This is a genomic window from Bacillus stratosphericus, assembly GCF_020524495.1.
Taxonomy (GTDB): Bacteria; Bacillota; Bacilli; order Bacillales; family Bacillaceae; genus Bacillus; species Bacillus stratosphericus_B.
This window is the reverse complement of the sequence record NZ_JAIVLB010000025.1, coordinates 1-48,908: the sequence shown is the minus strand read 5'-3', so window position 1 is coordinate 48,908 and position 48,908 is coordinate 1. Positions and strand designations below refer to the sequence as shown.

Annotated in this window: 44 protein-coding genes, 13 pseudogenes and 1 riboswitch; of the genes and pseudogenes, 46 read left to right on the top strand and 11 right to left on the bottom strand. The window is 40.0% G+C overall.

Going from position 1 to position 48,908, the window contains the following annotated elements; all coding sequences use genetic code 11:
* Positions 1-250: 250 nt before the first annotated feature.
* From rocF to LC033_RS11290, 18 genes and pseudogenes are all read left to right on the top strand, one after another.
* Positions 251-1,162 carry an arginase gene (gene rocF / locus LC033_RS11375; RefSeq protein ID WP_226568434.1) on the top strand — a complete coding sequence of 304 codons (912 nt, stop codon included), beginning with the start codon at positions 251-253 and terminating at the stop codon, positions 1,160-1,162.
* Between the two features lie 183 nt (positions 1,163-1,345).
* On the top strand, positions 1,346-1,909 hold the full coding sequence (sigW, locus tag LC033_RS11370) for an RNA polymerase sigma factor SigW (RefSeq protein WP_226568425.1): 564 nt from the start codon (positions 1,346-1,348) through the stop codon (positions 1,907-1,909).
* Between the two features lie 14 nt (positions 1,910-1,923).
* Positions 1,924-2,550, top strand: a complete 627-nt coding sequence (rsiW, locus tag LC033_RS11365; RefSeq protein WP_226568417.1) for an anti-sigma-W factor RsiW — start codon at positions 1,924-1,926, stop codon at positions 2,548-2,550.
* Between the two features lie 218 nt (positions 2,551-2,768).
* Positions 2,769-3,590 carry a diadenylate cyclase CdaA gene (gene cdaA / locus LC033_RS11360; protein ID WP_226568408.1) on the top strand — a complete coding sequence of 274 codons (822 nt, stop codon included), beginning with the start codon at positions 2,769-2,771 and terminating at the stop codon, positions 3,588-3,590.
* A complete protein-coding gene (locus tag LC033_RS11355) occupies positions 3,583-4,938 on the top strand; it encodes a CdaR family protein (RefSeq protein WP_281430326.1) in 1,356 nt (451 codons plus the stop codon). The genes cdaA and LC033_RS11355 overlap by 8 nt, the downstream gene beginning before the upstream one ends.
* 50 nt (positions 4,939-4,988) lie before the next feature.
* Positions 4,989-6,335 carry a phosphoglucosamine mutase gene (glmM, locus tag LC033_RS11350; protein WP_226568406.1) on the top strand — a complete coding sequence of 449 codons (1,347 nt, stop codon included), beginning with the start codon at positions 4,989-4,991 and terminating at the stop codon, positions 6,333-6,335.
* Positions 6,336-6,912: 577 nt separating this feature from the next.
* Positions 6,913-8,715 (top strand): glutamine--fructose-6-phosphate transaminase (isomerizing), encoded by a 1,803-nt coding sequence (gene glmS, locus LC033_RS11345; protein WP_226568396.1) that lies wholly within the window; start codon positions 6,913-6,915, stop codon positions 8,713-8,715.
* A gap of 153 nt (positions 8,716-8,868) precedes the next feature.
* Complete coding sequence (locus LC033_RS11340; RefSeq protein WP_226568394.1) at positions 8,869-9,357, top strand: hypothetical protein; 489 nt, start codon at positions 8,869-8,871, stop codon at positions 9,355-9,357.
* Positions 9,345-9,653, top strand: coding sequence for a hypothetical protein (locus LC033_RS11335; protein ID WP_226568391.1), 309 nt, complete (start codon positions 9,345-9,347; stop codon positions 9,651-9,653). Before LC033_RS11340 ends, LC033_RS11335 begins: the two co-directional genes overlap by 13 nt.
* 32 nt (positions 9,654-9,685) lie before the next feature.
* Complete coding sequence (locus LC033_RS11330; protein WP_226568389.1) at positions 9,686-10,186, top strand: GNAT family N-acetyltransferase; 501 nt, start codon at positions 9,686-9,688, stop codon at positions 10,184-10,186.
* Positions 10,187-10,481: 295 nt separating this feature from the next.
* On the top strand, positions 10,482-10,871 hold the full coding sequence (locus tag LC033_RS11325; protein ID WP_226568387.1) for a RidA family protein: 390 nt from the start codon (positions 10,482-10,484) through the stop codon (positions 10,869-10,871).
* A 197-nt stretch (positions 10,872-11,068) separates the two neighbouring features.
* Positions 11,069-11,790: pseudogene (locus LC033_RS11320) on the top strand (ABC transporter ATP-binding protein).
* Complete coding sequence (skfF, locus tag LC033_RS11315) at positions 11,783-13,204, top strand: sporulation killing factor system integral membrane protein (protein WP_226568385.1); 1,422 nt, start codon at positions 11,783-11,785, stop codon at positions 13,202-13,204. Before LC033_RS11320 ends, skfF begins: the two are co-directional and overlap by 8 nt.
* A gap of 18 nt (positions 13,205-13,222) precedes the next feature.
* Entirely contained in the window at positions 13,223-13,738 is a 516-nt protein-coding gene (locus LC033_RS11310; RefSeq protein ID WP_226568383.1) for a HEAT repeat domain-containing protein, read from the top strand.
* On the top strand, positions 13,738-14,091 hold the full coding sequence (locus LC033_RS17055) for a TlpA family protein disulfide reductase (protein WP_226568380.1): 354 nt from the start codon (positions 13,738-13,740) through the stop codon (positions 14,089-14,091). The genes LC033_RS11310 and LC033_RS17055 overlap by 1 nt, the downstream gene beginning before the upstream one ends.
* A gap of 370 nt (positions 14,092-14,461) precedes the next feature.
* Positions 14,462-15,589 carry a DUF418 domain-containing protein gene (locus LC033_RS11300; RefSeq protein ID WP_226568378.1) on the top strand — a complete coding sequence of 376 codons (1,128 nt, stop codon included), beginning with the start codon at positions 14,462-14,464 and terminating at the stop codon, positions 15,587-15,589.
* A gap of 67 nt (positions 15,590-15,656) precedes the next feature.
* Positions 15,657-15,830: pseudogene (locus LC033_RS11295) on the top strand (ATP-binding cassette domain-containing protein); the annotation flags it as partial.
* Positions 15,831-16,026: 196 nt separating this feature from the next.
* Positions 16,027-17,415 carry an amino acid permease gene (locus tag LC033_RS11290; protein WP_226568375.1) on the top strand — a complete coding sequence of 463 codons (1,389 nt, stop codon included), beginning with the start codon at positions 16,027-16,029 and terminating at the stop codon, positions 17,413-17,415.
* A gap of 38 nt (positions 17,416-17,453) precedes the next feature.
* On the opposite strand, the gene LC033_RS11285 is transcribed toward LC033_RS11290, so the two are convergent.
* The 4 genes from LC033_RS11285 to LC033_RS11270 all read right to left on the bottom strand — a co-directional run bounded on the left by LC033_RS11285 (position 17,454) and on the right by LC033_RS11270 (position 21,067).
* The gene (locus tag LC033_RS11285) at positions 17,454-18,335 is read right to left on the bottom strand and encodes a glycerophosphodiester phosphodiesterase (RefSeq protein WP_226568365.1); all 882 of its coding nucleotides are present in this window, start codon (positions 18,333-18,335) and stop codon (positions 17,454-17,456) included.
* Between the two features lie 92 nt (positions 18,336-18,427).
* Positions 18,428-19,762 (bottom strand): glycerol-3-phosphate transporter, encoded by a 1,335-nt coding sequence (gene glpT / locus LC033_RS11280; protein WP_226568363.1) that lies wholly within the window; start codon positions 19,760-19,762, stop codon positions 18,428-18,430.
* A gap of 223 nt (positions 19,763-19,985) precedes the next feature.
* Positions 19,986-20,741 carry a SurA N-terminal domain-containing protein gene (locus LC033_RS11275; protein ID WP_226568361.1) on the bottom strand — a complete coding sequence of 252 codons (756 nt, stop codon included), beginning with the start codon at positions 20,739-20,741 and terminating at the stop codon, positions 19,986-19,988.
* Between the two features lie 149 nt (positions 20,742-20,890).
* A complete protein-coding gene (locus tag LC033_RS11270; protein WP_226568359.1) occupies positions 20,891-21,067 on the bottom strand; it encodes a hypothetical protein in 177 nt (58 codons plus the stop codon).
* 543 nt (positions 21,068-21,610) lie between these two features.
* Between LC033_RS11270 and LC033_RS11265 the strand changes: the two genes are divergently transcribed.
* Entirely contained in the window at positions 21,611-22,846 is a 1,236-nt protein-coding gene (locus LC033_RS11265; protein ID WP_226568357.1) for an MFS transporter, read from the top strand.
* 47 nt (positions 22,847-22,893) lie between these two features.
* Here LC033_RS11265 and LC033_RS11260 read toward each other — a convergent pair.
* Positions 22,894-23,013, bottom strand: a pseudogene (locus tag LC033_RS11260) (DUF255 domain-containing protein); the annotation flags it as partial.
* Positions 23,014-23,177: 164 nt separating this feature from the next.
* On the opposite strand from LC033_RS11260, the pseudogene LC033_RS11255 reads away from it, so the two are divergent.
* The 8 genes and pseudogenes from LC033_RS11255 to LC033_RS11220 all read left to right on the top strand — a co-directional run.
* Positions 23,178-23,429 (top strand): annotated as a pseudogene (locus tag LC033_RS11255) (DMT family transporter); the annotation flags it as partial.
* Positions 23,430-23,489: 60 nt separating this feature from the next.
* Positions 23,490-23,750 carry a metal-sensitive transcriptional regulator gene (locus LC033_RS11250; protein ID WP_003217059.1) on the top strand — a complete coding sequence of 87 codons (261 nt, stop codon included), beginning with the start codon at positions 23,490-23,492 and terminating at the stop codon, positions 23,748-23,750.
* Between the two features lie 123 nt (positions 23,751-23,873).
* Complete coding sequence (locus LC033_RS11245; protein ID WP_226568355.1) at positions 23,874-24,356, top strand: DsrE/DsrF/DrsH-like family protein; 483 nt, start codon at positions 23,874-23,876, stop codon at positions 24,354-24,356.
* 14 nt (positions 24,357-24,370) lie between these two features.
* Positions 24,371-24,725: pseudogene (locus LC033_RS11240) on the top strand (rhodanese-like domain-containing protein).
* Positions 24,726-24,772: 47 nt separating this feature from the next.
* Positions 24,773-25,333: a sulfurtransferase TusA family protein gene (locus tag LC033_RS11235; RefSeq protein WP_226568353.1), complete on the top strand. Its 561-nt coding sequence runs from the start codon at positions 24,773-24,775 to the stop codon at positions 25,331-25,333.
* A gap of 15 nt (positions 25,334-25,348) precedes the next feature.
* Positions 25,349-26,491 (top strand): MBL fold metallo-hydrolase, encoded by a 1,143-nt coding sequence (locus LC033_RS11230; RefSeq protein ID WP_226568351.1) that lies wholly within the window; start codon positions 25,349-25,351, stop codon positions 26,489-26,491.
* Between the two features lie 19 nt (positions 26,492-26,510).
* Positions 26,511-26,741 carry a sulfurtransferase TusA family protein gene (locus LC033_RS11225; RefSeq protein ID WP_226568349.1) on the top strand — a complete coding sequence of 77 codons (231 nt, stop codon included), beginning with the start codon at positions 26,511-26,513 and terminating at the stop codon, positions 26,739-26,741.
* A 56-nt stretch (positions 26,742-26,797) separates the two neighbouring features.
* Positions 26,798-27,571: a sulfite exporter TauE/SafE family protein gene (locus LC033_RS11220; RefSeq protein ID WP_226568347.1), complete on the top strand. Its 774-nt coding sequence runs from the start codon at positions 26,798-26,800 to the stop codon at positions 27,569-27,571.
* A 56-nt stretch (positions 27,572-27,627) separates the two neighbouring features.
* Here LC033_RS11220 and LC033_RS11215 read toward each other — a convergent pair whose 3' ends face one another.
* Complete coding sequence (locus tag LC033_RS11215) at positions 27,628-27,804, bottom strand: hypothetical protein (protein ID WP_226568345.1); 177 nt, start codon at positions 27,802-27,804, stop codon at positions 27,628-27,630.
* 351 nt (positions 27,805-28,155) lie between these two features.
* A riboswitch (purine riboswitch) is annotated at positions 28,156-28,255 on the top strand.
* A 78-nt stretch (positions 28,256-28,333) separates the two neighbouring features.
* Here LC033_RS11215 and LC033_RS11210 point away from each other — a divergent pair.
* Positions 28,334-29,506, top strand: a complete 1,173-nt coding sequence (locus LC033_RS11210) for an MFS transporter (RefSeq protein WP_226568342.1) — start codon at positions 28,334-28,336, stop codon at positions 29,504-29,506.
* Positions 29,507-29,544: 38 nt separating this feature from the next.
* Here the strand turns inward: LC033_RS11210 and LC033_RS11205 are convergent, their stop codons facing one another.
* Positions 29,545-29,919, bottom strand: a complete 375-nt coding sequence (locus LC033_RS11205; RefSeq protein ID WP_226568439.1) for a hotdog domain-containing protein — start codon at positions 29,917-29,919, stop codon at positions 29,545-29,547.
* A 42-nt stretch (positions 29,920-29,961) separates the two neighbouring features.
* Between LC033_RS11205 and LC033_RS11200 the strand changes: the two genes are divergently transcribed.
* Entirely contained in the window at positions 29,962-30,129 is a 168-nt protein-coding gene (locus LC033_RS11200) for a hypothetical protein (RefSeq protein WP_226568340.1), read from the top strand.
* Between the two features lie 301 nt (positions 30,130-30,430).
* The gene (locus tag LC033_RS11195) at positions 30,431-30,889 is read left to right on the top strand and encodes a MarR family transcriptional regulator (protein WP_099679444.1); all 459 of its coding nucleotides are present in this window, start codon (positions 30,431-30,433) and stop codon (positions 30,887-30,889) included.
* 125 nt (positions 30,890-31,014) lie between these two features.
* Here LC033_RS11195 and LC033_RS17050 read toward each other — a convergent pair whose 3' ends face one another.
* Complete coding sequence (locus tag LC033_RS17050; RefSeq protein WP_226568338.1) at positions 31,015-32,943, bottom strand: CDP-glycerol glycerophosphotransferase family protein; 1,929 nt, start codon at positions 32,941-32,943, stop codon at positions 31,015-31,017.
* Between the two features lie 468 nt (positions 32,944-33,411).
* Between LC033_RS17050 and LC033_RS17045 the strand changes: the two are divergent.
* The 6 genes and pseudogenes from LC033_RS17045 to LC033_RS11160 form a co-directional block, all read left to right on the top strand.
* Positions 33,412-33,929 (top strand): annotated as a pseudogene (locus LC033_RS17045) (aldo/keto reductase); the annotation flags it as partial.
* A gap of 206 nt (positions 33,930-34,135) precedes the next feature.
* A complete protein-coding gene (trhO, locus tag LC033_RS11185; RefSeq protein WP_226568336.1) occupies positions 34,136-35,104 on the top strand; it encodes an oxygen-dependent tRNA uridine(34) hydroxylase TrhO in 969 nt (322 codons plus the stop codon).
* A 101-nt stretch (positions 35,105-35,205) separates the two neighbouring features.
* Positions 35,206-35,364: pseudogene (locus tag LC033_RS11180) on the top strand (amino acid:proton symporter); the annotation flags it as partial.
* Positions 35,365-35,414: 50 nt separating this feature from the next.
* Entirely contained in the window at positions 35,415-35,555 is a 141-nt protein-coding gene (locus LC033_RS11175) for a hypothetical protein (RefSeq protein ID WP_226568441.1), read from the top strand.
* A 298-nt stretch (positions 35,556-35,853) separates the two neighbouring features.
* Positions 35,854-36,069, top strand: a complete 216-nt coding sequence (locus tag LC033_RS11165) for a CAT RNA binding domain-containing protein (protein ID WP_226568332.1) — start codon at positions 35,854-35,856, stop codon at positions 36,067-36,069.
* A 408-nt stretch (positions 36,070-36,477) separates the two neighbouring features.
* Positions 36,478-39,144, top strand: a complete 2,667-nt coding sequence (locus tag LC033_RS11160) for a S8 family peptidase (protein WP_226568330.1) — start codon at positions 36,478-36,480, stop codon at positions 39,142-39,144.
* A 228-nt stretch (positions 39,145-39,372) separates the two neighbouring features.
* On the opposite strand, the pseudogene LC033_RS11155 reads toward LC033_RS11160, so the two are convergent.
* Positions 39,373-39,664 (bottom strand): annotated as a pseudogene (locus tag LC033_RS11155) (hypothetical protein); the annotation flags it as partial.
* 210 nt (positions 39,665-39,874) lie between these two features.
* Between LC033_RS11155 and LC033_RS11150 the strand changes: the two are divergent.
* The 5 genes and pseudogenes from LC033_RS11150 to LC033_RS17285 form a co-directional block, all read left to right on the top strand.
* Complete coding sequence (locus LC033_RS11150; protein ID WP_226568437.1) at positions 39,875-40,705, top strand: YitT family protein; 831 nt, start codon at positions 39,875-39,877, stop codon at positions 40,703-40,705.
* Between the two features lie 200 nt (positions 40,706-40,905).
* Positions 40,906-41,006 (top strand): annotated as a pseudogene (locus tag LC033_RS17040) (DUF402 domain-containing protein); the annotation flags it as partial.
* A 262-nt stretch (positions 41,007-41,268) separates the two neighbouring features.
* The gene (locus tag LC033_RS11145; protein WP_226568321.1) at positions 41,269-42,753 is read left to right on the top strand and encodes an amidase; all 1,485 of its coding nucleotides are present in this window, start codon (positions 41,269-41,271) and stop codon (positions 42,751-42,753) included.
* Positions 42,746-42,850: pseudogene (locus LC033_RS17290) on the top strand (TetR/AcrR family transcriptional regulator); the annotation flags it as partial. The gene LC033_RS11145 and the pseudogene LC033_RS17290, both read left to right, overlap by 8 nt.
* Before the next feature lie 56 nt (positions 42,851-42,906).
* A pseudogene (locus LC033_RS17285) lies at positions 42,907-43,198 on the top strand (glutathione-dependent formaldehyde dehydrogenase); the annotation flags it as partial.
* Between the two features lie 21 nt (positions 43,199-43,219).
* On the opposite strand, the gene LC033_RS11135 reads toward LC033_RS17285, so the two are convergent.
* Positions 43,220-43,657 carry a MarR family winged helix-turn-helix transcriptional regulator gene (locus LC033_RS11135; RefSeq protein WP_226568319.1) on the bottom strand — a complete coding sequence of 146 codons (438 nt, stop codon included), beginning with the start codon at positions 43,655-43,657 and terminating at the stop codon, positions 43,220-43,222.
* 262 nt (positions 43,658-43,919) lie between these two features.
* Between LC033_RS11135 and LC033_RS11130 the strand changes: the two genes are divergently transcribed.
* The 3 genes from LC033_RS11130 to LC033_RS11120 all read left to right on the top strand — a co-directional run bounded on the left by LC033_RS11130 (position 43,920) and on the right by LC033_RS11120 (position 47,315).
* On the top strand, positions 43,920-45,431 hold the full coding sequence (locus LC033_RS11130) for a class I adenylate-forming enzyme family protein (protein ID WP_226568318.1): 1,512 nt from the start codon (positions 43,920-43,922) through the stop codon (positions 45,429-45,431).
* Between the two features lie 44 nt (positions 45,432-45,475).
* Positions 45,476-46,855 (top strand): amino acid permease, encoded by a 1,380-nt coding sequence (locus LC033_RS11125; protein ID WP_226568317.1) that lies wholly within the window; start codon positions 45,476-45,478, stop codon positions 46,853-46,855.
* Between the two features lie 94 nt (positions 46,856-46,949).
* Entirely contained in the window at positions 46,950-47,315 is a 366-nt protein-coding gene (locus tag LC033_RS11120; protein WP_226568316.1) for a VOC family protein, read from the top strand.
* A gap of 76 nt (positions 47,316-47,391) precedes the next feature.
* Here the strand turns inward: LC033_RS11120 and LC033_RS11115 are convergent.
* A pseudogene (locus LC033_RS11115) lies at positions 47,392-47,593 on the bottom strand (transposase); the annotation flags it as partial.
* Positions 47,594-47,662: 69 nt separating this feature from the next.
* On the opposite strand from LC033_RS11115, the gene LC033_RS11110 reads away from it, so the two are divergent.
* Both LC033_RS11110 and LC033_RS11105 read left to right on the top strand, forming a co-directional pair.
* The gene (locus LC033_RS11110) at positions 47,663-48,523 is read left to right on the top strand and encodes an alpha/beta fold hydrolase (RefSeq protein WP_226568315.1); all 861 of its coding nucleotides are present in this window, start codon (positions 47,663-47,665) and stop codon (positions 48,521-48,523) included.
* 117 nt (positions 48,524-48,640) lie between these two features.
* A pseudogene (locus LC033_RS11105) lies at positions 48,641-48,908 on the top strand (IS3 family transposase); the annotation flags it as partial.

Genomic DNA, 48,908 nt, shown 5'->3' with positions numbered 1-48,908 from the left:
TAGCAAACTGGACATGGAAAGGACCATGTCCAGCGTAAGACAACTGATAAATTTTATCAAAATAAGTGAAAACCCCACTTTTACTTGAAGTAAAGGTGGGGTTTGTCTACGGTCTGAGACACCTTTTTCAAAAAGGTGTCTTTTTTATATTGATAGAAGAAATGTATAACTATTCAAAATGTTGTTGAGTTGAGTCAGGAGGCATTGAGAAAGTAAAATATAAGCATGAACGGAAAGGGGATGTACATATATGGGAGAACTAAAGAAGGTCACGATTATCGGGGTTCCGATGGATTTGGGTCAAATGAGAAGGGGCGTCGATATGGGGCCGAGTGCGATTCGATGTGCTGGTGTAAAAGAAAAATTGGAATCGCTTTCATTTGAAGTTGAGGATCTTGGAGATATTCCAGTTGAGCAAAGGGACGATGAGAAAGGTCTCTATACAAGTGAAAAGCTAAAAAATCTAACAGAGAATGCTGATGCGAATGAGCTTCTTGCTGAAAAGGTTGACAGTATTGTGCAGTCAGGTTCGTTTCCGCTGATTTTAGGCGGTGATCACAGCATTGCAATCGGCACACTTGCCGGTGTAGCCAAGCATTATGAAAACTTGGGTGTCATTTGGTATGATGCGCACGGTGATTTAAATACAGAAGAAACATCTCCTTCTGGAAATATTCATGGAATGCCACTTGCTGTTAGTATTGGCATTGGTCATGCTGATTTAACGAATATTGGTAGGTATTCTCCTAAAGTGAAGCCTGAAAATATCATTTTAATTGGTGCTCGTTCCTTAGATGAAGGAGAAAGGGCGTTGATTAGAGAAAAAGGCATTAAGGTGTATACAATGCATGAAATGGATCGTTTGGGGATGACCAGAGTGATGGAAGAAGCCATTGCGTATTTAAAGGAAAGAACAGATGGTGTCCACTTATCGCTTGATTTAGATGGATTAGATCCAGCGGAATGCCCTGGTGTAGGAACTCCGGTGGCGGGCGGCATTAGTTATCGTGAGAGTCACCTTGCCATGGAGCTTTTAGAGGAAGCGGGTATTTTGACTTCTGCTGAATTTGTTGAGGTGAATCCGATATTAGATGAGAAAAATAAAACAGCAGAAACAGCAGTTGCTTTAATTGGTTCTTTAATGGGTGAAAAGTTATTGTAGAGCGGGATTTGTTCCTGTTCTTTTTTATTTTGGGGAAATTTAAGGATATATTAAGGTTTTTACCGACTGATAAGCGCAACACGCTGTCAAAAATTTGTTACACTATTTTTTAGAGGAGAATGAAACCTTTTGAAAGAAGGTTCGTATACATAAAGACCGGTGAAGGCAGAGGTTGAATATACTATGGAAACAATGATTAAAAAAAGAATTAAGCAAGTGAAAAAAGGCGACCAGAACGCATTTACAGACATCGTAGACCTGTATAAAGACAAAATTTATCAGCTGTGCTACCGTATGCTTGGGAATGCACACGAAGCGGAGGATATTGCACAGGAGGCATTTATTCGTGCCTATGTGAATATTGAGAGCTTTGATGTGAATCGTAAGTTTTCCACGTGGCTGTACCGCATTGCAACCAACCTGTCCATCGACCGTATTCGCAAAAAAAAGCCGGATTATTATTTAGATGCAGAGGTGGCAGGCACAGAAGGACTGAATATGTATTCTCAAATTGCTGCTGATGGCATTTTTCCAGAGGATGAGGTGGTGTCTCTTGAATTATCGAGCACCATTCAGCAAAAAATTCTAAGACTACCAGATAAATATCGTTCGGTCATCGTATTAAAGTATATTGATGAACTCTCGTTAAAAGAAATTAGTGAGATTCTGAATATACCAATTGGTACGGTAAAAACGAGAATACACAGGGGTAGAGAGGCTCTCCGGAAACAGTTGAGAGACCTTTGAGTGAGGTGATTTTGATGAGCTGTCAGGATAAAATCGTCCAGCTTATGCATCAGTATTTAGACGGGGATATTGAGCCTGAAGATGAAAAGGAATTAAAGAGCCATCTGCAATCGTGTGAGGAGTGCCGTACTCATTTTCAACAAATTGAGAAATCCATCGCGCTAGTGCAGAGTACATCTCATATAGAAGCACCATCTGATTTCACTGCAAAGGTGATGGCAGGTCTTCCAAAGGAGAAAAAGCGTGTGTCGATTCAAAGATGGATTAAAGCTCACCCACTGATCGTGGCCGCTGCCCTCTTTGTGATATTGATGGGAGGCAGTCTGTTTACAAGCTGGAATACCGATCATAATTTCAGTGTGTCAAAGCAGCCGAATCTCGTGGTTGAAAATGATATTGTGACCGTACCTAAAGGGGAAACCGTCAAAGGTGATGTCACTGTCAAAAATGGCAAGCTGATTGTAGAAGGCAAGGTTGATGGAAATGTAACAGTCGTCAATGGGGAACAGCTGACGGCTTCTGCCGGACAAGTCACTGGTCAAATCAATGAAATTAATGAAGTGTTTGATTGGATTTGGTTCAAATTGAAATCCACAGCACAAGACGTGATGCGGGTCATTGGGCCAGAGGAACAAAAGTAAATCATACAGTTTGAGAGCAGTCTCTAAGCTTAGGGACTGCTCTTTTTCTATACAATCGATCAGATACATGCATACTAGAAAGCCAGCCATATATGGCAACTGTTTTCCTTGAAGAAACAAAATGTGGTATAATAGCCACGCTATGTATTTATACATAGGCTCTTTTTTATAAAAAATGCATCATACGAAGAAACTTGAAAATTCTGGAGGACGAGGAAATGGCTTTAGGGGATATTCCTTTTTTGCAGTACCTCGGTAATGCTGTTGATATTCTCGTTGTTTGGTATGTGATATATAAATTAATGATGGTCATCCGCGGAACAAAAGCGGTTCAGCTTTTAAAGGGAATTGTGGTCATTGTTCTCGTCAGGATGGGAAGTGCGTATCTCGGTCTTAATACACTTCAATGGCTGATGGATCAAGCGATTACGTGGGGGTTCCTTGCGATCATTATTATTTTTCAGCCAGAGCTAAGGAGAGCGCTTGAGCAGCTTGGGCGCGGCCGTTTCTTCTCAAGAAGCGGGACACCTGTAGAGGAACAGCAGCAGAAAACGATCGAGGCAATTACAAAAGCAATCAATTATATGGCAAAACGTAGAATAGGGGCGCTACTGACGATTGAGCGCGATACTGGAATGAATGATTATATAGAGACAGGAATTCCTTTGAATGCAAAGGTCAGTTCTGAGTTGCTGATTAATATTTTCATTCCGAATACACCGCTTCATGACGGTGCTGTTATTATGAAGCGTGATGAGATTGCAGCTGCGGGTTGTTATTTACCACTGTCAGAAAGTCCTTTTATCTCTAAGGAACTCGGAACCCGTCACCGGGCGGCAGTCGGTATTAGTGAAGTGACGGACAGCTTAACAATCATCGTCTCAGAGGAGACAGGTAGCATTAGTGTTGCAAGAAATGGTGATCTCCATCGAGAATTAACAGAAGAAGCGCTTGAAGAAATGCTAATTGCTGAATTTAGTAAGAACAGCAAAGATGATTCCTCGACCAAATGGTATTGGAGGGGCAAGAAAAATGGATAAGATTATGAATAATCGCTGGGCCGTTAAGTTTCTTGCATTGGTCTTCGCTTTATTGCTGTATGGTGCAGTTAATTCAGCGCAAGCGCCCACACCGAAAAAAATCGGTGAATCCTTTTTCCCAACATCGACGACAGATGAAGCAACCTTAACTGACATTCCTGTTAAAGCGTATTATGATGACGAGAAGTATGTCGTCACTGGGGTACCGCAAACAGTCAATGTCACGATTATAGGATCAACAAGTGCTGTGAAAACAGCAAGACAAACGAAGAATTTTGAAATTTACGCAGATATGCAAAAGTTAACGACAGGCACACATAAAGTAGAGCTGAAGTCAAGAGGTGTATTAAAGGGGATCACATTAACGATTAATCCGTCTGTGACAACTGTGACGATACAAGAAAAAACCTCAGCTGAATTCCCTGTTGAAACAGAATTTTATAATCAAAATAAAATCAAAGACGGCTATTCACCTGAACAGCCTATCGTGAATCCGAAAAAGGTCACTGTCACTGGTTCAAAGGACGTGATCGACAAAATTTCTGTTATTAAAGCATTTGTAAACCTAGAGGATGTCGATCAACAAATTGAAAAACAAGCGAAGCTCACTGTGTATGATAGCAGCGGGAATGAGCTACCAGTTAAAGTGAGTCCGTCGGTTGTGGATATTACGGTCCCGATTACGAGCCCGAGCAAGAAGATCCCGTTTAAAATTGAGCGGACGGGCAGCTTACCGGATGGGATCAGTATCTCAAGCATTGAGACAAGCCCAAGTGAGGTCACTGTCTACGGTTCTCAAAAGGTGCTAGATGCACTAGATTTTATTGATGGCGTTAAGCTGGACCTAAGCAAAATTAAAGATGATACGGAGATTGATGCCGACATTCTACTGCCAGATGGTGTGAAAAAGGTATCACCTGAAACCGTTAAGATCAAAGTGAAGGTTGCAACAGCTGAAGAAAAAAAGATCGATAATGTACCTATTTCTGTCGTGGGTCTGAGCAAGGATCTCAGCTCTGAATTTGTGAGTCCGTCTTCTGGGCGTCTTACGTTAACAGCAAAAGGATCAAAGAGTGCAATTGATAAACTAAAGGCTTCAGATATTGAAGCCTATATCAATGTGGGGGACTTAAACGAAGGAACACATGAGGTCAAAGTACAAGTGAATGGCCCTCAAAATGTGACATGGACATTATCTAGATCAAAGGTCAAAGTAAAACTTACCTCTACTGATTCAGAAGATCAGCCGGCTTCTACGAATGATCGAAAGGATCAATCATCTGATGACGATGATCATCAGGAAGAGAAGAGTAAAGAGGAATCGATGACAGCGGGTCAAAGAAGATAAAAAAGGGGACACAGCGTCCTCTTGAACGGTAAAAAAGGAGCGATTGAAACATGGGCAAGTACTTTGGAACTGATGGTGTAAGGGGTGTGGCTAATAACGAATTAACGCCAGAGCTCGCATTTAAAATTGGGAGATTTGGTGGCTATGTCCTCACGAAGGATAAAGAACGTCCAAAGGTACTCGTTGGACGAGACACACGTGTATCCGGTCATATGCTAGAAGGAGCTCTCGTTGCAGGTCTACTTTCAATAGGGGCTGAAGTGATGCGTTTAGGTGTGATCTCAACACCTGGAGTATCTTATTTAACGAAGGCAATGGATGCAGAAGCAGGTGTCATGATTTCTGCTTCTCATAACCCAGTTCAAGACAACGGAATTAAATTTTTCGGCGGGGACGGCTTTAAGCTGTCAGATGAACAGGAGAATGAAATTGAGCAGCTAATGGATCAGCCAGTCGATCAATTACCACGTCCGGTTGGAGCCGATCTTGGAACGGTGAATGATTACTTTGAAGGCGGTCAGAAATACTTGCAATTCTTGAAGCAGACAGCGGACGAGGATTTCACAGGTATTCACGTGGCGCTTGACTGTGCTCATGGTGCAACATCTTCTCTTGCGACACATTTATTTGCTGATTTAGATGCAGATGTGTCAACAATGGGAACATCACCAAACGGATTGAATATTAACGATGGCGTAGGTTCCACTCATCCAGAGGCACTTTCTGTTTTTGTAAAAGAAAAGGGTGCAGATATTGGCCTTGCGTTTGATGGTGACGGCGACCGCTTAATTGCAGTCGATGAAAAAGGTGATATCGTAGACGGCGATCAAATTATGTACATATGTGCACGTTATCTAAAGGGTGAAGGCCGATTAAAGGATGACACCGTCGTGTCAACGGTCATGAGTAACCTTGGTTTCTATAAAGCGCTTGAAAAGCAAGGCATTAAGAGCATTCAAACCGCTGTTGGTGACCGCTATGTGGTCGAGGCGATGAAAAACGACGGCTATAATGTCGGCGGCGAGCAATCAGGCCACTTGATTTTCCTTGATTACAATACGACAGGTGACGGCATGCTTTCTGCGATCATGCTTGTGAATACACTCAAAGCAACAGGAAAAACATTATCAGAGCTTGCGGCTGAAATGGAAAAGTTCCCGCAAATTCTAGTGAATGTGAAGGTATCTGATAAATATAAAGTGGAAGAAAATGAAAAAGTGAAAGCTGTGATCCAAGAGGTCGAAAAAGAGATGAACGGTGACGGCCGTATCCTTGTTCGTCCATCTGGAACAGAGCCGCTTGTACGTGTCATGGCAGAGGCGAAAACAAAAGAGCTGTGTGATGAATATGTGGCTCGCATTACGGCTGTTGTCAAAGATGAAATGGGTATTGAGTAATAGATAAAAAAGCAAATCGCAGAGCCTGCGGTTTGCTTTTTTTGAATAAGCGTCATAAGAGGAGGGATCTGTACGAATCTTATAAGAGAGGGCCATTTGCTGCTGCCTTCATACATAGGAGAGCACATCAAAGGTAGAACGTGACAAGCTTCATCGCATATAGTGTATGGAGGTCTCACTTTCTAAAATGACGGGGATCACCCGCTAAATTTGATTGACGGAGGTCAGACCTTATAGTACAATCATCCTTGTGTTACTGGATTTTTATTCTATCAGGAAAGGCAGGGTAGATGTTCAAGAACTTTTATAATGATAGCGCCCGAACTAAGCGATCGGACGACAGATGCTTAGTTGACGAGGATGGAGGTTATCGAATTTTCGGCGGATGCCTCCCGGCTGATCAAAAAAAGAGATCACAGCCGTAAGTGTTTCTTTAAACCAAAGAGGTGACTCTTTGTACAAAGGGAATACACATGATCTCCCAAAATAAACATGTAGAGAGGGACGAAGAAATGTCCCTTCTATTTTAGTAGGCTTTCTTTGTCCCTTTCACATGATCGGGAGGAAGAGAATATTTATGTGTGGAATCGTAGGTTATATTGGTCAGAATGATGCGAAGGAAATCTTATTAAAAGGTTTAGAGAAGCTTGAGTACCGCGGGTATGACTCAGCAGGTATCGCTGTGGCAAACGAAGAAGGCGTGCATGTGTTCAAAGAAAAAGGACGTATCGCTGAGCTTCGTGAAGTCGTAGATGCAAACGTGGCATCTTCAGCAGGAATCGGACATACACGCTGGGCAACACACGGTGTACCAAGCCATCTAAATGCACATCCGCATCAAAGTGCTTCTGGCCGTTTTACGCTTGTTCATAACGGTGTCATCGAGAACTATGTACAATTGACACGCGAATATTTACAAGACGTCACACTAAAAAGCGACACAGATACAGAGGTTGTTGTTCAAGTCATCGAACAATTTGTAAACAGAGGTCTTGATACAGAGGAAGCTTTCCGTCAAACGCTTCTTCAACTAAAAGGCTCTTACGCAATTGCTCTTTTCGATAACGAAAACAAAGAAACAATCTATGTGGCGAAAAACAAAAGCCCATTATTGGTTGGTTTCGGAGAAGATTTCAACGTTGTGGCTTCTGACGCAATGGCGATGCTTCAAGTAACAAACGAATATGCGGAATTAATGGATAAAGAAATGGTCATTGTCACTAAAGACGAGGTTATCATCAAAAACCTTGACGGTGATATCATGACACGTCCTTCTTATATCGCTGAGCTAGATGCAAGCGACATCGAGAAAGGCACATATCCTCACTACATGTTAAAAGAAACGGATGAGCAGCCGCTTGTGATGCGCAAAATCATCCAAGAATATCAAGACGAAAACGGCAAGCTGTCAGTCGCTGGCGATATCGCAAGCGCAGTAGCAGAAGCAGACCGCATTTACATTGTGGCTTGCGGAACGAGCTACCATGCTGGACTTGTTGGTAAACAATATATTGAAGACTGGGCGAAAGTACCTGTAGAAGTCCATGTAGCAAGTGAATTCTCTTACAACATGCCGCTTCTATCGAAAAAACCGTTGTTCATCTTCCTTTCTCAATCTGGGGAGACTGCGGACAGCCGTGCTGTACTTGTTCAAGTTAAAGAGCTTGGTCATAAAGCATTAACTATCACAAACGTACCAGGGTCAACGCTTTCTCGTGAAGCAGACTTCACATTGCTTCTACATGCAGGACCAGAAATCGCAGTGGCTTCAACAAAAGCCTACACAGCACAAATCGCTGTTCTTGCGATCCTTGCATCCGTTGCAGCTGAACTAAATGGTCAATCTCTTGACTTTGATCTTGTGAAAGAGCTTGGGATTGTAGCAAACGCAATGGAAGCCCTTGTCGATCAAAAGGATGAAATGGAACAAATCGCTCGTGACTACTTCACAGTGACACGTAACGCATTCTTTATCGGAAGAGGACTTGACTACTATGTGTGCCTTGAAGGTTCACTAAAACTAAAAGAGATCTCTTACATCCAAGCAGAAGGCTTTGCTGGCGGAGAACTGAAACACGGCACCATTGCTTTAATTGAAGAAGGCACACCGGTCATTGCCCTTGCAACCCTAGAGCACGTGAACCTCAGCATTCGCGGTAACGTTAAAGAAGTCGTTGCACGCGGAGCAAACCCATGTGTCATCTCACTAAAAGGCCTAGAAGACGAAGGCGACCGTTTCGTCCTTCCAGCTGTACACCCAGCACTTGCACCACTTGCATCTGTTGTCCCATTACAGCTGATCGCTTACTACGCAGCCCTTCACCGCGGGTGTGATGTGGATAAACCACGTAACCTTGCGAAGAGTGTGACGGTGGAGTAGGGGTTCTGTTTTAAACAAAGTCTTTAACATTGTGGATTTGAAATAAAGTTGTGATGTTTGTAAAAAAAGTCACGATGTAATACCCCTTTAGATTATAGTAGTCTAAAGGGGTGTTTTTGAGTCAAGAAGAATGAGAACATCTAAAGTTGAAAAATGGATAAAAGAAGGTTAGGATATCTTTTAAATAATACCAGAGAATCTCTACCTAGTTTTTCAGTTTCATCAATACATGTAAGTACTTTCTCAAAAGAAAAAGAAACAAGTTTTGCAGCTGAAATAGCTCAAAAATTTGGATATTCACATAGAAATATTTCAGAAAATGAGCTTAGAAATGTTTTTAATTTTAAAATACCAACATATGAGGTTATGGAAAAAGTAAAGTATGATTATAATAAGGTTTATTCAATTGGAACAGCACATGCAATTATGCGAGGAGTAGTAGAGTACTATTCAAAAGTAAACGGGATTAATAAAATTGCTTTTGGGTTAATGTGTGAGGATATAGTAACTTCAATATTGAAATCTAAGTTTATAGGTTCACCTTTTCTAGGACCTTTTAAAAGGAAATGGGGCGAATTCGAATTAATTTATCCTCTATGTCAATTACAAAAAAGGAACTTACTTTATATTTGGAGGCTATAGTTCCAGAACACAACACTCAAGGAAGCCCAACACAATTTGATCGAGGAGCCCTAGATAGAGATATCTACTATTTATTAGCCGATACTTTAACAACTATTTTCCCAGGTTCTGCTTATCAATTGTTTAAAGGTCATCAGAAAGAAACTGAATATCATAATATCTCATTGGATTATAAAAAGTGTGAAAACTGTCACAGTACTTTCAATGATTCATATAAAGTAGATTCTAATATGCACGTTGCTGATAGTTTATGTGATTTGTGTAGATTATTAGAAAAAATGAATTTAATTAAATAAATTATTCAAAAATATAAAGGAGAATTGTAAAAATGTTTAGGATAGGAATTGAAAGTGATTTATCACTCAAAATTTTAATATACAAAGATGCTCCTTTTCTAAATAAATTAATTGAAAATAATAAAGAACATCTTGGTAAATGGTTGCCTTGGGTTTATTCCAATAATCAAATTTCTCACACAGAAAACTTTATAAAAAAAGCAAATGAATTATTCATGACAAACAATGGATTTGAAGTTGGGATTATGATCAATGATGAACTTATTGGAGTTTTTAGACTTACTCTAAAAGGAAATATAGGATATTGGATTTGTGAAGAATATGAAGGGAAAGGATTTATTAGTAAAATAGTTAATTATATAATATCATTAAATTATTATGAACTAAAAACTTATGAAATCATATGTCCAGAGAATAATTTTAGAAGCAGAAAAGTAGCGGAACAGAATGGGTTCACATTAGATTCTGATAATGTACAAACACATAATTCATTTGGTTATCACCTAGTTAGATATCAAATGAATGTTCAGTAAAATTTGTGAAAGAAAACGTAAAAAATAAGCATTGCTGTATTCTCTTAAATATCATGCAAATGAAAATAAATCTTTGTAGTATTATACGGAACAGTTGCCAATAGCCAGCTCTTGTCTGCTATCCTACGTGATGGGACAGCTTAAGTCATGTTTATCCATTCCAACTGGTCACGTCTTTTCTTTTTGAAACGCATTATTTATTTGAGTTCACTAGAAGCACGTCAATCTGAGCAGGAAAATAAATTTTGATATGAAGGATATAAATTGATTGTATTTTCAGAAAAAGGGTTTGTCAGTGCGAACATCACGTAATCCTGAGACCATTCACCCGCCAGTTGCACCCTATGCTCATCAAATAGAAACAACAGAACCACAGCGGTGGTTAACCCTATCAGGTCAAGTGGGAATGGAGGCAGATGGGACAATTCCGGAGAGCCCGTTGGAGCAGCTCAAATTAGCGTTAGAGAATGTGAAGCGCAATGTAGAAGCGGCAGATATGAAAGTAGAAGATATAACGAAGCTTGTGTTTTATTTAGTAGGTGAGTTTGATGCCGAGAGTAGAAAAAGAATCATGGAGCAGTTTTTAGGCGATCACCTGCCTTGTATGACGATGATTTATGTGGTCGCCCTGGCTTCTCCTGTTTTTAAGGTAGAGGTGGATGCTTGGGCTTGTCAGGAGATTTAATAGGTAAAAGATTGGGTGATTGATACTCAATCTTTTTTGTTTTGTGAAATTTTAAGAAATTACCCTACACCCTTATCTTGTTATTGTCTGTATGGTAATATCAGGGTAAATATTGAGTGGGTCTAATTACATTTACATGTCATTGTAAAAAACACCATTGATAAGCATACATCACTCTAATAAAAGGGAGAGATTTGATGCCATTCTTGGAGGTTCAGAATGTAAGCAAACGATATAGCAATGGTGATGGGATAGAGGGTCTGTCATTTTCCATTGAAGCAGGTGAGGTTGTGGCGCTGCTTGGGCCTAATGGCGCCGGAAGACGACAACGATTCGGTGTTTAACGGGTCTATATCAACCAGATCAAGGGGAAATTCTCATAGAGGGTTTCCCGCCTGGTCATTCCCATGTCCGGAAGCAAGTAGCTCTTATTCCTGATCAGCCGTATTTGTATCCAGAATTAACGGTTGCTGAACATGTTCAATTCCGTGCAAGGGGCTATCATAAAGGTTTAAAACAGATCAAAGAAAAGGTATATGAAGCGTTGAAGGAAGTACATATGGACATGAAGATGAACGAACTGTGCGGAAGGCTTTCAAGAGGCCAAAAACAGCGTGTCGTTTTAGCTGGAGCCATTGTGCAAGATGCCTCCCTTTTTATTTTAGATGAACCGACTGTAGGGTTAGATATACCTTCAAAACAATGGCTGTCAGATTGGCTGAGACAAAAAAGCCGTCAAGGTGGTTATGTCCTTGTGTCCACTCATAGTCTGGAGTTTGTTCTTGATACAGCTAGCAGGGTGATATTGATTCGAGACGGTGACATCATGAAAAGGATCGATGTTCCTCAATTGAAGGAAGAACAGATCAAGTGGAGGGCAGAGGTCATTCAACTACTGGGGGAGTGGTCTAGTGAATAACACGCTCTCCCTTTTATGGATGAAATCCCAAAGGCGCTTGATCAGTAAAAATCAAGAAAAGAAAATGCCTTTTCTGATCTTGCTGCTTTTCATGGCTGCAATTGGTTTTCAGCTGAGCGCAGTCTCCAATATGGGGAATTGGAATGCTCAGGTAGCTGGATGGATCATGGTCTTTTTATTTGTTGTTTATACTGGCTTTGGCTTGTTTTCGAATCGGCTGCCTAGTCAGATGAACGATATCATGTGGTTATATGGGAATGGTGCTTCCTTATGGACGGTTGTGATGTGTGTATGGGTGTATCATATTTTTTGGCGAGGAGCTCTCCTTATGATCTCTGCTTTGTCTGCAGATATCCTCCTTTTTTGTTTGACGCAGCAGTATCCTTTTCTACTCGGGAAATCACTCATCCTGACAGGGCTGTTATGTATGACCGAAACATGGATGATGGCGGTGTCTTGTGCTAGAACTATTCAAGTATACAAGCGGATACTTTTACTCGGTTTTGTCCTGATGTTTTGTTGTTTTGCACTATTTTTTTTGAATCAGTTGATGATGAAACAGTCTTTATTGATGAACATCTCTGCTTCTTTTATGTTTCAAGTAGGGCGCATGATTGAGGAGTTCTCATTCCATTTTTTATTGATATTTCTTGTCGTCATAATCTTATCTTTAACGATGATGTACAGGGCCAGTCATCGTTTAGAGATGAAGGAGACGTTAGTCAAGGAGGCAGCATTTTGGGAGGAATTTGAAGGAAAACAGATTCACTCAAATCCAATAAGTCAAAAGAAAGGCAAGACGTGGTGGGGACTTTCATCATTAACTGGCATCTGGGCTTTTCTTTGGCTAGAATTATTGTTGATGAAAAAGTATGTTGCCTTCCATCTGTTATCTACCTTGCTGTTGATAGGTATTTACTATGTTGTCATTTCTTATTTTTCAGATTGGTTGAATCTATTTTTGATCGTCATCTCAGTTTCCGTCCTCCTTAGTTCGTATTACGCTGGGATTGTAAGACATGCGCAAACGGGAGTGGTGTATCTTTTTCCCGGTGCTTTATATCAAAAAATTCTTCTATTAGAAGTGTTTCAAACCTTTTGGTTGTACGCTGTCTACTTGATTTCTCTTGTCTTGTTTGAGATTGAAGATGTATTGTATTGGACCGTTTATGGGGGAGGGGTTTATATATGGTTTTTGGCCATACGGCTCTTTGCCTTTATGCAGCCTTTGAGACGTGAAGCGAGTCTTTCTTTGGGCAGCTATTATCGATCATTGCTCATCGCATCTGTCATAAGTGCTGTGGTCATCGTTGGTATTCATCTGTTCACTGATGGCTGGTTTACAACAATTACATCTTTATTTGCTGGATTTGTATTTTATGTGATTTGTTATCGATGCCGTGGGACTCATTAAAAAGAGGAGTTGATTGTCATGAAACCAGAAGATAAGCTATCCCAATCGGTTCAGCGTTTGGTCAATACCAATGAAGTAACGATCATTCAAGCAATGGATGAATTGGGAAAATACGGAAAAAGGGCAGTGCCAGTGCTTGTTGAAGCCTTAAAAGAAGAGGGTTCTTTGCGGAATATTGCAGCTGCGGTACTTGGTGAATTTGGAGCAGATGCAGGGGGCGCAGCTGAGTCCCTTGCCAAGCTGTTACAAAGTGAAGAAGAGGAGACAAGAATGGCGGCTGCGATCTCGCTCATGAGAATAGGCCAGCCTAGTTTGCCATTTCTTCTGCCGTTGGCGAAACGCTATGAAGGCCCTACTTGTTTTTGGGCATCGTGGTGTATCTCTTGGATTGACCCATCAAAAATCGAAAAAAACATGTACGAGTGCCTAAAAAAGGAACAAGAGAACCCATCAGGGAATGTGGCGCCTTTTGCCGCAGAGGAAGCATTAGGAAAAATCATCGCTTTTCAATTAAACGAAAAAGGTGATGAATAGTGGAAACGCAAATACTCAAATGGCCTAAGCATTTTCCTTGGATTCATCCTTCAGATCAGAGGTATTTATCTGAAGGGCAAAATCACCTTCTTTATTTTTGGTCAGTCAATTGTCCTCATTGTGAAGAATTAACCGAACGCATTTTACATAGTGTAGATCAGTTGGGTCTCCATTTAACCTGTGTCCATGTTCCACATACGGAAGAAGAAAAATCGGTAGAGGTTGTTTCGAAATATGCAGAGGAAAAGAATCTGATTGCGCCCATTGTGTTGGATCAAGATTATGAGGTTGTCACAAAATATAAAGTTCAAGGATTACCAAGCTTTTGCCTCATAAATGAAGAAGGGCAATAGATCGGAAAATGGGAGATACCGGCTGGGAAAAAATATTGAAAAACCTAGAAAAACAATCTTAATTAGGGGTATGGAGGAGAGCGTTTTGTTTCAATCGAATAAAGAATTAAAAAAAACTGTGGTCTTTTACACAGGTGTGGGAGCTGACGTTGATTTTGTTCGGATTGGGGATTTTGTTTTATGTGAAGCGTGTGCTTTGGAAAGAGGAAAAAGGTCATAAGTCATGAGTATGGTACCTAGAATGTATATTCTAGGTTTTTTTATTAAATTTACCTTAAAACGTATCTTTTCACAGGGGGATAGAAACCAATTTAAAAAAAATGTGGTAGGATAAATATGCTTTATCTTTATATTTTTTGAAGGAGCTGTCGTGTTGGGATCTAGGGTTGAGGTAATTGATTGTTTACGTGGTTTTAGTTTATTAGGTATTTTGATCGTGAATATGCTTAATTTTCAATATGATTATGATTTTGAGAAAATGTTTGATTCGAGTTTGTGGGGGCAGGAATTTGGGGTATATGTGACGGAGATTTTGTTTCAGGGGTCGTTTTATCCGATTTTCTCCTTTTTGTTTGGATATTCTTTTGTCAAGCTGATTGAATCCACGCAGGCAAAGGGACTGAATACGAATGCCATCATCATTCGCCGAGGATTTGGTCTCATTGTGCTTGGTATGCTGCATTACATATTTATTTGGAATGGCGACATTCTTCTTTATTATGGAGCTTGTACATTTTTCTTGATGATGTTTATGAGCAGCCAGATCAAAACAATGCTGATTTGGTCGGGTATTTTAGGTGCTTTATCTTTAGTGGTTTTGCCGTATCTAATGAATATTATCTATGGAAATGAAGATTTATTAACGAATGTATATGCGACAGGTACATATGGGGATATTTTGATGAGCCGGATTACGATTGAAGACGATATGATGATTGTCACCATAATGATGGCCATTGTAACCCTTACTCTGACGCCAATTTTAGGTCTTCTCTTTGGTCCTATCATGATCGGTCCATTTGCACTGCTTGGCATGGCAATTGCTAAAAAAGGGCATCTGACAGAAGAAGATCGAGGAATGACTTATCGTAAAGGCTGGGTATGGATGATTTTGATCGGGGTGGCGTTAAAATGTGTGACGTTCATTGATGCTCCTTGGAGTGAAATGGTGAAAACGTTAGGTGCGTATGTACTGACGATCGGCTATATTCAAGCCTTTATTGTGTTTTACTATTCAAAGGCAGCCCAAGGTCTAAAGCGTCTGCTTGCGGGACTTGGGCGATTGTCTTTATCGAACTATTTAGCGCAATCCATTATTTGCACCACGATTTTCTATTCTTATGGACTTGGTTTATTTGGACAGATGGGCTCAATGTTTGGACTGCTGCTCGCTGTTGGGCTTTACACAGCACAGCTGTTCATCAGCTATCTCTATTTGAAAAAGTGGAGAAGAGGTCCTATGGAATGGCTCATGGGAAGATGGGTATATTGGAGATAAATCGATTTGTAGGAGGACCACATAGCTGAAGAGCTGTGTGGTTTTTTTAGTTGAATTTCATTAAAAAATGGCTCAGGATCTTGATTTGCAAGTGAAGAAAGACTTTGTCACAGGGTTTATTGGGGAAAATGGTGCCGGTAAGTTGATCACCATCAAAATGACCATGAACTTGTTAAAACCGGATGCGGGTGAGGTAAAGATTTTTGATTTACATTGGAGCGATTTTCACCCTTCGATTCAGTATATCAATATAAAACAATTTAATTCCCTTTCATATCAGAATATTTTGTTAATAGTGTTTTCCTCAAAAAAACAATTGTTTTTTAATAGTAGATTTATTATGATAATATACAACGAAAGGTTGATGATTCTTAATTAGAATGAAAATTCTGACTTTTTTTATTTTCAATGTTGTTTGTTGATGAGGGGGAAGAAAAGTGGCTCAAAAGGAATTAAAGAGAGGGTTAAGTGCTCGTCATATTCAAATGATTGCGCTTGGCGGCACAATTGGTGTTGGCTTATTTATGGGGTCAGCTAAGGCCATTCAATGGACAGGTCCATCGGTTCTTTTGGCTTACGCAGTGTGTGGAATTTTTATCTTTTTTATTATGCGTGCGATGGGAGAAATGTTATACCTTGAACCGAGTACGGGATCGTTTGCTACATTTGGACATCAATATATTCATCCGCTTGCAGGGTATTTAACTGCTTGGAGTAACTGGTTCCAGTGGGTCATTGTCGGGATGTCTGAAATTATTGCTGTAGGGGCTTATATGAAATATTGGTTCCCGGAATTACCGGCGTGGATTCCAGGATTAATCGCTATGATCATTTTAGGTGCGGCCAATTTGATTTCGGTTAAGTCGTTCGGTGAGTTCGAATTTTGGTTTGCCATGATCAAGATTGTGACAATTATTTTAATGATCGTTGCGGGTTTAGGCATTATTTTCTTTGGATTTGGAAATGGTGGAACAGCGATTGGTTTGTCTAACCTTTGGGCACATGGCGGGTTCTTTACAGGTGGATTTAGTGGCTTTTTATTTGCATTGTCGCTTGTCATTGCTGCCTATCAAGGGGTAGAGCTGATTGGGATTACAGCAGGTGAGGCGCAAAATCCGCAAAAGACGTTGACAAGTGCAATTAAAAGTATCATCTGGCGTATTTTGATTTTCTATATCGGTGCGATCTTTGTCATTGTGACCGTGTATCCTTGGGATCAGCTAAATACCCTTGGAAGTCCTTTTGTGGCGACGTTTGCGAAAATTGGGATTACAGCGGCTGCTGGTATCATTAACTTTGTTGTGATTACAGCAGCGATGTCCGGCTGTAATAGTGGTATTTTCAGTGCGGGACGTATGCTTTATACATTAGGTGTGAATGGACAGGCACCGGCTTTCTTTACAAAAATTTCAAAGAATGGTGTGCCGTATTTTGGTACAATCGCTGTGCTTGTTGGTTTGGCGGTTGGGGTTGTCTTAAATTATGTTTCTCCCCCAAATATTTTCGTCTATGTGTATAGTGCGAGTGTCCTTCCTGGTATGGTGCCTTGGTTTGTGATTTTAATTAGTCATATCGGCTTCAGAAAGGCAAAGGGTGTAGTGCTTGACAAGCATCCGTTTAAATTGCCATTAGCTCCATTTTCTAATTATGTCACAATTGGTTTCTTACTGATGGTTCTTGTGTTTATGTTCATTAATCAGGATACGCGCATTTCTCTTATTGTGGGAATTGTGTTCTTGGCTTTAGTGGCGCTTAGCTTTTTTGTATTTGGGATTGGAAAGCGGGAGCCTATTCAAACAGCATCGACTAATCAAACAGTGAAATAATAGAAAGCCTTGCGGTCCGGCCGCAAGGCTTTTGTTGTTTACATCCAAGCTTTTACACGCTGAAAGACGTCTGGAAAGTTGGTGAACAGGCCGGTGACACCGTATTGCAGTAGACGTGTCATGTCTGCTTCGCTGTTGACCGTATATGGATGAAGGAGGAGCCCGTGGCTTCTTACCTGCTGCACATTCTCAGGTGTTAATGCTCTAAAATTCGGTCCGACACCCACCGCGTAAGATTTGATCATGTCGAGCTGATTGTCTGTGATGTTCGTCATTTGGGTTCTGTCTAATAGCTGTACTTTCGGAAGGTGAGGGGCTAGTTTCTGTAGTTTTAACAGACTCTCTTGACTAAAGGATTGGATGATAACCTGCCCTTTTCTAGCATGTTTACCGAGAAGGTGATGTTTTTTTAAGGTGGCCAATAATTTTTTTTCCATTTGCGGATAAAGGTCTGGTTTTTTTGTTTCAATATAATAATTCTCTCGTTTGCCGAAATAGCGTAACACCTCATCTAATGTGAGTACTCGCTGACCAATATAGTTGGCATTTTGTCTGTCAGGATAAGCTTGGTTAAACCATGCGCCGGCATCGAGCTGTTTGATTTCCGCAAGTGTGAGATCTTTGACCCAGCCTGTTCCGTTTGTGGTTCTGTCAACGGTCTCATCATGCATGACGATGAGATGTCCATCCTTTGTCATTTGAAGGTCGAGTTCAAGGTAATCCGCATTCATCTTTGTGGCGAGCCGGTAGGAAGCCAGGGTATGCTCTGGTGCATACCCTGATGCTCCGCGATGTGCAACGTTTAGAATACGATCTGGAGATAAAAGATTTTCATGTGCCGATATGGTGGTCGGCACCGCCACAACAGACAGTAAAGCAAAAGAGAGTAACACGAAAGCAAGTAATCTACTTTTATTCATATTTTTTCCTCCTTCTACGGTAACTTCCTTTATCATAAGGAATAGATGTAAAGGGAATGTTGAGCGGATATGAATCTTTTATGTGATTTTCATTAAGCTTGCTCTACACGCTTTCCTGTATTCCATGTCATGGCAAGGAAGACAATCGCAAGCACACAAGAACCAACCAGTAAAATGAAGCCTCCTGTCCAGTCATAGTGATCCACTACTACGCCCATCATCGCATTGGCAAAGGCAGATCCGCCAATATATCCAAAAAAGCCTGTGAGCCCGGCAGCAGTACCAGCAGCTTTTTTAGGAGCGAGATCAATCGCTTGAAGTCCAATCAGCATGACAGGCCCGTAAATCAAAAAGCCGATGCTGATGAGGGCAATGTTATCAATCATTGGATTGCCAGCAGGGTTTAACCAGTAAACGAGAACTGCAATTAAAACACCAACCATAAAGATTACGCCTGCTGGTGCACGGCGGCTTCTAAAGAAGCGGTCACTGATCCATCCACACAATAATGTACCGGGAATGCCTGCATATTCATACAGAAAATAAGACCAGCGTGAATGCTCTGGTGAGAACCCCTTTGCCTCCGTTAAATAAGTAGGTGCCCAGTCTACGACACCGTAACGAACGAAGTACACAAAGACGTTGGCAATGGCGATATACCAAAGGAATTTATTGTTGAGTACATATTTAAATAAGATCTCTTTCACTTTTAATTCTTTTTCTTGATCTTCATATGTTTGAGCCGGATAGTCGTTTCGATATTCTTCGATTGGCGGAAGACCAGCGGATTGCGGGGTGTCCCGAACGAGAAGAATGATCACGAAGGAGACGATAATGGCAATGATGGCAGGGAAGAAAAAGATACTTTTCCAAGTCGCAAACAGCACAATACCTAATGTGATGAGTGGTGCAAGGATACCCCCGCCAATATTGTGGGCGACGTTCCAAATGGACATTTTCGTTCCCCGTTCACTGATTGAAAACCAATGCGCCATTGTACGTCCGCATGGTGGCCAGCCCATTCCTTGAAACCATCCGTTTAAAAACATGAATAAAAACATGATCCATACACTGGATGTCACCCATGGAAATGAAACAAATAGGATATTGATAAGGGCTGATAGAAAAAGGCCGGTTGCTAAAAAGTATCTTGGGTTACAGCGATCTGATATTATGCCCATGATAAATTTACTAAAGCCATAAGCGATGGAGACAGCCGCTAGCACAAAGCCTAGTTCACTTTTGGTGAATCCTTCTTCCTGTAAATAAGGGATGGCAAAGGCAAAATTTTTGCGTAACAAATAATAGCCCGCATACCCGATAAATATACCTAAAAAGACTTGCAGCCGCAGCCGTTTATAGGTCTCGTCTGTTTTGGCATCATCGAGCCTGTCGATATGCGGAGCGGGTTTAAACCATTTAAACATAAAGATCCTCCTCTTGTAGATGTCCGATTGACTAAAAAAAGTCTTAGATCTGCCTTCGATCTTGTACTTTTTCAGAGACAAAAGAATTGATAACGCCTTCTTTTGTAATCCCATCATATCGGATGGAGGAGAGGTTTATAATGAGGCTTTTGTCATAATTTCGGAAAAAACTTCATCAAGTGACGAAAAAAATCCGCACAATGGCGGATTTTTTCATAGGCGGTTAAGTGGACACATCAATTTTCGCAGATTTCTTTAGTTTTTCAATTTCTTTTTGTATTTCTTTCTGCTTTTCTTGAGATTCTAGCTGTTTTTTGATTTGTGATTTCACATCTTTGTATTCTGGTGCTTTTTGCTTTTGTTTTTTTATTTGTTCGGCGTATTGATCATAGTACGCTTTGACGTCTTTTTCAGAGATAGACGCTGTTTTGATTTCTTTTTCGACATATTGGCTGTATTTGATGCTGTCGGCAATTTCACCTTTTAGCAGATCTATTGTGAGTCCGCTCTTTTTGAGTGCTTCTTCGAATTGAGCGTTGTCTTTAAATTGTTTCTTTTCTTCTTTTAGCTGCTTATCTACTTGCTTGTCAGAGGCTTTGAAGCCTTTCTTCTCAGCATCTTGCAGGATGAGCTCTTGACCTACAAGTGCTTCAATGGTTTGTTTTTTGACTTCTTGTGCTCCTTCTTTAGATGTTGGGTCTTGCCCTGTTTGCTGAAACTGCCCTTGAATGGTGGATAATGCGCTATTGTATTCACTGCCTGTGATTTTGTCTTTGTTGACGGTCGCAACGACCTTTTGATCGTCAATTTTTTGTGCGTCTAACTTCTTTTGCATGTCTTCCATTTGCTTTAGCTGCTCTTTTTGGTCTGCCTGCTTTGCTGAATCGTTTTGCTTATCCTGTTTGGCATCGTTTGATGAGCAGGCTGCCAGCCCCACAGATAACAGACAAGCGATGAGTGTATATGATACCTTTTTCATCATTTTCTCTCCCTTCGGTATGAGAACATCTAGAGTGCATTCTAACCGTTTTAGATGAAAAATAAAACCATACAGACGATTTGTTATCGGATTGACATTTTTTTCTACTTGTCCTCGTTTTGTCTTCTCGCAGTCATCATATGACAAAGTCAATCGTGGAATAATTGTTCCATCGCCTCGTCGATATGAGTGATCGGCTGGCGGCAGCTGTAGTTTTCACAAATATACACAGTCGTCTTGCCGCCGATTGTTTTGTAATCTTTTGCAAATGGTGCGAGCTGTGTCAGGTCATTTCCTGTTTCGGCGGTCAATATACCAAAAGGCATGAAACGTTTCTGAAGTGCTTTTAAAAGCTGCTCTTTGCGAGGGTCGACGTTTTTTCCAAGAATGATGATTTCTCGTTTCTTAGAAGTTACGGTAATATACTTGTATTTGGAGATTTAGTCGGGAATAAAGATAAAGCCATTAACAACGAAAACTTTATTAACTTTTAATGTCAATAATAAACAAACTTGCAGGTAAATTCTCTTTTGGAGAGCTTTACTGCAAGTTTTAAATAAATACACATATTGTTGTGGGGGTAATTATCCAGGGAAATGTCTTCCCTTTATCACAGAAGTGAAAAAAACCATATAAAGAAAATATTTTAACAATAACCATAAAATGGATGCCTAAATTTATGTTATTGTTAATACATGATCCGGATGAATCCGTATCCATTCCTACAATGAATATCATCCAACCATTAGATATTTGAGGGTTTGAGGACAGTCTTTTATTAGAGATTGAATAGATTATTGGAGGAAGAAAGAACCAGGGAAATTTATAAAAGGTGTATTTACGAAGTTTAGAAACGAAGGGGGAAAAAGGTGAATAAATCTTTTTATTATTTATGGGGAAGTATATCTTTTGGTAAACTTGCCTTATCATTATATACAATGACCATTACTTTGACTATCTTCTCGATTACGCATTCGGCAACATTTGCTTCAGTAGTTATGCTAATACATGTGTTTGGGAAACTACTGAGTTCCTTTGTATTCCCTTTAGCTACTGAAAAAACTCCATTAAAGAAAATTTTAAGTATTTCACTGCTGGCGCAATTTTTGTTAATTACAATTATTGTAGGTGTACTAACATTAGAAATAAATCAGGTTCTGAAATTAACAGTTATTTACTCTTTGATCGGTCTAGCAGGGTTTACAGATGGATTTGTTTCCCCATCTCGGATTTCGCTCATACCTGAACTAGTAGAAAATACAAAGATAGGGAAAGCAAATAGCCTAATTAGTACCACCGATCAAACATTCGCTTTACTCGGGTGGTCTGTGGGAACACTTGCTATCAATTATTTTGGGAGCAATCTTGTTTTAATCTGCACTTTAACTCTATTGATGGTTTCTTTTTTCTCGTCATTACAGTTAAAGACTAGAAAGGTAAAAGAGGCTACAAAAAGACCGAAATGGGAAAGTATCAAAACTGGTTGGTCCATTCTTTTTAGTAAAAAGGATTATATGAGAACTATAACCACTATGGATATTTTAGAAGGTATTGCCTCGGGAATTTGGATTGGAGGTATAACTCTGGTATTTGTAAATGAAGTGCTGAAAAAAGGGGAGCAATGGTGGGGCTTTATTAATACCAGTTACTATGCAGGAAGTATTTTAGGGGGAATTCTAATAACAATTTTCTCTATCAGGCTTCAAAAGCATTTAATAAAAGCAATCATAACAGGTTCTTATATAGTTTGTATAATGGTGCTTTTTTATGCTATTAACACAACAGCATGGATATCTCTAATTTTGGTTGTTTTAATGGGGCCCTTTTATCAACTAAGAGACATTTCACAACAAACTTATATCCAAAAAGTTACATCGGAGGATGTGCTATCTAAATTATATGCTGCTAAGGATAATCTTTATTATTTAATATTCGCTCTTTCAGTATTTATTATAGGCTTGATTTCTGACTATATTGGTGTTGTGTATGTCTACTATTTTGCATTTTTGCTGTATTTAACTTCTTCACTTTTTGCTATACTTACATTCAGAAAGTCAAATCAAAGCTCACAGATTAATGATGTTGTAAGGGTCGATGGAAAATAGACTGATTAGCTTTTTATCTTAATGATATTCTAATAAACATGCCATCAGTGGCAACAGCTATATCCAATACTTACCAATATCGGTTTGTTTTCTTTTTTTGCTTTATTAAATGCTTCTTTTCCCTATGGAAACCAGTTCACGGGTTTATGAGCATGTTGAAGAAAATATCATTTTTATTTCTTTATCAAATGAGTAAATAAATTAATTGATCAAATCTTTTTGAGTGTAAAGGGGTTTAAGGCCATTTTGTTTGATTTTAGATGGCACTACTTTAACAAAGGTACGGGGGAAAATAACCGATAGTGCTTTGGCTTCTAAGATTTGAAAGCCCTTTGAGAGCGGGCTTCTTTTGAATCTGCTGAATGCTCCGAAGTGGCAGCTTAGTGCGGTATTTCTTGGAACGGCTTATTTAATACTTACGGTTATTGCTGTTCCGCGAATTGGTGTGATTGCCTCGAATATTGCTGGACAGCTGACCATTGGTATAATCATTGATCATTTTGGCTGGTTTCATAAATTGGTGATCTCACTCGATATCAAACGAATGCTGTCATTATTTTTTATACTGAATCATCATGTTTGACTAAATACCTCTTAGGGTATACTATCTGTTCATAGAAAGAATAGAAAGGAGTGTTTGTACGTGGAATATAATCAGCAGATGAAGAATCGTCTTCGCCGAATTGAAGGGCAGATCAAAGGTGTCCTTGCGATGATGGAGCAGGGAAAGGATTGCCGCGAGGTGGTGACGCAGCTGTCTGCATCACGCAATGCCATTGATCGGGCAATGGGTGTGATTGTGAGTACAAATCTTGAGCAATGTGTCCGTGAAAGTCTTGAACAAGGCAAGGATACGGAGGGTCTTGTGAAAGAAGCGGTTGAACTATTGGTGAAAAGCCGGTAAGAAATTCCTCAGCCTTTGGAGGTTGACGAATTTTTCTACTTGTTATAATATACCCTTACCGGTATTTGTATATTTTTTGTTTTCGATATACCCCCATGGGTATTTTAGATAAGGAGGAGCATAATGGAAGAACAGAAGAAACGGACGACGATTGTTTTATTTAGTGGAGATTATGATAAAGCGATGGCCGCTTATATTATTGCAAATGGCGCAGCAGCTTATGATCATGAGGTCACTATTTTTCATACTTTTTGGGGGCTGAATGCCTTGCGTAAGGAAGAGATGGTGCCATTGAAGAAGGGATTTTTAGAAAAAATGTTTGGCAAAATGATGCCGCGCGGTGCTGATCGAATGGGGCTGTCAAAAATGAATTTTGCAGGAATGGGACCGAAGATGATTAAGCACGTCATCAAAAAGCATAATGCCATGACCTTGCCGCAGCTCATTGATATGGCAAAGGAACAGGAGATTAATCTCGTAGCATGTACAATGACGATGGATCTTTTAGGGCTGCAGGAGAATGAATTATTAGCTGACATTCAATATGCCGGTGTTGCTTCATATTTAGCAGAGGCTGAAATCGGGAATGTGAATTTATTTATTTAGTGGGGTGATAACACATGATTCAAACGCTTTTGTTCATCATCGTCATCGGTTTGCTTGTGAGTCATTTTCTTCCCGTCCGGGGTGTGAAACAAATCAAAGCAGCCGATATGGAAGCTAAACGGGCATTGTATAGATCAGCAACTGATTGATGTTCGATCTCCCGTCGAATTTCAAACAAACCATATAAAAGGATTTTAAAATATCCCCTTACCTCAGTTAAAAGAACAAGCACATCAGCTTGCGAAGGAAAAAGGGGTCTATGTGATATGCCAAAGCGGGATGAGAAGTATGCAGGCAGCCAACATATTAAAGAAACAAGGATTTACCCATATGACGAATATCAAGGGTGGTATGAATGCTTGGCATTAAGTGCGTATAAAAATATACCCCCGTCCCTATAAAAAGGAGGACATCATATGCAGCAACCAACTGTCATTTTAGATGCAAAAGGATTGGCATGCCCGATGCCGATTGTAAAAACGAAAAAACAAATGAATGAGCTTTTGCCAGGTGATGTGCTTGAAGTGCAAGCAACCGATAAAAGTTCTACAGCAGATTTAGCGGCTTGGTCAAAAAGCGCCGGTCATGAATTTTTAGGAACAAAAGTAGAAGGACAGGTGCTTCATCATTTGATCCGTAAGGGCGGAGCGAAACAGGAGGAGGAACAGTCAATGATTTCGGAGATGTCTTTGAACATGTTTCAACAGAAGGTAAAAGAAAATCGGTCTTTGTTTATTTTAGATGTACGAGAGCCGGATGAATACGGAGCGGGCCATATTCCAGGAGCTGTTCACATCCCTCTTGGCGAGGTGGAACAACGTGCTGAAGAATTGAACCGGGAGACGCTCATTTACCTCATCTGTCATTCAGGCAGAAGAAGTGAATTAGCCGCACAAAAGTTAAAAGAAAAAGGATTTCATCAATTGATCAATGTAGTGCCAGGCATGAACAGCTGGACAGGAGAGATTGAAAAATAGGAGCTGAATGAAACCATGACTGTAAAAGCAATGACAGCAGAACAGTTAACAAAAAAGATCATCAACAAAGAGCCCCTCTTTTTGTTGGATGTACGAAACGAATCAGATGTACAGGACTGGAAGATTGAAGGGAAAGCCGTTGAATATGTCAATGTACCTTACTTTGAGCTTCTCGATGGCGTAGAAGGTATTTTAAAGAAAGTACCAATTGGTCGAGAAATGCTAGTTGTTTGTGCCAAAGAGGGCTCTTCTATCATGGTGGCGAAGATGCTGTCAGAGGCGGGCAGGACTGTCCATTATTTGCAAGGCGGCATGAAGGCATGGAGTGAGCATGTAGAGCCAGTGAAGGTTGGTGATTTGACTGAAGGTGGAGAGTTGTATCAATTTGTACGGATGGGCAAGGGATGTCTGTCCTATATGATCATGTCGAATGGGGAAGCTGCAATTGTAGATGCAGCTAGAATGACGGATGTCTATATCAATTTTGTTAAAATGCATGGTGTCACCGTGACGCATGTACTTGATACCCACCTTCATGCGGATCATATATCAGGTGGTAAGAAGCTGGCTGATCAGTCTGGAGCGCTCTACTGGCTGCCGCCAAAGGATGCTGAAGAAGTGACGTTCCATTACAATCGTCTGGAGGAAGGGCAGAGAATCACCATTGGAGAGACCACCATTGGCATTCGTCCCTTATACTCGCCAGGTCATACAATTGGTTCAACCTCATTTATCGTTGACGATCAATATCTTCTTACAGGCGATATTCTATTCGTTGATTCCATCGGAAGACCTGATCTAGCTGGAATGGCGGAGGATTGGGTAGGTGATTTAAGAGAAACGCTGTATGAGCGGTATACCGCGCTTTCGAAAGAATTAATCGTTCTGCCTGCACACTTCATGACCATGGAAGAGGTCAATGAAGACGGGAGCGTTTGGCAGGAACTAGGTGCGCTATTTAAAGACAATCATGGGCTGAACATTGAGGATGAAGACGTGTTTAGACGGATGGTCACGCAGGATCTGCCTGCACAGCCAAATGCCTATCAGGACATTCGGCAAACCAATATGGGCAAGCTGAATCCAGATGATGAAGAGCAGCGAGAAATGGAAATTGGCCCAAACCGTTGTGCGATTCGATCATGTTTAATAAAATAAAGAGGAGAGGGACGATCAGATGACATCAGATCACATATTAGACGTAACAGGGCTTGCATGCCCAATGCCGATTATTCGAACAAAGAAAAAAATGAATGACTTAACGGAAGGTCAAGTATTAGAAATACATGCAACAGATAAAGGAGCTAAAGCTGATTTGGCGGCATGGGCTAAGTCAAGTGGACATGAATTGATCACACAGACAGATGAAGGACATGTACTGAAGTTCTGGGTGAGAAAAGGGTCCTAAAGGAGGAAGGGGTATCTATGACAGAGCCCCTTTTCCTTTTGCAAAGGAGGAGACCAGTGGATTTTGCGTTTTTGATTACACTATTTATCATCGGATGTGTTGGTTCTTTCTTATCAGGAATGGTAGGGATTGGAGGATCTGTGATCAACTATCCCATGCTACTTTACATTCCGCCTCTTGTCGGTGTGATGACGTTATCAGCACACGAGGTATCGGGGATTAGTGCTATTCAAGTGCTCTTTTCGACGCTTGGTGGTGTACTGGCGTATCGGAAAAGCGGATTTTTACATCGTTCATTGATTTTATATATGGGGAGCAGTATATTGGCGGGAAGCTTAATGGGAAGCTATTTATCCCACTTCGTTCCAGAGAAAGGGATGAATTTCGTCTATGGATTACTCGCGATTGTAGCTGTCATCCTCATGCTGTTTCCGAAAAAAGGACAGCGTGCAGACGTAGAGGGTGAAGTGACCTTTCATAAAGGGCTGGCAGTGGGCATTGCCTTTGTGATTGGCAGTGTGTCAGGCGTGTTAGGCGCTGGCGGAGCATTTATTTTGGTGCCGGTCATGCTATCTATTTTAAAAATTCCTGTACGGATGACCATTGCGTCGTCGCTTGCCATTACATTTCTTTCTGCAATTGGTGCATCTGCTGGAAAGATAATGACAGGGCAAGTGATGCTCGTTCCTTCTATTGTGTTAATGGTAGCAAGTTTGGCAGCTGCTCCGATTGGTGCCAAGGTCGGCCAGAAAATCAATGCCGTCTACTTGCAATGGGTACTGGCCGTGATGATTACAGCGACAGCGATCAAAATTTGGCTGGATTTATGATAAAGAAAAAGACCAACTGAGAGAGCAGAAGCTGCTTTAAAGTGTGTTGGTCTTTTTTATTTGACGTCATCATGCTCGATATAGGTTTCAAGTGCTAGATGGTACTCTTTTTGATAATGAAGGTTGGGACATGTTTTCACAACTTTACCTTGTAGGGCATTAGACTTTGAGACTTCTAATGATGTTTTACATTTAGGACAGCGTTCGGCAAACAATGATGGCAAGCGCTTCATAGATTACCACTCCAGTTAAAGTCTTAAAAACCGATTATATTAATATGAATTATAGGGGATCGTGTAAGCGAGGTCAATGGGCATTTAGGTTTTTTATCAGGTTCACTTGAGATGTCAGTAGGAACTTCTCAGCATCGATTCCTCTCGGTTAAAGATCGATTCAAGCTACTATTCCTGATCTACGTTGATCATTATTCGTTGATTTTTCATCCGTTTACCTGTAAATGCAGGAGAAAGCAAGTTGTTCAGCTGGTTCGTTGATTGCCTTTGTCGCGTCTTTTGCTTTGATCCACAAATGCCAGGAATTCACTGTTTTTGCAACTTGCGTGTTATGTAAGGCTATGCTAATATATTTGAAGATAAAAATAGACTTGTATAACCTCAATAATATGGTTTGAGGGTTTCTACCAGGATCCGATAAATCCTGATTACAAAAGCGTGCTTTCCTTTTTTGTAATCAGGGTTTTTTTTGTTTGTCTACACCCTGAATTAACAGTGAAAGCCATGATATACAGAAGGGATGTTAGACATGAACTGGAGAGTATATTTATTAGCGGTTTCTACTTTTGCGGTTGGATTAGTTGAGCTTGTGGTCGGGGGTATTTTGCCGAGCCTTGCAGAGGATTTGAATGTGTCTCTTGCGACAGCTGGGCAGCTCATCACAGTATTTGCGATTGTGTATGCCATTTCAGCACCGGTGCTGCTCACCGCCACAGCCAAAATCGAACGAAAATGTCTTTATTTAATTGCGTTATTGGTGTTTACACTAGGAAATGTGTTCACTTATTTTAGCTCGACCTTTGCCCTTGTGATGATTTCAAGGATATTGATTGCGATGAGTACAGCGCTTGTGGTGGTGTTATCACTGACGATCACCGCCAAATTGGTGGAACCAGCGCATCGAGCGAAAGCATTAGGTCTGATTTTTATTGGCATTAGTTCATCACTTGTTCTAGGTGTACCGATCGGTATTTTTATTACAGAGAGCTTTGGCTGGAGAGTGATGTTTTTAGGAATCAGTATTCTATCGGCCATATCCATGGTACTGATCTATTTTCTATTGGAAAAAATGCCTGTTGAACAAGTCACACCTCTTAAAGAACAGATTCGTTCTTTAGGGCATCCAAAAATTTTTAGTGCACACTTGATTAGTTTGTTTATGCTTGCTGGTCATTATATGCTTTATTCTTATTTCACCCCATTTCTGATGGAAGTTCTGCATATGACACCGTTTTGGATTAGTATTTGTTATTTGGTATTCGGGCTTGCGTCTATTGGCGGGAATGGTTTTGGCGGATGGCTTAGTGACAAACTGGGATCAGGGAAAGCCATTTTGTTTGTGACAATGGCGTTTGCGGCTGTGATGTTTATCATTCCTTATACAGCGGGTGTGTTTGTGGTATTTATGGCGATGGTTGTCCTATGGGGAGCGCTCAGCTGGGCACTGACACCTGCTCTGCAAAGCTATTTGATTCAAACAGACCCAGTGACGTCCGATATTCAGCAAAGTTTAAATACATCGGCTTTGCAAATTGGCATCTCGATTGGATCAGCAGTGGGTGGCGTCATGTTTACAATGACCGGTTCATCTGTTGATTTGGCTAAATTCGGTGCTGTGTTTGTGATGATTGCCTTTAGCTGTGCTGTGCTTTCGTTAAAGAGACCGCCTCTTTATATGGAAAATCAGAATCGTGCTGAGTAGCTGCCTTTGATGAGGCATCTTGTTTTATATCTTGTGTTCTATTTCAGAATCACACCTTCACTTTTTCCAGTAATGACTTCTTTACCATGCTGGTTGATATAGCGGGAAAAAAGCTGAACACGGTCATATTGTTCAAGGGGTTCCACTTTGGTGACGGCTATTTGACAGGTAATCGTATCACCTGTATAAACGGGGCGGATGAAGGTACATGACATGTCTTGACCAATAAAATGAAACTGACCGCCAAGCCTAGTGGTCAGACTTGCTGTGAGAAAGCCATGAACCATTCGCCTGCCCTGGTCATCCAGCTCCATATGGTGTTTGCCTAGGTCGCCTGTCAATCTGCCGAATTGAATCACGTCTTCATGTGTATAGGTTCTGCTTGTTTGAAATTGATCACCTGGTTGAACCATCATTCCATCAACTCCTTTTTTTTAAATGTACCAATTAGGTGAATGAGTGTACATTCATTTTTATTCGTTCTTACTTCATATATTCTCTCCGCAGCTAGCTTGTTTGCCACACTGAAAAGAGGGACCGAGGATGGTCTGTATAAACGAATTGCTATTGGTCAGCTGACTGAAGAGGAAAAGGATGTCTTACAAAACAAACAAAAAAAATAGAAACAAACACATTCTCATCATTAAAAGATATCAAGGGGAAAGGAGAGCCACCTGAGACACCTCTCCTTTTTTGTTATTCAAAGAGCATATGATTGTTTGATAGAACGAAATCGTCCCTTTTTCATTATATAGGATAGTAAATAAAAGGAAAAGGTGCTGTGATATATCGTGTAATCTAGTAAAAAAGTACTCATAATTATCAGGTCTGATGGACCGTTATTTTTCTCGCATTCACATTTCTTTTGACTCCTCTATTGATTATTAGTATTATTTTATTAACCAGTTAAGAGTGGAGGTTCAGATGGAAACAAAAGAGCAGATTGTATTAAAAGCGATTCAAGATCTGATTATGCATAGGGAAAAGAGACGGAACGATCCAACAGATCCACTGATTACCACGACTGAAACACTCAAGCAAGATTGGACACTCACACAGCTTCACATTTTATCGATGATTCAAGCCAATCCAAACGAATCAAATAATACATTTCTTTCACAGCAACTGAAACTGTCAAAGCCAGCCATTACAAAGGCTGTGAAAAAACTGATCGAAAAAGGCATGGTAAACTATAACCATCGGCAAGGTGATAAGAAGTCGGTCTATTATTCACTAACAGAGGAAGGTACACAATTGGCGGCACTGCATGATGAACTTCATGAAAAAGCAGTGACATCCTATTTAGAATTCCTCCATCAGTTTAATGAAGATGAATTACAGGTGATTGAGCGCTTCTTAAAGGCTTGGAAGGAAAAGATATAAATCCTATTCACATAATATTGGTAAGGGCTATTTGTCTAGGGTGAAAATAAATGAAACCCCACGCTAACGTGGGGTTTAACTACTGTATAAAGTAAGATTTCGAAATAAAAATTATTAGTGCTAAACTATCCTAATTTTTTAATTTCATTATAAACATTTTCAGTGTTATTTCCATTACTATGTTCCACTAATTTGTTATATCTATCAATATATTTTTGAGGTTGGTTTTGGTTATAATTTCTTTTTATAAAGTTATTTAATGTACTATCAATATGATAAACAACATCTCCAAAACGATTATTATCTTGTAATATATTTGGGGCTCCATATTCTTGTTCTGCTATTTCTTTATCACCCCAAAAAAAGATTATATTACTGCACCCAGCAAAGGCATAAAAGCATATTGAAGAGTAATCAGTAATAACCACCTTGGAGTTAATAAGGGCATCCTTTATATCACCTTGATATACATAATCTTTAATTTGATCATATGTTTCTGGAAATTGATTTTCAAGCATTAGCCCTGCTTTTGGATGTAAAGTAATATTGATTACTTTATCTTCGTAAAAAGGATCAGTTTTAACAATCCTTAAAAATTGCAAATACCGGTCTATATAAGAATTTTTTTCTATTTTTCCGGTAACATCCCAGGGTCTCCAAGTTAACATAAAAGTAATTTGCTTTTTATCTGTATTTCTATTTTTAACATATAAATCTAAATTAGGAACCCCTTTTTCAATTAGCTGATTATCGCTAAATTTTGGATATTTACTAAAATAATACGATTCAAGTTTTGAATTTGTAACAATATAATCTGGACAAATAGGCACTTTTTTATTAAAATACCCTCTTTCAAAAACATTTGTGGCAAGACAGACACCGTGTTGTAAGAATACTTTATTATTATTACTTAATATCTTTCTTTTGATACTTTGACTATTATCATATAATCTTCTTTGTACATGGCTTACTAAATCAGAAGAAATAAACCTTTTGGCTTTAAATATATAATAAAAAGACTTGAAGCTATTGTGGGCTAGAATATTGTTTGTACCGTATTGCTTTTTAAAAGATAAAAATCTTTCGTGATTTTTATCCAAGATAAACTTTGAAAATGAATCATTTTCAGCTTTTGATTTTTTAAATACTTCAAAAGCTGACTCGCCTGCGTTCTTAGAGAATTTTTCAAAATAAACATCATATTTTTCTTGCCTTCCGAATCTAGAAATTAACCAAGCTAATTTTTCTTTAAACTTTGTTACTACACTTATGTAATCGGTCATGACTAATACCATTTGACCCGTTATAGATTTCCTTACAAAAAACTCAATATTTTCATTCAATTTATAACTACTAGAGCTATAAACATAGTGTTTTACATTATAAGTATTTCTATAATTAAATTTCAAAGGGTAGTAATAGTCTAAATTCTCCTTATTCGTAGATTTAATATACAAAGGCAAATTTATCTCACTTGATTGTATATATTTGTCTAACAATTCTTGTTTTTTGATTTTAACATAACCAAAATGAACAAATAATCCTAATTTATTTGTCACATTTGAAAACATTTCACGGGTATTTTTAGAGAAAAAATATTTGAAATTAAAATTTAAAGCTTTATCATATCCAATAGCTATATCAATTTTTTTCATATTAGCAAATTTAAAGCGAATTACACCAAAAATATAAAAATTATCACCGATTGTAATTGTTTTTAATCTTTGTGGAGGATTAGATTCAGCTTTTTCTATTATCTGTTCCATAGTTAATAGTGGGTGATCTTTTTTAATTATGATAAAAGATAAGGTGTTTAAAGGGTCTAGGTATACCACAAGTACAGTTCCTTGAATTCTATTGTCATTTTCATGAATTTCTAAAATCTCAATCCTATTGTCAGTTTTTTTGTTTTTAATGACTTTTTGATTTGTTTTATATATATAAAATTTTTTGAATAACATTATTTTTTTTCTATTTATAACTTTCCCATTGTTGAAATCAGTAAACTCACCATTTAAAACAATATTTCCATTTTTATTAGATGCGTATGACACTTTCTACCTCTCCTCGTTGAGCTGTTGTAAAATATAATATAGTTAATACAACTTTGTTTAGGTAATTGAATAATAAAATTATTAGTTCTTAATTCTGTTAAACAAATTTTTTCTTGTTTTATTCTAGTAAATAAATGGGACATGATGATGTCTATTTTCATACTCACTCACTGTATATCTTTTTATTTTCGAAAAAACAATCTTGAGATAAAGGAATGGACTTTTCCCAAACCTCATGTAATGTATATTATGAACCTAATTTATGAATGAAATTACCAGACAAGTGAAATGCATACTTAAGTATATCATTAATTTTACTGTCAAAACTAATCTATATCAATATGTTCTTTAATCATCTTATATAAATCGGGTTTGAGTTACTATGGTCTGACAGAAAGGTTTGTTGGCTTTTTTCTGTCTGTGTACAGTATCCAACTTTTACATGATCGGCAGACTCATATATTCGGATTAAAAGTTGATGTATTAGATCTTTATTTAATTCATTGGCCGGTTGAAGGCAAGTATAAAGAGACGGGAAAAGCACTAGAGAAGCCTTATCATTATGGATGAGTTCGTGCAATTGGTGTGTGCAATTTCCATCAGCATCACCTGGATGATTTGTTAGGTGAGGCTGAAGTAGTACCGGTGTCAAATCAAATTGAGCTGCATCCGAAACTACACAAGAGCCTTTGCGTGACTATTGCAGGGAGAAGGGAATTCATGGAAAAGATTGGCACCATTAGGCAGTGGAAAGCTCCTCAATCATCCGGTACTTCAGATATTGCAAAACATGGTAAGTGGGCTGTCCAAGTTATTTTTCGCTAGGACTTGCAGAACGGCATTATCACTATTCCGAAGTCTGTGATAAAGAGCCGGATTATTGAAAATACAAAAGTATTTGATTTTGAGTTGTCCGCAAATGAGATGAGTGTTATCGATCAACTAATGAGCGGACAGGTCCAGACCCAGATAACTTTGATTTTTAACATTGAAGAAAAGCACAGGAATCCGATCCTGTGCTTCTGTTTGTTGATAAAGGGCTAAAATGACCTGTATGTTAGCCCTTTAGTTGATGAAATAGATTGGTATATCCGCTTTATGGAATTGAGCCGATGACATTGCCTTTGGGTATGTATTTCCTGTATGATAAACGATGGTATATTTTCAATAACTTTAAGAGGTGTTTATATATATGGAAAAACAATATCGTGTATTACTTTACTATCAATACGTCCCCATTGAGGACCCAGAGACGTTTACGGCAGAGCATCTAGCCTTCTGTAAAGAGCTTGGTTTGTTAGGACGTATTCTCGTTTCATCAGAAGGCTTAAACGGGACGGTTTCTGGAACCATTGAGCAAACGGACAAGTACATGCAAGCGTTAAAAGAAGACCCACGCTTTGCATCTATGCCGATTAAAATTGACGAAGCGGATGGTCATGCGTTTAAGAAAATGCACGTCCGCCATCGCAATGAATTGGTGAATTTAAGCCTTGAAGATGACGTGAATCCGTTAAAAATGACAGGTAAACATCTTAGTCCCATCGAATTCTACGAGCAAATGCAATCACCTGATACCGTCGTGATTGATGCGCGTAATGATTATGAATTTGATGTTGGTCACTTTAGAGGTGCGGTGCGCCCTGACATCGAGACATTCAGACAATTACCTGATTGGATTCGTGACAACAAAGAGATTCTTGAAGGGAAAAAGATCCTGACATATTGCACAGGCGGCGTACGTTGTGAGAAATTCTCAGGCTGGTTAAAGCGTGAAGGCTTTGAGGATGTATCTCAGCTTGACGGCGGAATTGTCACTTATGGTAAAGACCCGGAAGTCCAAGGCAAGCTATGGGACGGTCAATGTTATGTATTCGATAACCGTTTAACAGTGCCAGTCAACCAAACAGAGCACGTGGTTGTCGGAAAAGATTTCTTCTCTGGTGAGCCTTGCGAGCGTTATGTGAACTGTGCGAACCCTGCATGTAACCGCAAAATGATTACAACAGAAGAAAATGAGCACAAATACATGCGCAGCTGCAGCCATGAATGCCGTACAAGTGAACGTAACTTTTATGTGAAACAGCACAATTTATCTGAGGAAGAAGTGCAAGAAAGACTAGCTGTGATTGAAAAAGAACAAGCCATTTCACAAGGATAGAAGGGTTTCCCTTTTATCCTTTTTTCTATGATACATGTTCAGTTTTTTCATATTGCTACAAAGAAAGGTTCTTGCTCGACCATGCTTTATATTTTATGAACATGAATTATTTGTATCGTAGGATGGAAACTTTCGCCTTAATGATGATAGGTATTGACTCAATCATTGGTTCAGGGTGGCTCTTCGGCGCATGGCGTGCCCGCTTAATTGCCGGCCCTGGTGCTGTTTTGTCCTGGCTGATTAGGATGGTTGTGTATTTACTTGGCTATTTCCTATCTTGGCAGTGACAAACACTCCCTCAAAAGTGGATTTGAAACAGTTAGAAGATGCGAAAAAAATTAATGATGAACTGCGTACCTCTCAGCAAGAAGCCGCATCCGCCAAGAAAATAAACGGCTGCCTGATCGTTACGGGCAGCCTTTTTTATTTTGATGAGCTATGCATGACATGACGCTTCAGCCAAGTGGTTACCCCTTGTAAAACGGCCGCTGTAACCAGTGAGATGATCAGATATCTCCATAGCTGATCCAAGCCTTGTCCACTAAGCCAAAAAACCATTCCTAGAAAAACGAGGCTCAGAATGAGCATGAATAAAAAAGATGCTGACCAAAAAAAAGCCTTCATAGACGGCCACCTCCTTGGAGTATTGTATGCAGGCTGATGGAGGATCAGACCAGCAAGGAAGAAGTAGAAATATCGATAGCATATTTTGAGTGAAGATTATTGGTCATAGACGGAGGTGTTTGGAGATGCAGATTCAAAAGGTTCTAACCAATAATGTCATTAGTGTGATAGATGAACAGGGAACAGAAATTGTCGTCATGGGCAGAGGCCGCTTTCAAAGGCATCCCGGAGACCCAGTGGACGAAGCGTTAATTGATAAGAGCTTCCGCCTAGAGGATCATCGGTTAACGAGCGGCTGGAAATGCTGCTTCAAGAGGTTTTGTATGATGTGGTCAAGGTGACAGAGGAAATGATTCAATCCACATTCAAAGCTGAACCGAAGATTAAACGAAAGTAGTCTGCATGTATCAATGGCAGACTATATTCATTTGTTATTCACAAAGTCTTGCCATCGCGTCAGGGCTTCCAAGTTTAACTTGTGTAAAAACATGCTCTTTGGAACAAGCTGATCCCTTCTCTCTTGTTTGTTAAGCGCTGACAATTTGATTGTAATGGGCTTTTTTCGACATGGTTAACTAGCATCATTTTCCGTTTGAAATGGTAAAAGGTTTTATGAACCAATCAGTCTTGCCATCTGATTATCTCAAATCCTAGCTTAAAACAAGTTTAATTATGTAAAAAACAGATTCTTCTTAATGTCTTTTTGTGATATTCTTCCAAGGTATTGTAAAAGATAAGGGGGTCTTTTCATGTTCAACAAGCAGTTCAAATCCTGGGTGATCGTACTCATGGCCATCATTCTATGCATGGCAGCATTACCTGGATACGAGGCATCAGCTATCAGTAAAGGAACAAATGTCAATGAAGCCATTGGGTTAAAAAGTGGTGAAGTCATCTCAGGTACATTACAGAATGAAAAGGATGAGTCATGGTATCAAATCACACCATTTTCACAAGAGGTTGCAAAAAATACACATATGCGGATTCATGTGAAAAGTAAGCAAATGTTGTCCGTATCGGTTTATCCAAGTAAGGATAGAGCGATGAAGGATGACACCTATTCAAGATATCGTGTGGATACAGCAAGCGGAGAGGCAGACATAAACTTCCCACATGCATGGTCAGGTCCTTATTATGTCAAAGTGCTCTACTTAGGGTCAGAGGAAGACAGCCGAGATGAGGAAGAGGATGCAGCTTATACAATCGGGTATAAAGGAGCCAATCTTCCGCCATCTGAACCGATTTTCCCTGAAGAAGAAGAGCCTGAAATTATTATTTTTGAGAAAAAGTATGGGCGTGAAATTCTTCAATCGATTCGTAAGATTGAAGACAAACGTTTTAATGAAACAGCAGATGGTCAGAAGCTCACGCATCTGCTTCAAAAAACAAAGCCGTTTCTTAAATCTAAGCTCATTAAGAATCAAAAAGAGCAGCAAAAGGTATACAATTACCTGCTTACTTTAAAATCACTGCTAAATGACGTAGATAAAAATGGTGCATTCAGCGGTCATATCGTCACAGAGAAAGAACAACAGGCGATCCGCTCCCTTTTTGGTATGCTCAAAGATGCAAGCCCAGCATATTTAAAGAAGGAATTAGAAGTAGTCAGTAAAAAAATGGGACTCGATCAGCTTGAAGGAAAATCGATTGGTTATGTACTGGAGAAGCAAAAGCTTGTACCAGAAGAAAAGATCAAAACGAACAAAATTATTTTTAAATTAAAGGATGGCCAAGCGCTGCAATCTGCGAAAAAGAAGATGAAAAGCTATGGAATCCAAGAAAACCGTGTGACATCACAGTCAGTGAGTCCTTTATTTAAAGGAATGTATGTCTATGATGTTCCAGCAGGGCAAGAGTCAGCCGGAAAAACACTAAAAGCAGGCAAAGCGGTGATCAAAAGCACGGCGAGAAAGCTGTCAAGCATTCCGAATGTTGAATTTGCAGAGCCTGTGCAAACCTATCGTGCGCTCAGCAATGACGTGCAATATGGTTACCAGTGGCCTCTGAAAAACCGTGCACAAAACAGCGGGAAAAAAGGCGCTGATATCAAGTTTGAACAAATGAATACCCTGATTGGCACAAGTAAAATGAAGCAAACGTTGATTGCTGTTGTTGATACAGGTATTGACAGTCGTTTGACGGACTTAAGCGGAACCGTTCGCACGGACTTAGGTGCTAATCTGATTGGACGAAACAAAGATGCAATTGATGACAATGGACATGGTACTCATGTGGCAGGCATCATTGCAGCAAAAGCTGATAATCATTACTCTATGGCAGGGCTGAATCAACATACTGGCATCATTCCGGTCAAAGTGTTAGATGCCTATGGGTTTGGAGATACAGAGCATATTGCACTTGGAATTAAGCATGCAGTGGACAAAGGCGCAAAGGTCATCAACATGAGTCTCGGCGGCTACTACAGCAGGGTCATTGAATATGCGATGAACTACGCTGCACAAAGGAATGTACTAGTGGTAACGGCAAGCGGAAACGATGGTATTCCAGAAATGGACTATCCTGCGACCTCTAAATATGCAATGGCGATTGGCGCAAGCAACCGCATGGATATTGTCGCTGAGTTCTCAAGCTATGGCAAAGGATTGAGCATGTCAGCACCGGGATCAGATATTCCAAGCTTAATGCCGGATGGGAATGTCTCATATCTTAGCGGGACATCAATGGCTACACCATACGTTGCAGCAGCAGCAGGATTACTACTTTCGAAAAACCCGGCCTTGAAACCGAATCAAGTAAGGAATATTTTGCAAAGTACAGCAGATGATATTTCATTTACATCTGTTGATGGAAAAGATGACATTTTCTATGATGAAAACGAAGAACCAATTGTCGATCCGAAAACTCCTGGTGTCGATTGGATAACAGGACATGGCAGACTGAATGCATTTGCTGCATTAAGTGCTGTTGAACTGAATGCCTCTGTCAACAAAGTAGAGGATCAGCATCAAAAGGTGACAGGAAAAGCGAAAGCAGGCGCTACCATTGCTGTGTATAGAGGTAAGACACTACTTGGAAAAGGCACGGCCAGCAAAAAGGGAATCTTTAGTGTGAAGATCAAGCATCAGAACAAAAATAAAGTGCTTCACTTCAAGATTTCAAAAGGCAAGGCCGCTACTTCTCTCAAAGCTGTCGTGAAAAAGGGCAAAGCGCCAGCTAAGCCAAAGGTGGGCAAAGTAACGGTCAAAAGTAAAACGGTCAAAGGGACTGCGGGTGCAGGCTTGACCATTAAAGTGAAAAACAAATCAAAGAAAGTCATCAAAACAGTGAAAACCAATAGTAAGGGCGTATTTACAGCCAAAATTAAGCCGCAAAAAGCAAAAACCATCTTATACGTGACAGCTTCCGATGTGAGAAAAAGAGAAAGTCGAGCAGTGAAAGTTGTCGTGAAAAAATAGCTTAAGTGCTTCCCTTTCTAAAAAGGGAAGTTTTTTTGTTTGTTACTGTATATAGTAATAAAGTAGGAAAAAAAGAGGATTTAGATGGAAAAAATCATGTTTGCATTCTTTCTATCATTGCTTCTTTCTCCAGGTGCAGGATACCGTATATACAACAATCTATACATTATTACGATATCGTCCCAGTGACGTTCACTTTAAACGACATCAAGCTTTCTTCAAATGTCACAAGTGAGACGACGCGATTAGCCCCGAATTTGCGTCTGATAAGATCGCCGTCAGGATGACAAAATTCATGAAGTCTGCGGCATAAGGAATGCCGATTCGATCAAAAACCAACACAAATGGACTTTTGATCACACCGGGGTTCTTCCACAGGAATCAAGCCAAACATTGCAGCTCCACCAAGAAGGATAAATAGATTAATTGCCATCACTTTAATGCTAGAAAACTTAAACTCTGATTCTGCAAAGAACTTGACTGTAAATGCATCGAGCAACTGTACTGCCAGTACTAGGACCATGCGGGTTTTCGTGCATAAAAATGCAGTCAAAATAATAGAAAACCAAGTCATTGACAGCCTCTAAAAAGAGATATATATTATGGAAAGGTTCAATTCAGAAAGCAGCATCAAAAGTCACTTTCTTTTGATTTTATTTTGTCCAAAAACTGTCTTCTTTCGTGCAGAAAGAGGGTTTTTTATATGCTTAAAAAAGGAGGAAAGAAGAAATTGAAAAAATGTGTAAAAGATATTGTTATGATTCTCATTGGTTCTTTTTTATTTGCAGCAGCTGTGAACATGTTTGTCATTCCTCTTGAATTTGGTGAAGGCGGCGTGACGGGGCTATCCATCATTTTTTATTATTTATTTGAGATTGCACCATGGCTGACAAACCTGGTGTTTAATGCCATCTTATTGGTTGTAGGGTATAAATATTTGGATAAGAAGACCACAATTTACACAGTGGTCGCCGTCGCAAGTAATTCCCTATTTTTACACCTAACCACAAGATGGGTGGTGAATGTACATGAATTGATCATTGGTGCTATTTTCGCAGGGATTATTATCGGAATTGGGATTGGTCTTGTATTAAGAGCCGGCGGAACAACGGCCGGTTCAGCCATTCTTGGAAGAATTGCCAACAAGTATTTAGACTGGAACGTGAGCTATGCCATCTTGTTCTTTGATCTGATCGTTGTATTTGCTTCTTACTTTATTATTGGTGCGGAAAAATTAATGTTTACCATTGTGATGCTCTACGTGGCCACAAAGGTTATGGACTTCGTCATAGAAGGCCTCAACACGAAAAAGGCGGTCACGATTATTTCTTCATGTAAAGATGATATTGCCGAAGAAATCAATCACACCCTTGACCGAGGCGTGACGATTTTAAATGGTCGAGGTCATTACTCAAAGGAATCGAAAGAAATTCTCTACGCTGTCATTCAAAAGCAAGAGCTCATGCGCCTAAAGAAAATTATCAAGAAAATCGATAAAGACGCATTCGTTGTTGTTCATGACGTGCGTGATGTGTTTGGAGAAGGATTTGTGAATATATAAAGCGAAAAGACCCTAAAAAGCATGGACGGTTCTTCCTTTTTTAACACTATACTCACAATTGTAGCACAAGAAATGAAAAACTTCATGAGAGCAAACATCACAAAAAACTTTAATACATATCATAGGGGATGAGCTTCCGTTCTTTCTTCGTTTTCACCAGACGCTAAAAGCCAAGATGTTCGTGGTTCAAGGATCAGAGGGTCACTTTTGAAGTTTTGATTATTGATCTTCTCGTTCTTCCAAATGGTTTGTTTTGGATGAAGATGAACTGCCGGAGAGTTTAACGACTTTTGAACATGGTCAGAAGATGTGATCGATTTTTTAAGTCAGACCTTTATACGGTTTAATCGTTTTTGTATCAAGGCAAAGACTCCTTGCATACGAGATGACCTCCGTCTTTTTTTCTCTATTACATCGGAGAAACTAGAGGGATATTTAGAAATTCATATTCTGGACAGAAAGTTTTTTTGTAGGTATCCTGAAATTGAAATTCATAGAATCCTAGTAGACAATAGAGAGAGCATAATAAGAGAAAGCATAATAAGAGAAAGAAGGACATGCCGATGAACGTAAAAGAGTATATGACATATGATGCGACTGGCTTGGTAGCACTTTTACGGAAAAAGCAGGTAACGCCAGAGGAGCTTGTACAAGCTGCATTTGCTAGATTGGAGGAAGTCAATCCAGAACTAAATGCGGTGATTCACATAAGGCAGGATCAAGTATTAAAAGACATCAAGCAATTAGAGGCGGATCAGCTGTTTGCGGGAGTTCCGTTTGTGCTGAAAAATATATCGCAAGGGCTGGAAAATGAACCGCTGACGGCCGGTGCTATGCTGTTAAAGGATGTCAAGGCGAAAACGGATTCCCACTTTGTCCATCGATTGAAGCAGGCGGGGCTTCTCATGATCGGTCATACAAACACACCGGAATTCGGTTTGAGAAATGTGACAGAGTCCGCTTTGCATGGTCCAACAAGAAATCCTTGGAATACTGCACATTCTCCAGGAGGTTCAAGCGGCGGAACGGCTGCAGCTGTGGCAAGCGGCATCGTACCTGCGGGTGGAGCAAGTGATGGCGGCGGGTCCATTCGTATCCCTGCATCCTTTACTGGCTTGTTCGGACTCAAGCCAACACGAGGAAGAACGCCAGTAGGCCCAGGTGCAGGAAGACAGTGGCAAGGGGCTTCTATTGACTTTACGCTTACAAAGACAGTTCGAGACAGTGCAGCACTTCTTGATCTGCTTCAGGTCATTCAGCCAGAAGCCGCTTTCCAAACCCCGTTATATGACGGCAGTTATCAAGAGGATCTTGTGAAACGCACATCTTCTATGCGAATTGCTTACAGTGTAGACTCTCCTGTTGGCACGAAGGTCAGTGAGGAAGCGAAGCAGGCGGTTCTGCAAACGGTGAAATGGCTAAGTGAACAAGGGCATCAAATAGAGGAAGCGAAGCCAGAAATCGATGGTGTTCATCTCATGCAGCAATATTACGTGATGAACAGCGGAGAAATGTCTGCATTATTTACGTCTTTGGCTCGTTCACTCGAGCGGCCTGTGAAACCGGAGGAAACAGACATTGTGGCATGGGTGCTGGCGGAGGCTGGAAAGAATGTGACGGCTGCTGACTATACAGAAAGTCTTGATGCGTGGGATATGGCCGCTGCACAAATGGCCGCATTTCATCAAACCTACGATCTATATATAACACCAGCTACTGCCTATTCGGCTCCAAAGATTGGTGAGCTTATGCATACCGATCAGGAAATAGCCGCACTGTTACGTGTGTCATCCCTTTCAATGCAAGCGCAGCAGGATCTCATTTATGACATGTTCCTAAAGAGTCTGACCTACACACCATTTACACAGCTTGCCAACTTAACAGGTCAGCCATCTATGAGTGTCCCTGTACACCTCACGCAAGCGGGCATGCCTTTAGGTGTACAGGTGACAGCGCCTAAAGGAAAAGAGGACTGTCTGCTCAGGCTTGCAGCTGAAATGGAGTCATCCTCGATTTGGAAAGGGATAAAACAGTTATTGAATCAATAAAACGTCTGCATTTCTTTTACGTAAACAAGGATTTAGAGAGAGCGGCACACCTAAGGGATCTCTTTATTATTACTTTCCAAATGGAAAAGAAGCGCTATAGGTCATCCATCGTATTGAAGAAAGCGTCGCCTATTCGGATGATCCATATGTAGACCGATTCAAATTGCTACAAAAGCAGTTCGGAAATGTGGAAAGGTTCAGCTGACCGGTGTGTATGGCGGTATATATAATATGTTCCCATTATGTGCTTTTTCGCTAGAAACGGGAAAATGGGACAAGTCCTTGCGAGAGCGTACATGTCAAAGCTCTATCAAAAAGTGACAACGGGTGAGATTGACCCTAAGCCATTATCACACATCAATTGCCATTAGATGATGCCGTTCATGCGTACCAAATATTCAATGAAAAACAGGATGATTGTATAAAGGTCATCTTACAGCCATAAAAAGAAGGCTTAGGAGTATTCCTAAGCCTTTAATGTATGCTCATCCATCATTTTTTCGAATAATTCAAAAAATGTTTTTTTGTCGTCTTCTGATAGATGGTTGAACAGTTGATTCACAAGCAATTGCCGATTTTCGATCATTTGCTTTGCTATTTGTTCACCCGGTTCAGAGAGTGTAATCCATACAGTACGGCGGTCATTGTTATTTCTAGAGCGGATAATCAGCCCTTCATCTTCTAAGTGATTGAGAGCGGTTGTTGTCGCAGAGGGAGATAATGAAACTTCCTGCAGAATATTTTTGACGGTACATGATTGATGGCGGTAGATGATACGTAAAATAAACCCTTTGATATTCGTGACGTTTTTCGGAATGTTCTCTTCATCTATTTGTTTAGTTGCCTTTAAATACTTTGTCAGTGCATGGTCTAACAAACTTGCATCTAGCTCGAAATGTTGCATTCTCCATACCTCTTTTCCTATTGCATTCGCTTTTTCCGATCAATTACTAGGTCTATCTTATCATAATAATCATCATCATTTAAACCAAAATAGAAGACGTCTATAAAATCACTTATATTATCAATTAACAAAAATAAAAATTCCAAAATGAAATAATTTTACACTAGTCTATTTTTATTTTAGAATGTTAATAAGATAAAGTCTGTCAACCCAATTCACTGGAAATTGCCTATGGGAAATCAAACGTTTGGAGATGAAGATATTGAATACTTTACAGGCATTACTAAACGACAGAATGGCACGCTCTTCACAAATTGAAGCGGTTACTGGCGGAGGTGTGTCTTATACATTTGAAGAATATGCAAAACGCATTGATCAGTTGGCTCATTACTTACATCGTAAAGGAATTCGAAAAGGTGACCGTGTTTGCTTTATTTGTCAAAACCATCATCATTTTTCGACGATTATGCTAGCAGTCATCAAAGCAGGTGTAGTTGCAGTACCACTTAGCTGGCAGATGACCTCTTTTGAGCTGGATGGCATTTTAAAAAAAGCAGAACCAAAGGCTTTATTTTTTGACCGAAAATTTCTTGACATCATTGACGCTGTGAATGTGTCTTTAGAGGATTGTCTAATGGTAGAATCCGGTGTGAATGCTAAAACGACACAGCTGTTTGAAGATCTTCTGGCTTCAAACGATGGAAGTGATCTTGCTGAAGAGGTTTCAGAAGAGGATCTAGCAATGATTCTATTCACATCTGGTACAACAGGCAACCCAAAAGGCTGTATGGTGGGACATGGACGACTTTATCAATTTTTCACGAGACATAGGAATCGAGGGTTTGACCTAAAAGGAAAACGATATTTGGCGAGTCACCCGCTGTATCATATGAGCTCAATCAATCATCTTATTGCAGCTGCCATTGAAGGATATACGCTTGTCTTTTTACACGATGCAACACCTAAACGTATTTTAGAAACGATTGAAAAAGAAAGAATTACGTTTATGATGGCCTTCCCATCAGCTTATACGTACATGTTAGAAGAGATGAAACGTGGTACGTATGATCTGTCGTCCTTAGAAATTGCGTTTTCTGGTGGTACGAAGGTGCCAGTACGCTTGATTAAGGACTACAATGAAGCAGGCATTCAAATGATGCATGGATACGGTAGTACAGAAGCATGGGTTGTCAGTGCATGGTATCCTGCGATGGGTGAAGATAAAATGGGGTCTGCTGGTAAAGTCGATGCGGATATAGAAGTGAAAATTGTTCATCCTGAAACAAATGAGACACTGCCTGCTGGAGAAATTGGAGAAGTTGTCATGAGAAGCCCATTTTATTTCCAAGGCTACTACCATCAGCCGGACGCTACTGAGAAGGTGCTCAAAAATGGCTGGTTCCATATGGGAGATGCAGGATATTTAGATGAAGAGGGTTTTCTTTATATCACAGGCAGATACAAAGATGTCATTTTGTACGGTGGAGATAATATTTATCCTGACCAAGTGGAGGAAGTCATTAATCAAATTCCAGGTGTCATTGAATCAGCTGTCATAGGTGTAAGAGACGACTTATACGGTGAAGTGCCATGTGCGTATATCGTGAAAGACGAATTTGTCGATGTTTGCGAACAAGATGTTGTAAACTATTGCCAGGAGCGTTTGGCAGATTACAAAGTTCCGTCCATTCATTTCACGCAGGAACTGCCAAAAAACCAGCTTGGTAAAATTATGAAAAAAGATTTACGTGAATTGGGACGTATTCTGCTATAATGAAGTTTGAATGATTTTTTTCTAACGTTTTGGAGGGAAAGGGTTTGCGACATATTTTTCGTAAGAAACACATTCACGATTTGTTAGAACAGAGTAGACAGCAAAAAGTAAAGAAAACACTGGGCGGGCTCGATCTAACGCTCCTTGGGATAGGGGCTGTGATCGGGACGGGGGTCATGGTGTTAACCGGGATTACAGCAGCAAAGGATGCAGGACCGGCTGTTATTTTCTCCTTTGCGATCGCAGCGATTGTGTGCAGTTTAGCAGCACTTTGTTATGCAGAAATGGCTTCAGCGCTGCCTGTGTTCGGCAGTGCGTACATTTATTCATATACAACAATGGGGGAGCTCGTGGGCCATCTAATGGGCTGGACATTATTGTCTGTTTATATGCTGACGGCTTCGGCTGTAGCCAGTGGCTGGTCCAGCTATTTCAATAGTCTGCTGGAGGGGTTTGGAATCTCGATTCCCCATCAATTCTTATCGGGGCCAGAACAAGGCGGATATATGAACCTGCCAGCGATTATCATTGCTTTACTGATTGCGTGGATCCTATCTAGAGGAACGAAGGAAAGTAAAAAATTCAATAATATTATGGTGTTTGTGAAACTTGGCATTATTGTTCTTTTCATTGTAGTAGGCAGTTTTTATGTACAGCCAGCCAATTGGCAGCCGTTCATGCCGTTTGGCGTAGAAGGTGTCATTGCCGGTGCAGCTGCTGTGTTTTTTGCCTTTTTAGGATTTGATGCGATTTCTGCTTCTGCGGAAGAGGTGAAAAATCCACAGCGAAACCTGCCAATTGGCATAATTGGTTCATTACTCATTTGTACGATCATCTATATTGTTGTTTGTTTGGTTATGACAGGCATGGTGCATTATACAAAGTTGAATGTGACAGAGGCCATGTCCTATGTACTGCTAAGTGTGCATCAAAATAGCGTGGCTGGTATTATTTCTGTCGGTGCCGTCATTGGATTGATGGCTGTGATTTTCGCCAATAATTATGCGGCAACTAGAATTGCCTATGCGATGGGTCGAGATGGGCTTTTGCCTAAAGTGTTTTCAAAAACAAACAAGAGTGATACACCTGTTGCAAGCATATGGATGATTGGCGGAATGACAGCTGTTATTTCAGGGTTTATTGATTTGAAGGATCTGTCCAACTTAGCAAATATCGGTGCATTATTGACGTTTGCGATGGTAAGCTTATCTGTTCTCATTTTGAGAAAGACGCATCAGCAGCTTGAAAGGGGATTCCGGGTTCCTTTTGTGCCAGTATTACCGATTATATCAATGGGCTGCTGCGTATTCCTCATGTTCAATTTACCAGGACGGACATGGCTTTACTTCGGTGTATGGCTGTTAATTGGTGTCGTCATGTACGCAGCGTATTCAAATAAACATAGTGAATTAGCGAAATCATGATGAGAAAAAGGTGCAAATCCATTGACGATTTGTGCCTTTTTTCTTACGATTTGGGATAAGAGTTAATGTATGGAACAAGAGGAGGATGAGGGATATGATCAGCGTTAGTCCTTATATTGTAGTAGAAGATGTAAAAGAATCTCTTCAATATTATCAAGGGATTTTTGGCGGAGATATTCATATTTTAAATGAACATCAAGACCGTGTATTACATGCTGAATTGCACCTTGGCGAATCACTGCTCCACTTTTCAGATACGTTTAGTCGCACATTAAAGCCGGAGAATCTCAGGTTAATCATGCAGTTTGACAATGAAGAAGAATTAAAGGCTGTATATGAAGCGCTTGAAGCTGACGGGGATGTACTGGTGGAATTACAGGATACGTTCTTTGGCGCACTTCACGGACAAGTACAGGACCGGAGGAATGGATTGATCTGGATTTTGAATTATATGAAATAGACAAAAGCCTTTACTAGTGTGAGAGTAGACAAACCCCCTCCTTTACTTCAAGTGAAAGTGGGGTTTTCACTTATTTTTACGCTGGACATGGTCGTCTCCATGTCCAGTTTGCTAGCTTTTTAAGATTCATGTCAACGAAAGTAAGAATCGCCTGCATTGAAACTTTTTTCATTGAAATCTTTTTTCAGTCCATGAAGTTTCGTCCAACGCATACCATGCTTTTCTTTTGCATCCGCAAAAACGTGTTCAATCGTTTCTTTACGTTTTGCGTCGATGTTTTATTTTCTGAAGAATGGAAAATATGCTATGTTGAAAGAATAAAAGGCAAGGAGAAGGGTGGCAAAGGAATGGAACAAATTGAGTTTCAATCTATCCAAACAAATGGTGTAAGGCTTCATACAGCAATGGCTGGACCTGAGAATGGCCCGCTACTTGTGCTGCTGCATGGATTTCCAGAATTTTGGTACGGCTGGAAAAATCAAATCATGCCCCTGGCTGAGGCAGGCTATCGTGTCGTTGTTCCTGATCAAAGGGGTTACCATCTAAGTGACAAGCCAGAAGGAATCGAATCATACGTATTAGGTCAGTTGAGAGATGATATCGTGGGATTGATAAAGACGCTGAGTCCAAATCAAAAGGCCATTGTGGGCGGACATGATTGGGGAGGAGCTGTTGCTTGGCATTTGGCTTCTACACGTTCTCAATATGTAGAAAAATTAATCATTGTGAATATGCCGCATCCGCGAGTGATGATGAAGGTTCTCCCTTTTTATCCGCCACAGTGGAAAAAGAGCTCCTACATCGCTTTCTTTCAGTTTCCCAATGTACCAGAGGCAGCGCTTCAGGAAAATCACTTTCAAAGACTGGACGAAGCCATGGGTCTGACGGCTCGACCTCATTTATTCACGAAGGAAGATGTCTCAAGCTACAAGCTGGCCTGGACACAGCCAGGAGCCATGACGTCAATGCTGAATTGGTATCGGGCTATCAAAAAAGGCGGCTTTGAAAAGCCGATTTCAAAACGGATTCTAGTTCCTGTTCGTATGATATGGGGAATGGAAGACAAGTTTCTAAGCAGAAAGCTGGCGAAGGAAACAATCAAGATTTGTCCAAATGGACAGCTCATTTTTGTCGATGATGCTTCTCATTGGATTAATCATGAAAAACCAGATGTCGTCAACAAACTCATACTCGAATTTTTGAAATAAAGAAAAAAGCTCTGATCAGCGGGACTGACCCCATAATATGAGAGACAAATAAAAAACACCTTCAAGTTTGAAAACGGACCGTTGTGATCCGAAATAAAACAAGGAGGTGTTTTTTCTATGGGGACAAGAGTGAGTTATCCAGTTGAAGTCAAACAGAAGGCTGTAGAAATGAGATTGGCAGGTGTACCTATGAAAGAGATCATGCAGGAATTGAATATCAAGAATAAGACGCAGGTTCAGACATGGGTGAGGTGGCATAAGGCTGGACAGGACATTTGTGTCCATTTAGGCATCTTACGCACTTCGTATTATAGATGGAAAAAGGAGCTGACTCAGAATCAATCTAAAAGACAACTAGAGAAACAGGTCGGCACGTTGTGCCGAA

Bases quoted from the DNA above. Each gene is read 5' to 3' on its own strand.
- rocF (WP_226568434.1), top strand. From the start codon at position 251: ATGGGAGAACTAAAGAAGGTCACGATTATCGGGGTTCCGATGGATTTG.
- sigW (WP_226568425.1), top strand. From the start codon at position 1,346: ATGGAAACAATGATTAAAAAAAGAATTAAGCAAGTGAAAAAAGGCGAC.
- rsiW (WP_226568417.1), top strand. From the start codon at position 1,924: ATGAGCTGTCAGGATAAAATCGTCCAGCTTATGCATCAGTATTTAGAC.
- cdaA (WP_226568408.1), top strand. From the start codon at position 2,769: ATGGCTTTAGGGGATATTCCTTTTTTGCAGTACCTCGGTAATGCTGTT.
- LC033_RS11355 (WP_281430326.1), top strand. From the start codon at position 3,583: ATGGATAAGATTATGAATAATCGCTGGGCCGTTAAGTTTCTTGCATTG.
- glmM (WP_226568406.1), top strand. From the start codon at position 4,989: ATGGGCAAGTACTTTGGAACTGATGGTGTAAGGGGTGTGGCTAATAAC.
- glmS (WP_226568396.1), top strand. From the start codon at position 6,913: ATGTGTGGAATCGTAGGTTATATTGGTCAGAATGATGCGAAGGAAATC.
- LC033_RS11340 (WP_226568394.1), top strand. From the start codon at position 8,869: ATGGATAAAAGAAGGTTAGGATATCTTTTAAATAATACCAGAGAATCT.
- LC033_RS11330 (WP_226568389.1), top strand. From the start codon at position 9,686: ATGTTTAGGATAGGAATTGAAAGTGATTTATCACTCAAAATTTTAATA.
- LC033_RS11310 (WP_226568383.1), top strand. From the start codon at position 13,223: ATGAAACCAGAAGATAAGCTATCCCAATCGGTTCAGCGTTTGGTCAAT.
- LC033_RS11285 (WP_226568365.1), bottom strand. From the start codon at position 18,335: ATGAATAAAAGTAGATTACTTGCTTTCGTGTTACTCTCTTTTGCTTTA.
- glpT (WP_226568363.1), bottom strand. From the start codon at position 19,762: ATGTTTAAATGGTTTAAACCCGCTCCGCATATCGACAGGCTCGATGAT.
- LC033_RS11275 (WP_226568361.1), bottom strand. From the start codon at position 20,741: ATGAAAAAGGTATCATATACACTCATCGCTTGTCTGTTATCTGTGGGG.
- LC033_RS11270 (WP_226568359.1), bottom strand. From the start codon at position 21,067: ATGCCTTTTGGTATATTGACCGCCGAAACAGGAAATGACCTGACACAG.
- LC033_RS11245 (WP_226568355.1), top strand. From the start codon at position 23,874: ATGGAAGAACAGAAGAAACGGACGACGATTGTTTTATTTAGTGGAGAT.
- LC033_RS11235 (WP_226568353.1), top strand. From the start codon at position 24,773: ATGCAGCAACCAACTGTCATTTTAGATGCAAAAGGATTGGCATGCCCG.
- LC033_RS11230 (WP_226568351.1), top strand. From the start codon at position 25,349: ATGACTGTAAAAGCAATGACAGCAGAACAGTTAACAAAAAAGATCATC.
- LC033_RS11225 (WP_226568349.1), top strand. From the start codon at position 26,511: ATGACATCAGATCACATATTAGACGTAACAGGGCTTGCATGCCCAATG.
- LC033_RS11215 (WP_226568345.1), bottom strand. From the start codon at position 27,804: ATGAAGCGCTTGCCATCATTGTTTGCCGAACGCTGTCCTAAATGTAAA.
- LC033_RS11210 (WP_226568342.1), top strand. From the start codon at position 28,334: ATGAACTGGAGAGTATATTTATTAGCGGTTTCTACTTTTGCGGTTGGA.
- LC033_RS11205 (WP_226568439.1), bottom strand. From the start codon at position 29,919: ATGGTTCAACCAGGTGATCAATTTCAAACAAGCAGAACCTATACACAT.
- LC033_RS11200 (WP_226568340.1), top strand. From the start codon at position 29,962: ATGAGTGTACATTCATTTTTATTCGTTCTTACTTCATATATTCTCTCC.
- LC033_RS11195 (WP_099679444.1), top strand. From the start codon at position 30,431: ATGGAAACAAAAGAGCAGATTGTATTAAAAGCGATTCAAGATCTGATT.
- trhO (WP_226568336.1), top strand. From the start codon at position 34,136: ATGGAAAAACAATATCGTGTATTACTTTACTATCAATACGTCCCCATT.
- LC033_RS11165 (WP_226568332.1), top strand. From the start codon at position 35,854: ATGCAGATTCAAAAGGTTCTAACCAATAATGTCATTAGTGTGATAGAT.
- LC033_RS11160 (WP_226568330.1), top strand. From the start codon at position 36,478: ATGTTCAACAAGCAGTTCAAATCCTGGGTGATCGTACTCATGGCCATC.
- LC033_RS11145 (WP_226568321.1), top strand. From the start codon at position 41,269: ATGAACGTAAAAGAGTATATGACATATGATGCGACTGGCTTGGTAGCA.
- LC033_RS11135 (WP_226568319.1), bottom strand. From the start codon at position 43,657: ATGCAACATTTCGAGCTAGATGCAAGTTTGTTAGACCATGCACTGACA.
- LC033_RS11120 (WP_226568316.1), top strand. From the start codon at position 46,950: ATGATCAGCGTTAGTCCTTATATTGTAGTAGAAGATGTAAAAGAATCT.
- LC033_RS11110 (WP_226568315.1), top strand. From the start codon at position 47,663: ATGGAACAAATTGAGTTTCAATCTATCCAAACAAATGGTGTAAGGCTT.